The organism is Algoriphagus sediminis (genome assembly GCF_030403435.1).
In the GTDB taxonomy this organism is placed as follows: domain Bacteria; phylum Bacteroidota; class Bacteroidia; order Cytophagales; family Cyclobacteriaceae; genus Algoriphagus; species Algoriphagus sediminis.
The window spans coordinates 1-57,113 of sequence record NZ_JAUEPH010000003.1; the positions used below are offsets into that span (position 1 = coordinate 1).

At 40.7% G+C, this 57,113-nt stretch carries 57 protein-coding genes (1 of these 57 running past the window's edge); 23 read left to right on the top strand and 34 right to left on the bottom strand.

The window, feature by feature from the left end; translation table 11 throughout:
- Both QVH07_RS06475 and QVH07_RS06480 read right to left on the bottom strand, forming a co-directional pair.
- The coding region (locus tag QVH07_RS06475; protein ID WP_289999348.1) for an adaptor complexes medium subunit family protein at positions 1-2,615 on the bottom strand (2,615 nt) is incomplete at its 3' end.
- Positions 2,616-2,637: 22 nt separating this feature from the next.
- Positions 2,638-3,126, bottom strand: coding sequence for a hypothetical protein (locus tag QVH07_RS06480; RefSeq protein ID WP_289999349.1), 489 nt, complete (start codon positions 3,124-3,126; stop codon positions 2,638-2,640).
- A 279-nt stretch (positions 3,127-3,405) separates the two neighbouring features.
- On the opposite strand from QVH07_RS06480, the gene QVH07_RS06485 reads away from it, so the two are divergent.
- Together QVH07_RS06485 and QVH07_RS06490 are read left to right on the top strand one after the other, a co-directional pair.
- On the top strand, positions 3,406-4,902 hold the full coding sequence (locus tag QVH07_RS06485) for an aldehyde dehydrogenase family protein (protein ID WP_289999350.1): 1,497 nt from the start codon (positions 3,406-3,408) through the stop codon (positions 4,900-4,902).
- Position 4,903: 1 nt separating this feature from the next.
- On the top strand, positions 4,904-5,767 hold the full coding sequence (locus QVH07_RS06490) for an alpha/beta hydrolase (RefSeq protein ID WP_289999351.1): 864 nt from the start codon (positions 4,904-4,906) through the stop codon (positions 5,765-5,767).
- A 31-nt stretch (positions 5,768-5,798) separates the two neighbouring features.
- On the opposite strand, the gene QVH07_RS06495 is transcribed toward QVH07_RS06490, so the two are convergent.
- Entirely contained in the window at positions 5,799-6,032 is a 234-nt protein-coding gene (locus tag QVH07_RS06495) for a hypothetical protein (protein WP_289999352.1), read from the bottom strand.
- Positions 6,007-6,609, bottom strand: coding sequence for an RNA polymerase sigma factor (locus tag QVH07_RS06500; protein WP_289999353.1), 603 nt, complete (start codon positions 6,607-6,609; stop codon positions 6,007-6,009). The genes QVH07_RS06495 and QVH07_RS06500 overlap by 26 nt, the downstream gene beginning before the upstream one ends.
- Positions 6,610-6,958: 349 nt before the next feature.
- Here QVH07_RS06500 and QVH07_RS06505 point away from each other — a divergent pair, with 349 nt between their 5' ends.
- Positions 6,959-7,309 (top strand): DUF3127 domain-containing protein, encoded by a 351-nt coding sequence (locus tag QVH07_RS06505; protein ID WP_289999354.1) that lies wholly within the window; start codon positions 6,959-6,961, stop codon positions 7,307-7,309.
- Positions 7,310-7,371: 62 nt separating this feature from the next.
- Here the strand turns inward: QVH07_RS06505 and QVH07_RS06510 are convergent, their stop codons facing one another.
- From QVH07_RS06510 to QVH07_RS06525, 4 genes are read right to left on the bottom strand one after another with little or no spacing between them, the layout of a single operon-like run.
- The gene (locus QVH07_RS06510) at positions 7,372-7,521 is read right to left on the bottom strand and encodes a hypothetical protein (protein ID WP_289999355.1); all 150 of its coding nucleotides are present in this window, start codon (positions 7,519-7,521) and stop codon (positions 7,372-7,374) included.
- A 6-nt stretch (positions 7,522-7,527) separates the two neighbouring features.
- Positions 7,528-8,046, bottom strand: coding sequence for a 5-(carboxyamino)imidazole ribonucleotide mutase (purE, locus tag QVH07_RS06515; protein ID WP_289999356.1), 519 nt, complete (start codon positions 8,044-8,046; stop codon positions 7,528-7,530).
- Positions 8,043-9,188, bottom strand: a complete 1,146-nt coding sequence (locus QVH07_RS06520) for a 5-(carboxyamino)imidazole ribonucleotide synthase (protein ID WP_289999357.1) — start codon at positions 9,186-9,188, stop codon at positions 8,043-8,045. Before QVH07_RS06520 ends, purE begins: the two co-directional genes overlap by 4 nt.
- 47 nt (positions 9,189-9,235) lie before the next feature.
- Entirely contained in the window at positions 9,236-10,996 is a 1,761-nt protein-coding gene (locus QVH07_RS06525) for a MutS-related protein (protein ID WP_289999358.1), read from the bottom strand.
- A gap of 136 nt (positions 10,997-11,132) precedes the next feature.
- Between QVH07_RS06525 and QVH07_RS06530 the strand changes: the two genes are divergently transcribed.
- From QVH07_RS06530 to QVH07_RS06545, 4 genes are read left to right on the top strand one after another with little or no spacing between them, the layout of a single operon-like run.
- The gene (locus QVH07_RS06530) at positions 11,133-11,288 is read left to right on the top strand and encodes a hypothetical protein (protein WP_289999359.1); all 156 of its coding nucleotides are present in this window, start codon (positions 11,133-11,135) and stop codon (positions 11,286-11,288) included.
- A gap of 36 nt (positions 11,289-11,324) precedes the next feature.
- A complete protein-coding gene (locus tag QVH07_RS06535; protein ID WP_289999360.1) occupies positions 11,325-12,176 on the top strand; it encodes a hypothetical protein in 852 nt (283 codons plus the stop codon).
- 58 nt (positions 12,177-12,234) lie between these two features.
- A complete protein-coding gene (locus QVH07_RS06540) occupies positions 12,235-12,915 on the top strand; it encodes a nitroreductase family protein (protein WP_289999361.1) in 681 nt (226 codons plus the stop codon).
- Positions 12,916-12,974: 59 nt separating this feature from the next.
- Complete coding sequence (locus tag QVH07_RS06545) at positions 12,975-13,823, top strand: hypothetical protein (RefSeq protein ID WP_289999362.1); 849 nt, start codon at positions 12,975-12,977, stop codon at positions 13,821-13,823.
- A 73-nt stretch (positions 13,824-13,896) separates the two neighbouring features.
- Here QVH07_RS06545 and QVH07_RS06550 read toward each other — a convergent pair whose 3' ends face one another.
- Genes QVH07_RS06550 through QVH07_RS06560 form a run of 3 tightly spaced genes read right to left on the bottom strand, consistent with a single transcriptional unit; the run spans position 13,897 to position 16,534 of the window.
- Positions 13,897-14,718, bottom strand: a complete 822-nt coding sequence (locus QVH07_RS06550) for a mechanosensitive ion channel family protein (protein ID WP_289999363.1) — start codon at positions 14,716-14,718, stop codon at positions 13,897-13,899.
- A 32-nt stretch (positions 14,719-14,750) separates the two neighbouring features.
- Positions 14,751-15,452: a methyltransferase domain-containing protein gene (locus QVH07_RS06555; RefSeq protein WP_289999364.1), complete on the bottom strand. Its 702-nt coding sequence runs from the start codon at positions 15,450-15,452 to the stop codon at positions 14,751-14,753.
- Positions 15,452-16,534 (bottom strand): type III polyketide synthase, encoded by a 1,083-nt coding sequence (locus QVH07_RS06560; RefSeq protein WP_289999365.1) that lies wholly within the window; start codon positions 16,532-16,534, stop codon positions 15,452-15,454. Before QVH07_RS06560 ends, QVH07_RS06555 begins: the two co-directional genes overlap by 1 nt.
- 90 nt (positions 16,535-16,624) lie before the next feature.
- Here QVH07_RS06560 and QVH07_RS06565 point away from each other — a divergent pair, with 90 nt between their 5' ends.
- Positions 16,625-17,524, top strand: a complete 900-nt coding sequence (locus QVH07_RS06565; RefSeq protein ID WP_289999366.1) for a UbiA family prenyltransferase — start codon at positions 16,625-16,627, stop codon at positions 17,522-17,524.
- 3 nt (positions 17,525-17,527) lie between these two features.
- Here QVH07_RS06565 and QVH07_RS06570 read toward each other — a convergent pair whose 3' ends face one another.
- Positions 17,528-18,643 (bottom strand): NAD(P)/FAD-dependent oxidoreductase, encoded by a 1,116-nt coding sequence (locus QVH07_RS06570; RefSeq protein ID WP_289999367.1) that lies wholly within the window; start codon positions 18,641-18,643, stop codon positions 17,528-17,530.
- 148 nt (positions 18,644-18,791) lie between these two features.
- Between QVH07_RS06570 and QVH07_RS06575 the strand changes: the two genes are divergently transcribed.
- Together QVH07_RS06575 and QVH07_RS06580 are read left to right on the top strand one after the other, a co-directional pair.
- The gene (locus QVH07_RS06575; protein WP_289999897.1) at positions 18,792-21,278 is read left to right on the top strand and encodes a zinc-dependent metalloprotease; all 2,487 of its coding nucleotides are present in this window, start codon (positions 18,792-18,794) and stop codon (positions 21,276-21,278) included.
- 82 nt (positions 21,279-21,360) lie between these two features.
- Positions 21,361-21,777 carry a Fur family transcriptional regulator gene (locus QVH07_RS06580; protein ID WP_289030560.1) on the top strand — a complete coding sequence of 139 codons (417 nt, stop codon included), beginning with the start codon at positions 21,361-21,363 and terminating at the stop codon, positions 21,775-21,777.
- Here QVH07_RS06580 and QVH07_RS06585 read toward each other — a convergent pair.
- Entirely contained in the window at positions 21,774-22,004 is a 231-nt protein-coding gene (locus QVH07_RS06585) for a hypothetical protein (protein WP_289030559.1), read from the bottom strand. The two genes, QVH07_RS06580 and QVH07_RS06585, sit on opposite strands and share 4 nt — an antisense overlap.
- A 146-nt stretch (positions 22,005-22,150) precedes the next feature.
- Here QVH07_RS06585 and QVH07_RS06590 point away from each other — a divergent pair, with 146 nt between their 5' ends.
- A complete protein-coding gene (locus tag QVH07_RS06590; protein WP_289030558.1) occupies positions 22,151-22,624 on the top strand; it encodes a YcxB family protein in 474 nt (157 codons plus the stop codon).
- A 51-nt stretch (positions 22,625-22,675) separates the two neighbouring features.
- On the opposite strand, the gene QVH07_RS06595 is transcribed toward QVH07_RS06590, so the two are convergent.
- Positions 22,676-23,143, bottom strand: a complete 468-nt coding sequence (locus QVH07_RS06595; protein ID WP_289999898.1) for a fasciclin domain-containing protein — start codon at positions 23,141-23,143, stop codon at positions 22,676-22,678.
- Positions 23,144-23,342: 199 nt separating this feature from the next.
- Between QVH07_RS06595 and rlmH the strand changes: the two genes are divergently transcribed.
- Positions 23,343-23,816, top strand: coding sequence for a 23S rRNA (pseudouridine(1915)-N(3))-methyltransferase RlmH (gene rlmH, locus QVH07_RS06600; protein WP_289999368.1), 474 nt, complete (start codon positions 23,343-23,345; stop codon positions 23,814-23,816).
- Between the two features lie 100 nt (positions 23,817-23,916).
- A complete protein-coding gene (locus QVH07_RS06605; RefSeq protein ID WP_289999369.1) occupies positions 23,917-24,741 on the top strand; it encodes a hypothetical protein in 825 nt (274 codons plus the stop codon).
- On the opposite strand, the gene QVH07_RS06610 is transcribed toward QVH07_RS06605, so the two are convergent.
- From QVH07_RS06610 to QVH07_RS06620, 3 genes are read right to left on the bottom strand one after another with little or no spacing between them, the layout of a single operon-like run.
- A complete protein-coding gene (locus tag QVH07_RS06610) occupies positions 24,742-25,254 on the bottom strand; it encodes an FKBP-type peptidyl-prolyl cis-trans isomerase (RefSeq protein ID WP_289999370.1) in 513 nt (170 codons plus the stop codon).
- Between the two features lie 5 nt (positions 25,255-25,259).
- Positions 25,260-26,960, bottom strand: coding sequence for a capsule assembly Wzi family protein (locus tag QVH07_RS06615; protein WP_289999371.1), 1,701 nt, complete (start codon positions 26,958-26,960; stop codon positions 25,260-25,262).
- Positions 26,961-26,962: 2 nt separating this feature from the next.
- Positions 26,963-27,604 carry a hypothetical protein gene (locus QVH07_RS06620; RefSeq protein ID WP_289999372.1) on the bottom strand — a complete coding sequence of 214 codons (642 nt, stop codon included), beginning with the start codon at positions 27,602-27,604 and terminating at the stop codon, positions 26,963-26,965.
- 123 nt (positions 27,605-27,727) lie between these two features.
- Here QVH07_RS06620 and wecB point away from each other — a divergent pair, with 123 nt between their 5' ends.
- Together wecB and QVH07_RS06630 are read left to right on the top strand one after the other, a co-directional pair.
- On the top strand, positions 27,728-28,819 hold the full coding sequence (gene wecB, locus QVH07_RS06625; protein WP_289999373.1) for a non-hydrolyzing UDP-N-acetylglucosamine 2-epimerase: 1,092 nt from the start codon (positions 27,728-27,730) through the stop codon (positions 28,817-28,819).
- Positions 28,820-28,822: 3 nt separating this feature from the next.
- Positions 28,823-29,305, top strand: a complete 483-nt coding sequence (locus QVH07_RS06630; RefSeq protein WP_289999374.1) for a cupin domain-containing protein — start codon at positions 28,823-28,825, stop codon at positions 29,303-29,305.
- A 50-nt stretch (positions 29,306-29,355) separates the two neighbouring features.
- On the opposite strand, the gene QVH07_RS06635 is transcribed toward QVH07_RS06630, so the two are convergent.
- The 3 genes from QVH07_RS06635 to QVH07_RS06645 all read right to left on the bottom strand — a co-directional run bounded on the left by QVH07_RS06635 (position 29,356) and on the right by QVH07_RS06645 (position 35,019).
- Positions 29,356-32,238 carry a TonB-dependent receptor gene (locus QVH07_RS06635; RefSeq protein ID WP_289999375.1) on the bottom strand — a complete coding sequence of 961 codons (2,883 nt, stop codon included), beginning with the start codon at positions 32,236-32,238 and terminating at the stop codon, positions 29,356-29,358.
- Positions 32,239-32,337: 99 nt separating this feature from the next.
- Positions 32,338-33,858: a beta-helix domain-containing protein gene (locus QVH07_RS06640; RefSeq protein ID WP_289999376.1), complete on the bottom strand. Its 1,521-nt coding sequence runs from the start codon at positions 33,856-33,858 to the stop codon at positions 32,338-32,340.
- A 189-nt stretch (positions 33,859-34,047) separates the two neighbouring features.
- Positions 34,048-35,019 carry an AAA family ATPase gene (locus QVH07_RS06645; RefSeq protein ID WP_289999377.1) on the bottom strand — a complete coding sequence of 324 codons (972 nt, stop codon included), beginning with the start codon at positions 35,017-35,019 and terminating at the stop codon, positions 34,048-34,050.
- Positions 35,020-35,252: 233 nt separating this feature from the next.
- Between QVH07_RS06645 and QVH07_RS06650 the strand changes: the two genes are divergently transcribed.
- Entirely contained in the window at positions 35,253-35,627 is a 375-nt protein-coding gene (locus tag QVH07_RS06650) for a GxxExxY protein (RefSeq protein ID WP_289999378.1), read from the top strand.
- 55 nt (positions 35,628-35,682) lie between these two features.
- On the opposite strand, the gene QVH07_RS06655 is transcribed toward QVH07_RS06650, so the two are convergent.
- Positions 35,683-36,285: a pseudouridine synthase gene (locus QVH07_RS06655; protein WP_289999379.1), complete on the bottom strand. Its 603-nt coding sequence runs from the start codon at positions 36,283-36,285 to the stop codon at positions 35,683-35,685.
- A gap of 7 nt (positions 36,286-36,292) precedes the next feature.
- Positions 36,293-36,469, bottom strand: a complete 177-nt coding sequence (locus tag QVH07_RS06660; protein ID WP_289999380.1) for a hypothetical protein — start codon at positions 36,467-36,469, stop codon at positions 36,293-36,295.
- A 160-nt stretch (positions 36,470-36,629) separates the two neighbouring features.
- Between QVH07_RS06660 and QVH07_RS06665 the strand changes: the two genes are divergently transcribed.
- Positions 36,630-37,319, top strand: a complete 690-nt coding sequence (locus tag QVH07_RS06665) for a DUF6624 domain-containing protein (protein ID WP_289999381.1) — start codon at positions 36,630-36,632, stop codon at positions 37,317-37,319.
- Between the two features lie 35 nt (positions 37,320-37,354).
- Here the strand turns inward: QVH07_RS06665 and QVH07_RS06670 are convergent, their stop codons facing one another.
- Together QVH07_RS06670 and QVH07_RS06675 are read right to left on the bottom strand one after the other, a co-directional pair.
- On the bottom strand, positions 37,355-39,682 hold the full coding sequence (locus QVH07_RS06670) for a M1 family metallopeptidase (protein ID WP_289999382.1): 2,328 nt from the start codon (positions 39,680-39,682) through the stop codon (positions 37,355-37,357).
- A gap of 15 nt (positions 39,683-39,697) precedes the next feature.
- A complete protein-coding gene (locus tag QVH07_RS06675; protein WP_289999383.1) occupies positions 39,698-40,279 on the bottom strand; it encodes a HupE/UreJ family protein in 582 nt (193 codons plus the stop codon).
- Between the two features lie 91 nt (positions 40,280-40,370).
- On the opposite strand from QVH07_RS06675, the gene QVH07_RS06680 reads away from it, so the two are divergent.
- On the top strand, positions 40,371-40,871 hold the full coding sequence (locus QVH07_RS06680; protein ID WP_289999384.1) for a DUF6702 family protein: 501 nt from the start codon (positions 40,371-40,373) through the stop codon (positions 40,869-40,871).
- Here the strand turns inward: QVH07_RS06680 and QVH07_RS06685 are convergent.
- Positions 40,858-41,406: a 2'-5' RNA ligase family protein gene (locus QVH07_RS06685; protein WP_289999385.1), complete on the bottom strand. Its 549-nt coding sequence runs from the start codon at positions 41,404-41,406 to the stop codon at positions 40,858-40,860. The genes QVH07_RS06680 and QVH07_RS06685 overlap by 14 nt on opposite strands.
- A 100-nt stretch (positions 41,407-41,506) precedes the next feature.
- Here QVH07_RS06685 and QVH07_RS06690 point away from each other — a divergent pair, with 100 nt between their 5' ends.
- Positions 41,507-42,421, top strand: a complete 915-nt coding sequence (locus QVH07_RS06690) for a universal stress protein (protein ID WP_289999386.1) — start codon at positions 41,507-41,509, stop codon at positions 42,419-42,421.
- On the opposite strand, the gene QVH07_RS06695 is transcribed toward QVH07_RS06690, so the two are convergent.
- Both QVH07_RS06695 and QVH07_RS06700 read right to left on the bottom strand, forming a co-directional pair.
- A complete protein-coding gene (locus tag QVH07_RS06695) occupies positions 42,418-43,344 on the bottom strand; it encodes a class I SAM-dependent methyltransferase (protein ID WP_289999387.1) in 927 nt (308 codons plus the stop codon). The genes QVH07_RS06690 and QVH07_RS06695 overlap by 4 nt on opposite strands.
- The gene (locus tag QVH07_RS06700) at positions 43,334-44,704 is read right to left on the bottom strand and encodes an exopolysaccharide biosynthesis polyprenyl glycosylphosphotransferase (protein ID WP_289999388.1); all 1,371 of its coding nucleotides are present in this window, start codon (positions 44,702-44,704) and stop codon (positions 43,334-43,336) included. Before QVH07_RS06700 ends, QVH07_RS06695 begins: the two co-directional genes overlap by 11 nt.
- 152 nt (positions 44,705-44,856) lie before the next feature.
- Between QVH07_RS06700 and QVH07_RS06705 the strand changes: the two genes are divergently transcribed.
- Positions 44,857-45,534 (top strand): class I SAM-dependent methyltransferase, encoded by a 678-nt coding sequence (locus QVH07_RS06705; protein ID WP_289999389.1) that lies wholly within the window; start codon positions 44,857-44,859, stop codon positions 45,532-45,534.
- A gap of 4 nt (positions 45,535-45,538) precedes the next feature.
- Here the strand turns inward: QVH07_RS06705 and solA are convergent, their stop codons facing one another.
- A complete protein-coding gene (gene solA, locus QVH07_RS06710; protein WP_289999390.1) occupies positions 45,539-46,687 on the bottom strand; it encodes an N-methyl-L-tryptophan oxidase in 1,149 nt (382 codons plus the stop codon).
- A gap of 38 nt (positions 46,688-46,725) precedes the next feature.
- A complete protein-coding gene (locus QVH07_RS06715) occupies positions 46,726-47,313 on the bottom strand; it encodes a hypothetical protein (RefSeq protein WP_289999391.1) in 588 nt (195 codons plus the stop codon).
- 169 nt (positions 47,314-47,482) lie between these two features.
- Between QVH07_RS06715 and QVH07_RS06720 the strand changes: the two genes are divergently transcribed.
- Together QVH07_RS06720 and QVH07_RS06725 are read left to right on the top strand one after the other, a co-directional pair.
- Positions 47,483-51,061 carry a hypothetical protein gene (locus QVH07_RS06720; RefSeq protein ID WP_289999392.1) on the top strand — a complete coding sequence of 1,193 codons (3,579 nt, stop codon included), beginning with the start codon at positions 47,483-47,485 and terminating at the stop codon, positions 51,059-51,061.
- Positions 51,062-51,066: 5 nt separating this feature from the next.
- Positions 51,067-52,251 (top strand): tetratricopeptide repeat protein, encoded by a 1,185-nt coding sequence (locus QVH07_RS06725; RefSeq protein ID WP_289999393.1) that lies wholly within the window; start codon positions 51,067-51,069, stop codon positions 52,249-52,251.
- Here QVH07_RS06725 and QVH07_RS06730 read toward each other — a convergent pair.
- Positions 52,248-53,474, bottom strand: coding sequence for an FtsX-like permease family protein (locus QVH07_RS06730; protein WP_289999394.1), 1,227 nt, complete (start codon positions 53,472-53,474; stop codon positions 52,248-52,250). The genes QVH07_RS06725 and QVH07_RS06730 overlap by 4 nt on opposite strands.
- Positions 53,475-53,492: 18 nt before the next feature.
- A complete protein-coding gene (rbfA, locus tag QVH07_RS06735) occupies positions 53,493-53,870 on the bottom strand; it encodes a 30S ribosome-binding factor RbfA (RefSeq protein WP_289999395.1) in 378 nt (125 codons plus the stop codon).
- An 81-nt stretch (positions 53,871-53,951) separates the two neighbouring features.
- On the opposite strand from rbfA, the gene QVH07_RS06740 reads away from it, so the two are divergent.
- Positions 53,952-55,337, top strand: coding sequence for a hypothetical protein (locus QVH07_RS06740; RefSeq protein WP_289999396.1), 1,386 nt, complete (start codon positions 53,952-53,954; stop codon positions 55,335-55,337).
- Positions 55,338-55,342: 5 nt separating this feature from the next.
- Here QVH07_RS06740 and QVH07_RS06745 read toward each other — a convergent pair whose 3' ends face one another.
- From QVH07_RS06745 to tatC, 3 genes are all read right to left on the bottom strand, one after another.
- Positions 55,343-56,134: a M15 family metallopeptidase gene (locus QVH07_RS06745; RefSeq protein ID WP_289999397.1), complete on the bottom strand. Its 792-nt coding sequence runs from the start codon at positions 56,132-56,134 to the stop codon at positions 55,343-55,345.
- A 101-nt stretch (positions 56,135-56,235) separates the two neighbouring features.
- Positions 56,236-56,667: a ribose 5-phosphate isomerase B gene (gene rpiB / locus QVH07_RS06750; protein WP_289999398.1), complete on the bottom strand. Its 432-nt coding sequence runs from the start codon at positions 56,665-56,667 to the stop codon at positions 56,236-56,238.
- A gap of 10 nt (positions 56,668-56,677) precedes the next feature.
- Positions 56,678-57,113 carry the 3' portion of a twin-arginine translocase subunit TatC gene (gene tatC, locus QVH07_RS06755; protein WP_289999399.1) on the bottom strand. Its footprint extends 416 nt past the window's final position, so only the last 436 of its 852 coding nucleotides appear in the window; its start codon lies beyond the right edge, outside the window; its stop codon occupies positions 56,678-56,680.

The window sequence follows — 57,113 nt, forward strand, 5'->3', positions numbered from 1 at the left end:
GTAAATGTCGCAGATGCCTGATACGCTCCGCCAATGGAGTAAGTCAGTCCCTGACCTACTGGCGCAGTCACTGTTATCGTTCCTGTCGCTACCTCACAGGTTGGCTGTATTACTTCTACTGTTGGTGCGGCTGGAGTCTCTGGCTGATCACCAATACTATAATTCTCGGACACCACACAATCTGTGTCTATAGTTCTTGCGAAAACAGTTCCACTTGATCCGGCCGCCAAGCCAGAAACGGTAATGATTCCATTATTAGGAACAAGTGAGTTCGCAAAAGTATTCTCGAAGGCATATTCAACTCCTTGATCCGCAGCAAAGGTTATCTCACCTGTTGCTACCTCGCAGGTTGGCTCTATGACTTGAATATTAGGAATAGTCGGTAATGGACTTATAACTACCTCCACATTTTCCTCCGTAAAGCATTCCCCAACTGTAGCTCTGATTACATAAGTACCAGATTCAGAAACAGTTGATGATTGTAATTCGGTTTGAGTTTGTCCATCCGTAGAAAAATAAGTGAATGTCGCACCTTGTGATGTACCCTGCAAATCAATAGTAGAAGCAAGATCGATAGTACCCGGCTCACAAATTGGAGCTGGATCTGTTACAACAAGATCAACTTCAGATACTGAAATAGTAAACTCAGTATAGCAACCAGAGAATATTTCCTCTTCAAATGGGAATGCATAATATGTTTCTGTTCCTACTGTAGCAGGAAAAGGATTCTGCTCTGTAAATTCAGTAGCAGTATTTCTATCGGTACCATCAAAGAAGGTATAACCATCTGCAAAGTCTGTGATTGCCTTGATCTCAGCAAGAGTTACTTCATCCCTGGGACCACAGAACTCAAAATCTAAAATTGTCTCACACTCGAAGCCAACTAAGTCGTATGATATTTCAATTGGCCCTGTCAATCCTGAAGGTTGAGAACAGGCATCTTGAGCTGGCTCTCGGTCAATGATGAAATCTTCATTCAAGTCAGACTGGGAGATTGCTCCTGTACCTTTGACAACCCCATCTACATTCATATCTGGGGTACAAGTATTTTCAAATATGATGAGGCAATCTTCTGTAGCTTTTAGCTCATAAGTAAAGGTTGCCAACACATCCTCCACATCAAGCCCTACATCACTGGAGAGGGGTAAGGATCCAAATTCCCAGGATAAAATTCCTGTATTTGGGTCAAAAGATGGGGCAGAATTTCCACTTGGGGTTACAGCACCATTAAAACTGAAACTTGTGTTTTCAACAGTAGCACCAAATGGAATTTGGATTTCAAGTATACCATCATCAATTCCTTCGGTTGTGGATTTATTTGTCAACTCGACGGTAAATTCTGCAATCTCACCTGGTTTAATTGTTCCAGCCGGAGCGGCATTATTAATGCTGGTTACCTGATGGAAAGCTTCAATCTCTGGTTCATAAGCATCAACAGCGAAGGTCAGGTTAAAAATCACATAAGTATCCCCGTTTGTACGATATCTAAACCTTGTTTGATTATCACCATTATCGATCAGGACATTATTGGTATTTGGAAGGTCAAATACATGCAAATCCAATCCATAATTTCTGTTGTCATCGGGGAATCTTGTGTTTCCTTCTGTAAAAATTGAAGAATTAAAAAAGTTACCTAATGAATTTCCACCATCATTCGCTGGACCTCCATTTTGAAGACGGACCCAATTGGTGTTTGCACTATTTCTGATTGATAGATCATCTCCTGAAATACCTTTATCTCCTTCCCCTCCCATTACTCCAAGCTTCACATTCACTGGACCTTGATCGATGGCCTCAAAACCACTTACCGTAAATTCACCAGATGAGGCAACGGTTTCAGCTGCATTTACAAAGGAATAACCATTAAACGTACTGATGTTTCTAAAGCTCATGGTGGGATTTTTATAAATCACTACCATTCCCCAACCACCATAAAGGCCGGTAGAACCACCATTATTTACACCAGTCGTCCTTAAAAAAATATCAGCCACCGTATAGGTGCCTGATCCATTATTTTTTACAAAGTCTGTTACATCTGCATACCCCGCAAAAACACCTCTGAGTTCATCACTAATATTATCTGGAAAAAGAATCTCAGATGTATTCTTCGCTGTGACTGTTTGGTATGCGCCATTCCCATATCGAAGTTTAACCTGATTTTTGGTAAGAGTAGTACCATTTACTGTGATCTGGGCCGCATCCCCATTGTCAGAACTAGTATTGGTTCTACCTGTCCAGTACAATCCGGCATGAACGATCTCATAACAATTAGGGTTAGCCAAACCGCCATCCGTTGCAAATACCAGATCCGCGCTTGAAGAGTTGACAGTACCATTAATACCGTCAATATCAACATAACTCATAGGAGTACTAGCTCCATTGTCCTCATCCGAAGGGTCAGTAGCGGTCAGGTTTTTATTACCTATCATGCTAAAATCGCCACGAATTCGGAAAACCCCATCAGGGGCTTCGCTATTAGTCTGAGGCGTGAAGACTACAGGATTAAACGTAGTCTGTGCAAGTGCACTAAAAGCAGCTATGAAAAGAATCAGAAAGAGTACACCTACTCGCGATGCTCCTCTAAATGTCCGAGTCAATTGAGAAATATTTTCCATTTTTCTGAAGTTTTGGAGCAAATCAATCATTGCTAACATTTCTAAAAATTATATATGCTAAGGTCGCCTGAAGAGTAGGAGATCCAGAAAGTAGGTTTACAGGAACACTAGGCCCTTGGAATAGGATAAATTTTAGCGCTGGAAACTGAGCAATCTGGTCTGAAGAAGGCAATTGATTACCACCTTTAAGATTTACTCTTATTAGCTCTACGGCATTTTTATCGGTGACGGAACTCAATTTTCCGTAGGCATCGCTGTCCACACTGACAATAGCACTAGGAGAATTGGGGTCTTCATAATAAACTTCATCATTCGATACGTACACAGCGGTATTTACCCCTTCGGTTAAAGAAATAAATCGGTCCCGGTCAGTGCTATTGACTGAAGATGAAGTCTTGAAGGCCTCAAATTCAATGGGCTCCACCTGTCCAAATGAAACGACTGGAGACGCCAAAATGGCCCCAATTAGAAAAATCAAATAGACGCTTCGATTAATATTTAATGCTCTCATGGCTTAAAATTTTAACATTTTTGGTCGGGGTTGATGAAAACAACTTAAATACACCCCTACGAATATGCTGTAAAAATACACTTTTATGTTTTTCATATCCAAGCAATTCCAAAGAATTTTTGATATGTAATGCATTTTTTTTGGGATGAAATTCTTTTTTATTGCTTCAAAACGCAGTTTTGTTTAGTGTTTTACACATTTCGTTAAACAAAATGGATTTTTTTGTTTTGTGTCAAGAATTCAGATTTCATTCAATCCTTAAGAGCAAGTTTTTACTCAATGGCCACCTATTTGACTGCACAAGACGTATATTTGATCCACACCCAAATTGCCCTGTACATGCTGACTGCAGAAAAGAAATCTCTCGATCTCACCCAATTCGAAAAAACATTCAAGAATCTGCAAAACACCGCTTTACAATGGCGGCGCTCTAAGTATGAGGAAAGAGCAGAGCGTCTAAGGAGGTTGAGAAAATGGATTCTAAATAATAGACCGGAGATTCAAAAGGCGGTCTTCTCTGATTTTCGTAAATCCCCGGAAGAAGTAGATATCTCTGAAATCTACCCTGTGACTTCAGAACTTAAGCATACCCTTTCTCACCTGAAGTCCTGGATGAAAGGCAAATCTCTGCCCACTCCCATGACCATGATAGGAACCAAGGCAAGTGTAATGATGGAGCCAAAAGGAGTAAGTCTTATCATTTCACCCTGGAATTATCCTTTTAATCTTGCGGTGGGTCCTTTGGTTTCAGCTATAGCGGCGGGCTGTCCGGTGATCCTAAAGCCCTCTGAGATGACACCTCATACATCAGAAATCCTTCAAAGGATGGTTTCTGAGGTCTTTGAACCGCATGAGGTAGCGCTTTTCCAGGGTGATACTGAGGTAGCCAAAGCTCTTCTTGAGCTTCCCTTTGATCATATTTTCTTTACGGGAAGCCCTCAGGTAGGGAAAAGTGTGATGAAAGCCGCTTCAAAAAATCTCACTTCTGTCACGCTGGAACTGGGAGGAAAATCTCCGGCCTTCATCCAGAATGGAGCGGACCTAACAGATGCCGCAGATAAAATAATAGTCGGGAAATTTCTGAATTGTGGACAGACCTGTGTGGCTCCAGACTATATTTTGGTACATGAACAGGACAAAGATGCATTCTTAGATAATCTTAAGGTGGGTATTCAGAAATTCTATGATTCTAAGTTTGAGGGAATCGACAAAAACCCTGACTATGCCCGAATTGTGAATGATAAACATTTCAATCGTCTGGTTGGACTAATCGAGAATTCTATTGATCAGGGAGCTAAAGTAGAATTTGGAGGTCAGATGGATCCACAGCAGCGATACATCGAACCCACCATTCTCAGCCAGGTGAATTTGGATATGGAAGTCATGCAGGAAGAAATTTTTGGACCCATCCTTCCGGTCATCACCTACGATGATTTAGACCAGGCCATTGCTTTGGTAAACTCTTTCCCTAAGCCGCTTGCACTGTATTACTTCGGTGAGGATAAATCCCTCCGGGACAAAGTTCTGGAAGAAACCTCCTCGGGAAACACAGTAGTCAATGACTGCGTGATCCATTTTATTCATACAGAAATGCCCTTTGGTGGGGTAAATAATAGTGGAATAGGAAAAGCTCATGGCTACTTTGGCTTCCAAGCATTCAGCAATGAAAAAGGAGTACTCACACAACGTGTGGGAGTTACTTCAAGTAAGCTCATAAACCCACCCTACAATTCAAAAACTCGTCAAGCTATCAACCTTCTTTTGAAATGGTTTTAATATGAAAAATTTCCGACCCCTATTATGGCTTTTAGCCATCACACTATTTTTTCAGTCCTGTTCTGAAAATGGGGAAGACCCCATTTCAGGAGAATTACCTGCCATTGATATCCTTGATGATCAGTATGGTAGCAATCCCGTTCAGTCACTGAACGTATATTTGCCCGCAAGGCGAAGCTCAGGTGAAACCCCTCTCCTTATATATATACATGGTGGTGCTTGGATAGATGGAGATAAATCTGAATTTGACTCATTTAGGGCGCTGGCGGAAACCTATTTTCCCGAATACGCCTACATTTCCATAGGCTATAGGCTTTATGATATCCCAACAGGAAATAATGCTTTCCCTTCTCAGGAAGAGGATATTTTATCGGCCATTGAATATATAGTCAGCAAAACGGCTGATTGGAACGTTTCGAATGAGATAGTCTTGGCTGGGGCGAGTGCAGGAGGCCATCTGGCACTTTTGCATGGCTATAAGCACAGTACTGTTGGAAATATCAAAAGTCTGATTGCACTTTTCCCACCTACTGAGCTCTCGGAACTTTTTGAGTTTAATCTACTTACACAGCTAGGACTTACCCAACTCCTGGGTGGAACGCCTGAAACCGTTCCAGGTAATTATTCCGATTCAAGCCCAATAAGCTTCATTGGCCCACAAAGCATTCCAACCATTTTTTTCCATGGCACGGAGGACACAGTAGTACCTATTTCCCAAAGTGAAATTCTCGAAGCTGAACTTGAATCAGCAAATGTGGATCATGAATTCGTGATCATTGAAGGTCAGGGGCATGGCTTTGCGCCATTGACTTATGCAGAGGCCTTTGAGCAGGCAGCAGCCTTTTCAGCAAATTATATACAATAAAAAAACCCCTGCCATTGGCAGGGGTACCTTTTCAGACTTTCTGAAGTCTCGTAGATTTAGCCATCTCTTTGATGGAGTTTACTACTTTTTCCGAAGGTTTAAGCTGGATTTCGTCCATTTGCTCTATCGCGCTCAGCATTTCTACATATTCTTGCATGAGTGAATTATCACTTTGCAAGGCTTGCATTAAGAGATCTTGCTCTACCTCCGTCATTTCCTGATAAATATATCTTACCAGGTCATTTGGGGTAAATCGTTTTGTCATAGGCAACGTTTAATTGTTTCATTTTCTTTCTTAAATGTATCAGCGCATAGCGCATTCGGCCTAAAGCCGTATTAATACTCACTCCTGTCTGATCGGCAATATCCTGGAAACTCATATCCATGTAATGACGCATAATCAATACTTCCTTTTGCGCAGCTGGCAACTCCTCAATCAGTCTTTTCACCAGATGAACAGTCTCCTGCCTCACCCTTATATCTTCTGCGGTTTCATCCGCAAAAAGCAGAGAATTGAACACGTTTGTTCCATCCTCCATTCTGATCGTGGGATAGCGCTTAGACTTTCTGAAGTGGTCAATGGCTAGGTTATGCGCAATCCGCATAATCCATGGCTGGAATTTACCTTCTTCATTGTACCGATCGGAGTTTAGGGTCTTGATCACCTTTGTGAAGACATCTTGTAGAATGTCCTCGGCAAGACCCTTATCCTTCACGATAAGGAAGATGGTAGTAAACAATTTGCTTTGGTACCGGTCTACCAGTACTCCAAAAGCTTCATCATGACCGCTGCGATATTGTCTAATTAAGTCGCAGTCCTTCGGACCTATTTGATTACTCATATTAAGTTGGTTTAAAATCAACGTAAAAGTCTAGGCCATATTATTCAGTCAGATGTTTTTTAATTATTAGTGAATCTTAAAAGTATATTTCCCTACTATTTCTACCAAAGGTTTTGCAGCTTTTCTCGCATTAATTTGTCTAAAAGACAAAACCAGAATGAAATGAAAAAGGCCGAAGAATGCTTTTTCCCCTGAAGATAGAAATTCGTGTTGGGAGGCTCTTAGGATCAAGCATTATGCCAAAGAATGTTAAATACCCCACTTTAATTCTAAAATTTTAGCCTGAATAAAAATATTCTTTTCAAGCTCATTACTTATCTTCGCCGACCAAAGAGAAAAAATCTAAATCATGGATATCAGCGGAAAAATAGTACAAAAACTTAAGGAAATCGGAGGAACATCAAAGTCAGGTAATGCATGGAGGAAGCAGGAATATATCCTTGAGACTGGAGGTCAGTATCCTAAGAAAGTTTGTGTGGCTTTTTGGGGGGATCGAATCGATCAATTCGCATTGGAAGTAGGTGAAGAAGTGACTTTGGGAATCGACATAGAAAGCAGGGAATATAATGGCCGCTGGTACACTGAGGTGAAAGCTTATAAAGTGGACCGAACTCAGCAAGGTTCTGGCCCTGCACCAAGCGAGATGCCGGATGTCAGCACATTTAATGATGACTCCGATGAAAATAATCTTCCTTTTTAAATTTAAGAGACCAATAAAAAAGGGGAGTGACTGATCGCTCCCCTTTTTTTTAGCTATAAAAGCTAGAGTCCTCCTGAACCGAATCGAAACCCAAGCCAGGCCCCTCCTACCATAAGTACGAGGGTTATAACCAATAAAAGCACAAAGGTGCCTAAAGGAAAATCCCAATCCTCACCACCAACCCTGAACTTAACTCTCCTGTCACTTTTCATTTCCTTTTAGTCTTTCTCCATAAATCCGCGCCAACCTTTTTCTTCAAGGTCTTTGGCACTCATTTCTACGGTGTTTTTCAATGATTTCTTGAAATCATCAAGCTTCTTGGCCACCTCTTCATCTGTAGCTCCTACAATGGATGCAGCTAAAATTCCTGCATTTTTACCTCCATCGAGGGCTACGGTCGCTACCGGAATTCCACCAGGCATTTGTAGAATAGAAAGTACGCTATCCCAGCCATCTATTGAATTGGAGCTTTTTATAGGAACCCCAATCACAGGAAGACTAGTCAGTGAAGCTACCATTCCAGGCAAATGAGCCGCACCGCCTGCTCCAGCCACTATGACTTGAAGCCCTCGCTCTCGAGCTGACCTTGCATAACTTAGCATACGCTCTGGAGTTCTATGAGCGGAAACCACCGTCAATTCATACTTGATGCCCACACTTTCCAGAAACTTTGCTGCTTCTGCCATGATGTGTAAGTCTGACTGGCTACCCATTATAATTCCTACTACTGGATTCATGTTGTTGATTTAATTTTAATAAGATCTTTTATTCTTTGAGCTCTCTTTTTGAGAGTTTCCACATTCTCATCCAAAACGGTTACATGGCCCATTTTTCTGAAAGGCTTGGTCAACTTCTTGCCATACATATGAATATAAACTCCTTTTTCAGCAAGTGCTTCATCCTTTCCTTCGACTAATACAGGTCCGGTATGACCTTCCTCCCCAAGCAAATTAACCATGGCTGCTGGGGTTCTCAAACCAGGATCACCTAATGGCCAGTTCATCACTGAACGTAAATGCTGCTCAAACTGAGATGTGAAATTCGCTTCTATGGTATGATGACCGCTATTATGTGGCCTTGGTGCTATTTCATTCACTAGCACTTTTCCTTCCTTAGTCACAAAAAGCTCTACCGCCAAAATCCCAATCATATCCAATTTCAGGATCACGGCTTTTGCGATCTGCTGAGCCATTTCTTCGATTTCAGGACTGATTTGCGCTGGCGCAAAAAGGAATTCTACTAGGTTGGCCGTAGGATGAAAGGCGCATTCTACTGATGGGTAGGCCACTAATTCTCCTCTTTCATTTCTAGCCACGGTGACAGCGATTTCCCGATCAAAATCTACCAATTTCTCCAAAAGTCCAGGAGCATCGAATGCATTTTCAAGATCTTCTTCAGACTTGAGAATCTGAACTCCTCTGCCATCATATCCTTCTTTTCCGAGTTTATTCACCGCAGGTAAAAAATCCTTTTTGGCAAGGACCTCTTCCTTGTTTTCAGTCAGCATAAATTCCGCTGTAGGAATTCCATTCTCTTTGTAAAACTGTTTTTGCTCTCGTTTATCCTGAATTAACTTTAGGATGTGGGGCTGGGGAAATACCTTCTTACCCATATCAGCCAAAGCCTGCAAGGCATCGGTATTTACATTCTCGATCTCCACAGTGATCACATCGCACTCCTTACCGAAGGCCATCACAGTATCAAAATCCTTCAATGAGCCTTGAGTGAATTTCTGTGCAATATCTTTACAGGGTGCATTTTCATCCGGATCAAGGATATATACATCCTGATTGTAATTAATGGCTGACTGGATGAGCATTCGACCGAGCTGCCCGCCTCCGAGAACGCCTAAAATTTGAGATTGATTTGATTGAGTCATGGGTGCTATCAAAGATCAAAAATACAAGTTTATCTCCTACCTGAAAACTAGTTCTGAAAACGAATCCCCATAAGCTCCATAAGCTTGTGGGCATTGAAACTTGGACATGGACCTTCCTTAAGGGTGTAATCAAAGTCGATAGTTTCATCTTTAACTTCGGAATGAAAACTGTGGTTTTTCACAGACTTTTCCTTTTTTGAAAGCTCGGCCAGTTCAATGTCATGCGTTGAAATGATACCCATGGCCTTAGTATTTGTTATCTGCTTTATCAAGGCCTCTGAACCCGCTATCCTATCTTCAGTATTTGTACCCTTCAAAATCTCATCTAATAAAAAGTACATGGATTCTCCAGATTCAGACCGGTCAATCAGTTTTTTAATTCGACTGAGCTCAGCATAGAAGGAACTCACACTTTCCCCAAGATTATCCGTGTTTCGCATACTAGTGTACAGTTGGCAGGGGCCAAAGCCAAACTCCTCTGCAAAAGGACGTAAACCTATATTCACCAGAACCATATTTATCCCTAAAGTTCGCATAAAAGTGGTCTTTCCGCTCATATTTGCACCTGTCAGAAGAATTACTTGGCTGGAATAGTTTTGCTCAAAATTATTGGCAATCGATTTTTCAGGAAGCAATAAGGGATGATTGATCCCTTTGGCTTCTACTCCTTCCTTCAAATCTTTAAATTCACCTGGAAACCCGATTTCAGACTGGAAGTAACCCAGGGAATTCCATACTTCCCATTCGCTCAATGCTTTAGGGTAGTTGGAAAGGCTTTTCCCATTTTTCTTTCTCCAGCCTTCAAAGCTGAGATAGAGCCATAAATCGGTCCAGAATAGGAGATTCAAGGGAATGTAAAGGAGGTTGATCCGGTTTTGCATCCAGAGCCCAAATCCGTCCAACTTTCTCAGAATTTCCGAAGCCTTACTCTCCGATGCCAAAAATGGCGATTGAGATTTTTGAAGGAGTTTTGATTGAAAGCTTTGTTCCTCCAGGATATTCACCCAATAACGAAAAGTCTTTAGCTCATGCCTGGATGGAATATTTTCATAGGCCTGTTTTAGGGGCCGAAAAACCACTCCCAAGAATATCATTCCTATCAAAATCCAAAGCCCTAGGAAACTTGCAGGAATGATTGAGGCATAAATCAATGCCAATAAAACCAATCCTCCCAAGGGTCCAATAATTGCTGCAGGCCAAAGCCAACTTTTTATCTTTTCCTCCCTTGACAGCCAATCGGACCACTTGATTTCTTTAGGCTGTTGGTAGAAAGCCTTTCCAACAGAAATCATGGACCTAAGGAAACTTCGGTTTTCCTTGAGCTCATCCACGGACTGTCTCCATTCCTCAGCTTTGACGGAGTCAAAAGATGATTTTAATCTTTCCGCCAAAAGATTCCTCCCCCTGTTGGAGCTGGTTTCATTCAATAATTGGAAAAGGGAGTGATCTCCAAAAAGATCCAGATCATTTGTAAAGGGGTGGGCTTTATCTAAAAACTCTGTCCCCGATGAGAATTCTGAAAGATTCCTTGCTTTGCGCTGCACCAATTCAGAATCCATCTTTTTGATGGAAAGATAAATAGCTTCCTGATCCTTCTGACGATTGTAATAATTTATAAGACGAATAAAAACCCACACCACAAAGGCAAATGGCACCCCCCAGAGAGGGTTTTCGGAAAGGAAAAGGATGAAAAATCCAATCAACCCGAAAAAAGAAAGAATACGAAGAAAGGATACGCTAGCATTTTTGCTCTTCAGCTCCTTTAGCTTCTCATCAATACCCTCTGAAGAAAAGTCGAAATTTGGCATAGCCAAAGATACGGAAGACTAAATGCTGGCATAATTTTTCGTCTAAATGTGTATCTTTTGTAATCCATCTCGTTTAAAAATCAGATGATACAATCCTTTCTGAAAACATCTTATGTCCAAAAAGAAGAAAAATAAAGTGTCTTTCACAAAAGCCGAAACTCCATCAGCATGGGAAGAACTAGACTTGGAAGGTATTCAGGGGGTTCTTCCTTCTGATCGGGATTTGACTCAAAACATTGGATGTGTAGGTAAAAGTCAAATAAAGCCATCGGATAAAGGCGCAAAAGATTGAATTTTTAACTTTGTACCCCATTTAGAAATAGAAACTATGAAGAAAATAAAAAATATTTCCCGCTCACTTTCAGCGATTTCTGCTGTCGTCGCCTTAATTTTTGTTTCCTCTTGCGACTCGGATTCGGATCCAATCGTTCCGGAACCGGATCTGTCTGTTGTGGAAGATGATGTCGAGGTAAATAAGGCCTTTGAAGATCTGGATAATCTTACCTTAACTATTTTAATAGAAGGCGATCAATTCGGTGCCAGACTCGCTGCCAATCAAGATGGTCCAATCTGTGATGATACGGATATCATGCTTGATGAAGAATCCAATGAGGTTGTTATCGACTTTGGAGATGGCTGCACCATCAATGGAATCACCAGAAAAGGAAAAGTGATTTTCACTTCCTCAAGGCCTCTGGTAATTGAATCTCTTTTGTTTCCAGGATTCTCTGTGGTAACCACCTTTGATGGATATGAGGTCAATGGATTGAAAATCGAAGGAACTCGTACCATCCGTCTTCAAAGCTTTAACCCCCCTAGCTCAGCCGATCTCGGCGTAGAAGTTCGAGATGGAAAAGTGACATGGCCTGATGGCAGCTTTGTTACCTATAGAAGTGATCAAACCAGAGCAATTACCTTGGAGCAGGGTGATTACACCCTTGGAATTTCAGGTTCAGCAAGTGGAACCAGCCGTGAAGGATTTGATTACACCGCGGTAATCACCACAGATTTAATTTTGAGGCAAAGTTGCATAGAAACCGGAGTTTTGAATCCAAGCTTTGGAGTGATCCAATTCAATTACAGAGGGATTGAAGTCGGTTTGAATTACGGTTTCGATGAGTGTGATAATGAAGTAGAGCTTACTTACCCTGGTGGTGCAAAATTAGTAACCCTAGACTAAGCAAATCTTTGAATACCTTTTTTGAAAAGCTATCTTTCAAGGATAGCTTTTTTTATTTATGGCAAAGAAAAAAACGATTAATGGACACATGCATGTCCAATATGAGGGGAAAAAATTTCCCGAGGAGGAAGTCCTTAGCAGATCTCAGGAATTCTATAAATTGATGGATTGTAGAAGGACGATCAGGGAGTTTGAAAGGACTCCCATTCCCAGAGAAGTTTTAGAAAACATCATTATGACGGCGGGAACGGCTCCTTCTGGGGCCCACAAACAACCCTGGACTTTTTGCCTGATTTCAGACCCCAAAATCAAAAAGAAAATCCGTAATGCTGCGGAAGAGGAAGAAAAGATATCCTATTCGAGCAGGATGTCAGAAACCTGGAAAAATGACCTAAAGCCTTTAGGAACGGATTGGGAAAAGCCTTTCCTCGAAGACGCTCCATATTTGATTGTGGTGTTTAAACAATCCTATGGACAGGAGGAAGGTGAAAAGATTCAACATTACTATGTAAATGAATCCGTAGGAATTGCTTCAGGATTTTTAATTGCAGCCATTCATAATGCAGGTCTTGCCACTGTAACTCATACTCCCAGCCCTATGAACTTTCTCAGCAAGATTTTAAATCGACCAAGTCACGAAAAACCATTTCTACTTCTTCCAGTGGGATACGCCAAGGAGGGAACTTACGTTCCTGATATTGAAAGGAAAAAAATCGATGAGATTCTGTTGGACTTTTAAACCCTTACTCAAGAGTCATGTCTAAGGGGCAGAATTGAGAAATCTAAACTCCAAAAACCATGAAAAATTTGAAATCCATTTTTTCGATTGCCTTTGCATTTTCCTTAGGCATTCTAATGCTTTCATGCAGCGAAGAGACTGAGACTCCTACTCCCAGCCTCGATGAGGCAGATGAGACTTCCCAAGAAATTGATTTAACCGCTACCCTCGAAGATGTAGATGAGGTCATTTTGGTGGGTTTTCAGCGTAACGGATTCTCTGATAGAACTACCGTGACCCTAGAAGAAGATCTCTGTGCATCTGTAGATATCCAATGGGAACCCACAGCCAAAAAAATGACCATTGATTTTGGTGAAGGCTGTACCAGTCCAAGAGGAGTGACTAGATCGGGGAAGATTATTGTAGAATACACCGGAAGATATTGGGCCCCAGGTACTACTATCACTACAACTTTTGAGAACTTCTTTGTAAATGAAAGACAAATCGAAGGAACCAGAGTAGTCACCAATGAGGGTTTCAATGCAGAAGAGAGCTTTTTCACTTTCTCCACTTCTTTAGAGGGCGGAAGAATAACCTGGCCCGATGGAACTTCCAGAATCACTGATGCCAGACATCAAAAGAGAATCTACCTTCCAAATGGGGACCGAGGGTTAATTCATGCGGTTTTGGGTGGTTCAAGAGGAGAAAACAGAAATAGTAATAAATACGCTACTGAAATTTCAGAACCTTTGATCTTTTTACAAGGATGTATCAGAACGGGAGTAAGAATTCCTAGTGCCGGAATTATGTCTATAGGGATAGAAAACAGAGGTCGAATCGAAGTGGACTTTGGAGATGAAGGATGCGATAGAGAAGTCACCATTCGGAGAGGTGATCAGGAAAGAACCATTACTTTACCAAGACCTTAATATTATGGATTTGACATAAAAAAGGGAAGCAATATTGCTTCCCTTTTTTAATGTATTCAAGTGTATTCAAGCTTTATCCATTATGCACCACTCGTTGAGGGAATGGAATCTCAATGTTGTTCGCTTCATATTCTTTATTAATAGCTTCCATAGAATCAAAGAAAACAGGCCAAAGGTTATCAGCATCTGTCCAGACCCGAATGGATAAATCCAGAGAACTATCTCCAAAATTACTCAGGAACATTACCGGAGCAGGATCTTTATGAACCCGCTCATCCTTAGCGAAAATGGCCATCGTCACTTCACGAACTTTCTCAATATCAGATCCATAAGCTACTCCTACAGAAATATCCACCCTCCTAACTGGCTGGGTACTCATATTTACCACATCAGAATTAGCCAGATTTCCATTAGGAATAATGATTTCTTTTTTATCAAAAGTATGCATGTGAGTATAGAGGACTTTAATTTTCTCCACAGTACCCAAATGACCCTGCGCTTCTATCACGTCTCCTACTCTAAATGGCTTAAATGCCAAAATCAAAAGCCCTCCAGCAAAATTTGATAGAGAACCCTGCAGAGCCAAACCAATGGCCAAACCTGCGGCACCAAAGATTGCTAGGAATGAAGCAACAGGTACTCCAAGAATGGTCAAAACACCAAGAATTAAAAATAAGGTCAGCGCTACCTTAATGAACGCAAACAAAAATTCATTCAAAGAGGGATTATTTTCTCTCTTTTCTAGGCGGGTTTTAACTACCCCCAATAACTTATTGACAATGATTTTACCGACTACATAAAATATTATTGCATAGACAATCTTGGGAATTACTAGCCAAGCTAAATCAACGGCTTGAGCCCAAAAAGAGTCCATCATTTCCGGTGTTACTTCCATATTAAAATAGATTATTTGGTGAAAAGATTTTGCTAAAATAAGACAATTACCCTCCAACGAAAAGCCCAATGCCAGGTAATTTCAAACTCTGTTATTCCAGCCTCTCGAAAAATTCTCTCCCAGTCCGTCCGTATAAATGATCTCAAAACCGAAAGTGGCGCATCATTTTTTACCATTGCAGATTTGCTAAAAACATCCACAATACCCTTGATGCTGTAATAGGCAAAGGGATGCCGATGAAGGTCATTTACCAAAAAACCCAACCTCGATTTCTTCTTTAAACTGGAAAACAGGCGGATCAATTCTTCATCTGTAAAATGGTGGGTAAAAAGCGTACAAGTGGTGATATCCACTTTCTCCTCTGCGAAACTCTCATCGAAAACATTCTGAGTGAGATATTGAATGTTTGGCCCTGGATTTCTTTCCCTTGCCAATTCTACAATATTTGGATTCGCATCAATGCCTAAAAATCCAAACTCGGCATTTTGCGTATCGGCCCAGGAATTCATCACTTGAATCATGTCTCCTCCACCACAACCAATATCAGCGACTAAATAATCTTTCTGGGGTTGTCGCTGAACAAAAAATTTTAGCCCAGATGTAGTCACATGATTTCCTCCTAGCCAGCGATTGACCGTTTTAAGCTCCCGCAAAGTTTCCTTGAGCACTTCTCCGGAGCTCAAAAGGTCATCCATTAGCTCCTTCTCATAACTTCGCTGAGAAAACTTACCCACTATACCTTATTTAAATTCATTGCCTCCAGAGTAAGGCCGGGGCCAAAGCCCAAAGACAATATATTCCCTTTAACATCATCATCTTCCATCATTCTGGCAAGCACAAAAAGGATAGTCACAGAAGACATATTGCCAAAACTTTTCAATACCTCGAAGGAGTGTTTAGCCTTGTCAGCAGTAATCCCAAAGGCATTCTGCACTTTTTCTATGATTTGCTTTCCTCCGGGATGGATCGCGTAATTTTTTATTGAGGACAGACCAAAGGTTCGCTCAAAGTCTGACCTTAATCCGTCTATTCCCTTATCCAATAGGCTAGGGATATATTTGCTCAGCTTCATTTCAAAACCGAAGTCCCCGATACCCCAAGCCATATCCTTTTCTCCCTCCTTAATCACATGGCTGGAATATTTTTCAATTTCCAGACCTCTTTGCTCTCCGCATCCCAAAACTGCCGCAGCAGCACCATCTCCAAAAAGAGAATTTGCCAAAAGGTTGTCCTCATTGTATTCTTTTTGGAAATGAAGTGTACAAAGCTCCACACAAACCAATAAAACATTAGAGTCTGGCTCGGCTTTAACAATTTTATCGGCAAGCTTTATCCCAGTGAATGCAGCATAGCATCCCATAAAATGAATGCAATACCTTTCAATGGAGCTATTCAACCCTAAACTCTGGATCAAATCCAACTCCACACCAGGCGCCACCATACCCGTACAAGAAACTAAAATCAAATGGGTGATCTTCTCCTTGGTCACCTTAGATTTTCTCATGGCCCGATCTGCTGCCTTTGAGGCTAAATCTGGTGCCTCTTGACAAAATACCCCCATCCTTTCCTTCGTTCCTGGAAAAGGATGAAGCTCTTTATTCTTAGGAAAAAATGAAAACTGATTGAAGTCTTCCTTCTCGAAATCTTCTAAAACACTGTATCTGGATTCTATCCCTGATTTTCGATAGAGAAAATTCAACTTCTTCCTTTCCCTATCCTCCAAACCATGAGCTGAAAGCATAAATTTAGCAATGGAGTCTTGAGCAATAGATTTTCCTGGATTGGCCTCTCCAATACCTAAGATTTTTACCTTCATAAAATCAAGTTAAGGGATAATTTCTAAATTGAATCTCTCGATCACAACCTTAATCTAGGGGGAAGGTTATCAATTCCCAATATTTGTCTCATGATTACCCTGTCCAGCATAAAACATTTGAGAATACCCTTCTCGATTTTTCTTTTGCCCATATTCTTTTTTGCATTGGCTCTAACTCCGAATCTCAATGGAGAAAGAATCTTATGGGTTTTTCTTTCTCTTCATTTTTTCCTGTACCCGTCCAGCAATGGATACAATAGCTACTTTGATAAGGATGAAAAAAGCATTGGAGGATTAAAAAACCCTCCCAAAGTGACCAAGGATCTATATTGGTTATCTCATGCCTTCCTTCTTATCGGGCTGATCATTGCTCTGCAGATCAGTATAACTTATGCAGTGATGGTGGTAATCTATGCCTTGGTGAGTATGGCTTATAGTCATCCATCAATCAGATTGAAAAAATATGGCTGGCTAAGCTGGCTAATCACAGGGTTTTTTCAGGGATATTTCACCTTTTCTATGGCATACATTGGACTGAGTGATCTCGATTGGCAAGTGATGTTCCAACCCCATGTCTACACCCCCGGATTTCTGACTAGTGTTATGCTTTGGGGCTCCTATCCTCTTACTCAGGTATATCAGCATGAGGAAGATAGAAAGAGGGGAGATCTCACGGTAAGTATCCGCCTTGGTATTCAGGGAACCTTTTTATTTTCTTCATTGATGTTTCTATTTACGGCAATAGCCTTTGCCTGGTACTTTTTAGGAAGAAATCAGATAGAGGTTCTCTGGGTTTATTTAGCATGTATGGCTCCGGTAGTTCTTTTTTTCTTCCTCTGGTTCACCTTTGTCAGAAAGGACCCCGAAAAACATGTTTCATATGGCTGGGCAATGGGGATGAACTGGATTTCAGCATTGGCCCTTAATGGTTTTTTCCTTTATTACTTCTTCGCCAACACGCAAATTCTTCAGGTAATCAATCAGGTTTAAAACTTAAAATGGCTCCCCGTGAGTATTTTTTATAATTCTGTTGGCTGCAAAAGGCACATTATGAATCAATGTACGGGTAAAAGAGGAAGCCGTGGGCGAACCAAAAAGCCTTTGGACCTGGCGGCCCAATCGAAGTCTACTTTTAAAAAGCATAGACCATTGATTCGAATAGCGGGATTCTATTTGAACTCTTCTGCCTCCGGCAAGAATAGCCTCCGCAGCCAATTTCCCGCTTTGGATGGCAATAGCCATTCCATTCCCACAAAGAGGTGTAATCAAACCAGCCGAATCCCCTGCCATAAGGATATGATTTTCCACAGGTGCCTTAGGGTCAAAATTAATTTCATTGATCACTTCTGGTTTTTCGAATAAAAATTCAGCATTGCAAAAAATTTCCTTTAGAGCTGGGTTTTGAAATAAAAAACGCTGCTCCATCTCAGGAATATTTCCAACCTCCCTGAGTTGATCCCTGGACCCCAAATAGCATAAGTTAAACCGTCCTGATTCCACGGCATTTACTCCACAATAGCCACCATGAAAATTATGCAGGGAAACCATATCATCCGGAAGATCAATATGCACATGGTACTTCACTCCGAGGTAAGGGCTCCTCTTTTTTATAAAGCTTCGGTCCAGAACTTTATCCAATTTTGATCTCTTACCAAAAGCACCAATTACATACTTGGATTCAAGCATTTCATGATTTGAAAGAGTGCACAAAAAGCGATCCTCGGGCACTTTAAATTCCACCGCTTCCACTTGTGTCCCTTCCTGAACTTTTACGCCCACCTCCAGGCATTTCCGATAAATCCATTCATCAAAGAGATATCTGCTGATGCCAAAGCCACCCAAATCAAGATCAATTAATGCCGATTTGCCTTTCGTATCCGTAAACTGGAACCGACTTATTTCAGGTAATTCAGTCCCTTTAGGAAGCAGGTTTTCCTTCTCTAAAAAATCTCTGGTTTCGTTAGAAACGTACTCCCCACACACTCGATGAAAAGGATAGGTCTTTTTCTCGACCAAGGTTACTGACTTACCTCCTTTAGAGAGCAAATAAGCAGAAACCAGCCCGGACAGCCCACCTCCTATAATGACTACATCGATCGTTGAATCCACTTGAATGCCTTTGATTAATTGATTAAACCGCTTATCAAAAATTAGGTTCAAATAGCGGCTCAATTGAGATTTTGAAGGTTATTTTATTTCTGAAACAAAACCAAAAAACATGTATAAAAAACTACCAAGTCTAATCCGTTTAGGGATTATGGCAATGGGAATCTTCAGCTTCACCCTTCTAGCTGGAGAAGCGCAAGCCCAAAAGAAAAAGAAGAAAAAAAAGGCTCAAACCGAGGCGGCTGCAGCAGCGCCAAAAGAAAAACCCGCTCCTAAAAAAGGTCCTAAAGCTTACAGTGAGGTAATCACAAAAGATGCTAAGACCCAAGAGGGCCTTTTTAATGTCCATGAAATCGACGGTAAGTATTTCTACGAAATCCAGGATTCACTGCTTGGCCGAGACATGCTAATGGTCGTGACTATCGCTAAGACTGCAGATGGGATCGGATATGGTGGAGAGCGTACCAATACCTTGATGGTGAATTGGGAACGAAACAAGGACGATATCTTATTGAAGATTAAGTCAGTGAATAATTTTGCTGCTGATTCACTACCCATCGCACAGGCGGTAGAAAACTCAAACCTGGAGCCAATTCTCCAGAAATTTGAGGTTAAGGCTAATAGCACGGATTCTACCGGAGCTGTTATTGAAGTCACTGACCTTTTTTCAGATGATGTAAAGGCAATAGGACTACCTCAGGGAAGAAGAACTCAGTATAAAGTGTCTCGTCTGGATAATGCTCGTTCATATATTGAGCATGTACACACCTATCCTATAAATATTGAGGCTAGGTATGTAAAGACCTATTTGGCAAACGATCCTCCTTCAAATAGCTCAACAGGTTCTATCACCCTTGAAATGAATACCTCAATGGTTTTATTACCAAAAGAGCCAATGAAGCAAAGACTATCTGATCAGCGAGTAGGCTGGTTCAGCAGGTCTATGGTAGACTATGGGGCTGACGCCCAAAAGGCAGCTAGCAGAACTTATCTGGACAGATGGAGACTGGAAGTCAAAGAAGAGGACATCGAGAAGTTTAAAGCTGGTGAGCTGGTAGAGCCCAAAAAGCAGATCGTTTACTATATCGATCCAGCTACACCTAAAAAGTGGGTACCATATCTAAAGCAGGGAGTTGAAGATTGGCAAGTGGCCTTTGAGGCCGCAGGCTTCAAAAATGCGATTATCGCTAAAGAGGCTCCTAGCAAGGAAGAAGATCCAACCTGGAGTCCTGAAGATGCAAGGTATTCAGTGATTAGATACTTTGCCTCAGACATTCAAAATGCCTACGGGCCGCATGTTTCTGACCCAAGAAGTGGTGAGATCATTGAATCCGATATTGGTTGGTATCATAACGTAATGAATCTTCTTAGAAACTGGTTCTTTGTACAGACTGCGGCGATTAACCCAGAGGCCAGAAGTGTAAAATTCAAAGATGAAGTGATGGGTAGATTGATTCGTTTTGTATCTGCTCACGAAGTAGGACATACTCTTGGTTTACCTCACAACTTTGCCTCTTCGCATTCTTATCCGGTAGAAAAGCTTCGTGACCCTGAATTCACTAAAGAAATGGGAACTGCGCCATCTATCATGGACTATGCTAGATTTAATTACGTTGCTCAGCCAGAAGATGAAGGAGTAAGCTTAATGCCTAATGTGGGTCCGTATGACAAATATGCCATTGCTTGGGGATACAGACCTATTCTTGATGCAGAAACTCCGGAAGACGAACTTATGACCTTAAATGAGTGGATTGTCGAAAAAGAGAATGATCCGGTTTATCGCTATGGTCGTCAAGGTAACAGATATGATCCTACGGCTCAAAGTGAAGATCTAGGTGACAATTCTATGTTGGCTTCTGAATACGGAATTAAAAACCTTAAGCGAATCATGCCAAATCTTATGGAGTGGACCTCAGAAGAGGACAAGCCATATAAGGATTATGATGATTTAGAGGAAATGTACGGTCAGGTTCTTGGTCAGTTCAATAGATATATGGGCCATGTAAGAACTAACATAGGTGGTGTAGAAGAATACTATAGAGCTACCGGACAGGATCAGCAGGTATATACTCATACTTCTAAAGAGCTTCAGAAATCTGCGGTAGAGTTCTTGAATGACCATCTTTTTGCCACTCCTGAGTGGATGATGCAGGAAGAGATTATTGCAAGGACTGGTGACTTCGGTGCTCTTGAAAGAATCCGATCACTTCAGGTAGGTACTTTAAATGGTATCCTGGAATGGGGAAGACTAGGCAGAGTAATTGAAAATGAGGCATTGAATGGAGATGAAGCCTATAAAATGACAGAGCTTTTCGATGATCTGCGTGGAGGTATCTGGACAGAATTGCCAGGAGGAAGAACGATCGATGTACACAGAAGAGCACTGCAAAGAGCACATATCGAAAGACTGGAACTTCTCATGACTGGGGAAGTAGACCCTGTACCTGCTCGATTTAGAAGGTTCGTTGGACCACAAATCAATGCATCTCAGTCGGACATCAGACCGATGGTTAGAGCTGAGTTAAAAACTCTTCAAAGACAGATTCGATCTGCTATTCCGAGGACTTCAGATCGGATGTCTAAAATCCACTTGGAAGATGCTCTAGAAAGAGTAAATCTGATATTGGAACCTAAATAATCAAATTCAAATTATAAGAGGGATGCCTTTGGGTATCCCTTTTTTTTTTTCAAAAAACTGGAATTTGGATTAACTTCGTAACATGTCTTCAAACCCGACTTCACTTCTCAAAAGCCATAAGCTCCGAGTAACCGATTGTAGGTTGGCTACCATTGAAGAGTTTTTAGAAAAGCAGGTGGCTTTGTCACATGGTGATTTAGAAGAATCTCTAGGTCAAAAATTTGATCGGGTGACCATTTACCGAACGCTAAAGACCTTTCAGGAAAAGGATGTGGTACATATGGTTTTAGATGACAAAGGAGTGACTAAGTATGCCCTTTGCAATCATGATCACGGTGCAGAAAAGCATAGCCATGAACATGTCCATTTTAAGTGTACAAAGTGCCAGGAAACGGTTTGTATAGAGTCAGCGAAACTCCCCAATATTACTTTACCTGAAGGTTTTGTTAAAAAAGAAATGAGCTTACTCGTGCAGGGAACCTGCGACAAATGCGCTTAATACTCTACGGGTTCATGTTTATGCTTACGGATAGGTCCATCTGAAGGCCAAATCACTCCAGGCGGTAAGTCAATTTTAGGAGGGGAACTCACCTCCAGTCCTCCATCTCCATCATCCCCGCCATCATTTTTTCTCCGAAAAGAATTTTTTGTCATCGTGGCTACGAAGTAAATCAGGATGATGTACGCTATCCCCAAAAGAAATAAATCAATAACCAAGCTACTCATCACTATAAATTTTCTAATAATATAATCAATACGTCTATTAAATCAATGCTAACCGACTTTGTTTGAAGAACTAAAATTCATAAGGATGAAAATACCTTGCTTAATCCCATGGTAACTAGGATATTTGCAGCCTGAAATAGAAACCAATGATTATAAAAACTAAGAAATATCAGCTCGCAACCGGCACATACATCAAAACCGGATTAGTGAATGTCTTAAAAGAACAATGGTGGGTAATTCTAATCGCGTTGGCAATTTGTGCAGGGTACTTTTGGATTCCTTCCATCTGGTGGATCATTGGGGCATTAATCGCTTATGGACTGTATGTTTTATTCTGGGTGATTCAATTTACCGGAGTAACCCAAATGGAGCAAAACAAGACCATTTTTGAAAGGCTCTCCTACGAAATAGATAGCCGACAAATCTTAATGAAACTGAATCCAAGACAGGGAATGCCCATTCAATGGAACATGGTAAAAAGAGCTGAAATCAAAAAGGATGCTTTTATCCTATATATGTCAAAGGCCCAGTTTATTCATCTTCCCTTTAGGATTTTTAATTCAGAAAATGAGCGGAAATTTCTGGAGACGATTTTAAAACGAAAAGAATTAATCAAATAAAAAAAGCCCTGAAATCAAATTCAGGGCTTTTTTTATTGGTTCTTGGTCGAATTACATCGGAGGAAGAATCACTGTATCAATCACGTGAACTACTCCATTGTCAGCCTCAATGTCTGCCGCTGTTACGGTAGCATCATTGATCATGGCTTTACCGTCCTTTAAAGTAACGGTGATTTCACTTCCTTGTACTGTAGTTGCTTTCATGCCGTTAGATAAATCGCCAGACATTACTTTACCAGGTACAACGTGATACGTTAATACCGCAACAAGTTGAGCCTTGTTCTCTGGCTTTAAAAGATTTTCAACAGTTCCTGCAGGTAGCTTTGCAAATGCGTCATTGGTAGGTGCGAACACTGTGAACGGACCATCCCCTTTCAATACATCCACTAAATCTCCTGCTTTCACAGCTGCAACTAGAGTAGACAAGAAATCTTGAGAAACCGCTAGGTCTACAATATCTGCCTCTACTTCGTGTACATTTTCAGTTTTCATGGTAAAAGACGATGCGATAATTAGCATCGCTACCATAAGAATGCTTCCAAATTTTTTCATGATGAGTATAAATAATTAGTTTGTGCTTAAAGAACAGGAGTGTAAGCTGTTTGTTTATTGTTGAATTGTTAACAAATTGGTTTACAGCACAATTCAGGGAAGAACGGGAAATGAAAGATTTAAATGGCTACTTTTTTTAAAGAAAAATCCTCAATTACCTTATAAAATGCAGATCAAACTACTGGCAATTGGCAAGACAGACCAATCATCAATCAGGGATTTGAGTCAGGAATATGAGAATAGGCTGAACCATTATATCAAATTTTCATTCGAAATAATTCCTGATTTAAAGAAAACCAAAGGCCTGGATGAGAACCAGCAAAAAGAAAAAGAGGGAGATCTCATCTTATCCAAACTTGAACCAAGTGACATGCTTATCCTATTGGATGAAAAGGGGAAGGAATATGGATCTGTCGATTTTTCATTCTTCCTCCAGAAAAAGATGAATAGTGGCCTGAAGCAATTGATTTTTGTAATAGGAGGTCCTTACGGTTTTTCTGAATCAGTCTATCAAAGAGCGAATGGGAAGCTATCTCTTTCTAAAATGACCTTTTCACATCAAATGATCCGCCCATTTTTTATTGAACAGCTTTATCGGGCCATGACCATTTTGCGAAACGAACCCTACCATCACAAATAAATTTTTATCCATTCTTACCAGTCTCAGGCACAGAAATTTGATTTAATGTTACCGAATTGTTAACTTTATATTACTAAGTTAACATTCAGATTACATTAAATTGATTTTAAGGTTATACATAGCGCTTATTCTACTCATATCTCCTAGGGTATTACATTCACAAGATGTATCAAAACAGGAGATTCGGGCCGCTTTTCTATCTGATCTTGAACGTGATCTATGGGAAAAAGGGGTAGATGAACCTTTCAATTTATTTCAGGCAGTAGATGCTCAAAAACTCGAACGTGATCTGTGGGAAAAACTCATCACTGAGCTAGACGCTAAAAAAGACCGGACGAGAAAAGATTATAATTTTATCCGAGCCCTTTTTCAAAAAAGCCATAAAAGGCTATTCAAAGATTATCAGCAGCATGCCACTTTTAATGAGACCTTGACTACCGGCAAATTTGATTGCGTGAGTGGCTCAGCAGCGCTGGGAATGCTTTTAAGCAGGTATGGGTATGATTTTGATATCATCGAAACGGATTACCATGTGTTTATAATGGTTGAATTGGAAGACCGAGATATAATTTTGGAAAGTACTTTGCCCGTAGGAGGACTTATTTCAAGGTCTTCTGATGTTAAGGCCTATTTGGATTCCTATAAACCTAAGGAAGACGCAAAGCTAAATTCATTAAATACGAGAATAGGAACCACTGAAATTGAGTTAGGTGATAACTCCATTTTTCGCAAAGTGAACTTAACCCAACTGGCAGGACTCCTTTATTATAACGACGCCATTTTCGACTTTAATTCTCAGAAATATGAGTCTGCAGCAATTCAGCTCACCAAAGCTTATTCACTGTATGAATCCGATAGAATTCTGGGTTTAAAAGAGCTTTCAGAAGAACTGGCAAGTGGCAAGGCTTTACTAGCCGACAATTAATTAGTGTTGATGACCCCCAGGGCCATGCACGTGCCCGTGTTCAATCTCTTCTTTTTCGGCATCACGGATACTGACGATCTTCCCATCAAATTGTAAATCGAAACCTGCCAAAGGTGGATTGAAATCCATGTGAACTCCCATGTAGTCAATTTTGATAATCTCTCCTTTAATCTGGCCTCCCTTTTCATCCTGCATGGGAATTACCTTGCCAACTTTAAGCAAATCACGGTTCTTTTTTCCTTCCTGCTTGAAATTGGCTTTAGGAATGATAGTTTTTCTCTCCTCATAATAATCCCCATAGGCATCCATATAGCTTAGGAACACAGAAAATTCTTCTCCCTCTGATTTACCGATTAAGGCTTCTTCAAACTTTGGAAAAACAGAATCGGAGCCGACTAAAAATAAAAAGGGAGCATTTTCAGGTACCTCTTCCCAGTCCTGCATTCCCGTCTCCCCATTATCCGCTTGGAGCTTATAACAAATACCGATCACCTTATCTTTTTCGACTTTCATATTCTTTATTTGAATAAATAGGCAAAACCGACTTGGCCTACGAAGTTCTTTCGGTCGTATCCAGGCACGAAATACTGATCTGGTTGATTTTCCAAAAACCACTTATAATTAAGTGTACTCACGTATTGGAGTCTCGCATTCAAAAGAAGGTTGCCAAACTTCCAATCCCCTACTAATGACGGAACAATATCCACATACTTGTTTCTAAAATCTTTTGAGGCTTCGTATCGGTAATAATAAAAATCAAGATTGTAAACGATACGCTCTATCTGGAAACCAATACGATTCATACCATGTACCCAAGCAAATTCTGCAAAAATAACATTACTGCCCGGGCCATTTCCTGCACCTAAAACCTGTCCATTGTGGGTATAACCATGCCGAACATGATCATGAATATACCAGGTTTCCAGATCCCGAATCTCTTCTCGAATCACCTGACCCGTCTGGGTCATTTCCGAGCTAATTTGAAAATAATGTCCTGGCTTCTTTAAAGACATTAAATGAGAGAACCCCAAAGTCCAAGCTCTTCCGGACTCCGGTGTGATGAGAAAATCATTTACTCTACGGTAGTTTCCTCGATTTCCATATTCTCCGTAGAATTCAAAATTCCCCTTGCTAGAAAGCCATCTAAAAAACCCTGAACTGAATTGCTGCCTTTTATCACGGATCGGGTTCTCTACAGAATACATCCCCTTCTGCCCATTAAAAATTGGAACGATGTCGCCCAAGGTTCGCACATCATCTCCATACATATTATTAACAGAGCTAAATCCCAAAAATAGACCTGGAACCCATTTCGGTTGGTAGGTCATAATAAGTCCTGACAGAAAACGATTCCCATTCAGCGGCTTGGGAACATAAACCGGATTTTCCTGAATAGAATACTCAGGATGTGGGGGCAAAAAACCAGACTCTTTCAGAAATCCCATTATAAATTGTCCTTCAAAAGAGCCGATCTTGGAAGGAATAGGCTTTCGGGTATTGACGGTAAAATGGGTAAAACCTGGAGCGTTGTTACCAAGAATCAGAGAATTTCTTCTACCTGGACCCCACCACAGGTTCTCTGTAGAAATCCCTAGAGAAACAGTGTTGAAATTATATCGAATACTGGACTGACCTAAGTAGAATTTATTGTATGAGCCAGAACCGAATTGCTCAGGCATATCAATTCTATTCATGTACTCATAATAGAAGAGTACCGTAGCCTGATGTTCAATGGGGAAACCTATGTAATCCTGATTTTGGGCCATCAATAGTTCTGGCTGGAACTGCACACTCCACCTACCCATTTCCCCATAAGCACCCAGACTTATGATATTTTGAAAGCCCCGATTGGGAATGAAAGCACCGTCATTTACTCCAAAAGCATAAGTAGAATTATACTGAAGCTTATACGTGGCTGGTAGTACCCTAAACTTAAATTTCTTTTCTTTTCCAAAATTCCTATGAAATGGACTCAAATCAACATCCACAACTGAGCTATCCAAATCGAATCCATCTTTGGCACCAAAGGCTTCTGTGGGATAAAGTGGTCTGATCATAAATGAGGACATGGAATCCACTTTTCCAAGAAGCTGCGCACGCCTGAGATAATCATCTAAAACTGGCATCCCTACCGGAACTGTTTGAGACCTCAAATTTCCAGAAGACCCAAGCAATACCGCAAATAGGACAAGAGATAAAAACCTAAACTTTCTTCTCATAATCAATCTACAACCAGTGCCTCCACCACTATACTAGAGATGGACCAGGATTCGTCACAGGCCGGATCAGGAATTCCTTCCTGATTCAGTTCATCTCGCATGAAAACATCAATATCATTATTGGTATGATCAATCAACCGCGTAATGCTGTACTGCGTGGTATAGTTGTCAAAGGCTCCAAAAAGACATAAACCCGGAATATTGGTTCGTACAGCTCCTGATTTTGGAACAAATTGCCTTGCATAATTTTCTGGATACGATTGGTACAGACAAAAAGTAGATTCGCAGGGTGAATTCGAAAAGGTAGTTCTTAGAATTTCTTGACTATCTGCACCTAAAATCCAATAATCTCCTCCCGGATTTCCATCCCAGCTATCATGAACCAGAATATCTACGGTAATCCGCATCACATTATGGGAGGGGAGGTTATCTATCCTCAACTTTATTTCCTCATTATTATAAAAGCCTGAGATGGTGTCATTTTGAAATACAAAAAGCCTAGCTCCCTCGAAACCAGCCAGGTTCAACTCCGAAAAGTCATTGCTATAAACCACCACAGAGGACTCCAGAGTGTCCGTGCAGGCAGAAGAAAGAAAGAATAGGGGTAATACGACAAGCTGCCACAGCCAACGATAGAACTTCATGTACTCGGTATTCCAAAAGTGTAGTTACAAATAAACAAAAAAGACCTCATCCTTTGGTATTCTATCCCATTGTTTTTCTTTTTACTGTGTGACAATTCCTATTTTTGAATCTTTCAAAGAGATATGCCAAAATTCACTTTAGTAGCTGGGGCGCGACCAAATTTTATGAAAATCGCTCCCATCATACACGCTTTGCAAAAAGCCAAAAAGACAAATCCTTCACTTCAGTATAGACTCGTTCATACTGGTCAGCATTATGACAAAAAAATGTCGGGTGATTTCTTTGATCAGCTCAATATCCCTAAACCCGATGCCAACTTAGGTGGAGGTGGAGGTACCCAAGCGGAACAAACTGCTTCTATCATGGTAGCCTTCGAAAAGGAACTTATGGAGAATCCATGTGATTTGGTTTTGGTGGTAGGAGACGTCACTTCTACTCTTGCCTGCTCCATCACAGCTAAAAAGCTTAACATCGATGTAGCACATGTGGAAGGGGGGATTCGCTCGGGAGACTTAACCATGCCTGAGGAAATCAATAGAATGGTAACTGATTCTATCACAGATCATTTCTTCACCACATCTGAAATCGCAAATAATAACTTAAGGAAACTGGGCTTTAGAGAAGAGCAGGTTCACTTTGTGGGCAATACCATGATCGATACTCTGAAGGCCCAAATGCCAAGATTTCGCCCACCGGAAGGTGATGTTTTTGATGGGTTGAAGAAAAAAGAGTATTTCGTGATGACCATGCACCGCCCTGCTAACGTGGATCAGGAACAACAGCTGAAAGCGATGCTTGATGCCATACTAGAAGGAACTCAGGGACTCCCTATTGTTTTCCCCGTACATCCTAGGACGGCAAAAATCCTCTCTAATCTGGGATTGGACGCATCTAATCTACACCTCTGCGAGCCTTTGGGTTACCTTGAATTCAATTACCTGGTTCGGAATGCCAAAGCAGTAATTACTGATTCAGGAGGAATTACCGAAGAGGCTTCCGTCATGAATGTCCCTTGTATCACTTTAAGAGACAACACCGAGCGGGCCGAAACGATACATTTGGGAACGAATGAGTTGGTCGGTACGGACCCCTCCAAACTGAAGCCATATTTGGATAAGGTAATGGCCGGGGAATGGAAGGAATACCAGGGCATCCCAATGTGGGATGGAAAAACGGCGGAGAGAATCGTAGAAATCTTGCTATCCAAATACTAGGCTTTGGACACTCAGGAAAGAATAAACTATCTGGTAAAAAAACTAGATCTGCTTCCACACCCTGAAGGCGGCTTTTATAAGGAGACCTACCGGTCAAAGCAGATCTTGGATACTCCTTATGGAGAAAGAAGCCTAATGACCTCCATTTATTTTTTACTCACCTCCGAAAATGTAAGTCATTTCCACAGGATCAAAAGCGATGAGCATTGGTATTTCCATGAGGGAAGCCCTTTAACGATCCACCTGCTAGATCGTCAGGGGCATAGAAAACTCAAACTCGGGCCTAGCTCTGAGGAATGTGCTCCGCATCATCTAGTGGAGAAAAAATTGATCTTCGGGAGCACGGTAGATGAAAAAAATGCTTATAGCCTGGTGTCCTGTGTCGTGGCTCCTGGCTTTGATTTCAAGGATTTCGAGCTTTTCAAGGCTGAAGATCTCCTCTCACAGTACCCTGATCACAGGGAAATCATCGAGCGTTTAACATAAAAAAAGCCCCGGAAATCCGGGGCTTTTTACTCTCAACTATCTACACTCTCTTAGAAGGAGAATGCTACCCTAAAATTAATTTCTGTTCCTGGAGCCAGACTGGTAAAGATTTGATCCTGTGCCTGGAAGGATTTGAATACCAATTCTCTTTTTGAATTCAGAATGTTCTGAACACCGAATCCTGCTTTGATTCTCTCATCTGCACCAAAAGATTTATTCATATTGAAATTCAAGCTATGGAAGGGAACGGTGAAGTTATCAGTCTGATTTCTAAATCCTACGAAGTTCAAAGTCGGACCCTGAACATTGTAGAACAAGCCGCCATCCCAACCTTTTGCAAAGTTCATATAGCTAATTCCTGTATTGATGATATATGGTGCCTGACCTGCCATCTCACGAGTATCCTTGATGTTTTCACCCTCTTTTGCCGCTAGGCTTCTGGAAATAAATTCAGACTCTGACATCTTAATTTGAGATTCTGTAATAGTCACATTGGTATTCCAGCTGAAATTCTCAAGTGATGGAGCGATCAAACCTAATGACTGTCTGAACTCAAACTCCAAACCTAATACGGTACCATTACCCACGTTTCTTGGCTGGAACGATCCTGGGTCAGAAATAAACTGAACAATTTCTATCGGTCTGTCAAAGCTCTTGTAGAAAGCACTTACCGATACCATTTGACCTCTTTCCTGGAAGGCTTCCCATCTAAGGTCAAAGTTATTTATTCGGGTAGGTGTCAAATTACCATCCCAAAGCACATCTTGTCCACCATTGGTAGTTTCAGTAAACAGACCACCGATGAAAGTTCTACCGGTAATCGGATCAAGAATTTCCGCATAAGACAATTCCTTGAATGAAGGCCTTGCGATAGTTCTTGTGGCAGAAAGTCTAAGGTTTTGATTATCCTTCAGCGCGAAAATAAGGTTTAAGGTTGGGAAGAAATCCGTTTCATTCAGCACCTCGTCATTATCTAAAACAATTGTTCCATTTTGGTTGGTACCAGTATACCGCTGAACATAATTTTCCATTCTTAATCCAACTACCGCCTTCAGTTTTTCCAGAGGATTGAATTCAGTAGAAATATAAGCTCCAATATTGTTCACATTAGAAGAAAAGGCATTAGGATTATTTGGAATAAAGCCTGGATTATAACGTACCCCATTAATATTTCCCTGTTGTACTAAGTTTTCATCATTGAAGATGTCATTAGGGTCACCGTCGAACCTAGTGCTTCCGGTAGGAAACTGGAAATTTTGAATATCAAAATCCCGAGTTTTGTAAGTATAAGAACCACCAAATTTAACCTTGGAATCTCTTTGTAAGATTTTCAATTCCCTGGTAAGATCTGCACGGCTGGATACATTGTATTCCTCAAGGAATCTCCAGATTCTTTCTGGAAGGCCTGCTTCAGTTCCGACAGTATTGTTTGGCAATCTAAATCGAGAAAAACGAATATCAGGGTCATTAATCACTGATCGTGTAGGAGACACTTTCCAATTCAGAGCCCATGCTCCATTATCAAACAGGTGATCACCTGCCAAAAGAATATTGGTCATTGAACGCTCGGAGTACTCTAGGTTATACTGAGCCGCTTCGAAGTTCGCTCCTAAGTTGGTATTGACAAAGTTGAAAATACCTGCTTTAGACTCTCCATTCTGCAGGTGCATGAAATTCAAGCGGAGCTTTGAATAGCCCTTTTTCATAGCTATTCCTGCCAAACCTCCGAGGAGAACATTATTTACACCATAGTCACCTCTTTGACGCTCGAGTGGTTCCAGTTCAAATTGATTGGTTTCACTTGGCTTCCCAAAAAGATTAAATTGTGCGTCCTTGTAATACTCGGTTTCATTCTTATAAGTCAACGCTACATTATACCCCCAGGTAGTATTCGGACGAACCAGCTGATTCCCTAAAGAAAAGCTTAGCCCAAGGTCCATAAGGTTTGACCCTCTCATTCCACCCATGGTCTTATTGAAACCACCAAGAATGTTTTGGTATTCTTGACCTTGAGGTCCATTTGGGTTTGAAACAAAGTCAACATATTGAGGAATATCTGTTCTTCCACCTGTAGGGATATCTCTGGTTCCGTCGTCAAAACCTAACCAATCAGTACTTCCCCCTTCATAGGAGATATAATCAGAATTAAAGTGCATGGAGGGGTTTAATCCGCCGCTGATCCCAACATTAAATATTTTTTCTTCTGGAAAGTCTTTGGTTTCTATGTCAACCACCCCTCCGGTGAAATCTGCAGGTAGATCTGCAGTGAATGATTTGGATACGATAATGTTATCTATCACGTTCGTTGGGAAAATATCCATTTGGATTGTGTTCCTATCAGGATCCAAACCTGGGATGTCTACACCATTAAGAACTGTTTTAGTATATCGGTCACCAAGTCCTCTTACATAAATGTATTTACCTCCTTCGATAGATACACCAGTTACTCTTTTAACAGCAGAAGCTGCATCTCCATCGCCGATCTGCTTAAAGGTACTGGAAGAGATTCCGTCTACTAATTGCGGAGCATTTCTCTTCACTGACATCAAAGCTGCCTCAGTGGTTCTAATTACAGTGGATGAAATTACCACGGTTTCAAGTTCTGAAGCTTCTTCAGCCATAAGTAGGTCAGGAAGTACGGTTACTTCTCCATCCTTAACTACCACTTCTGTCAATTCTATCGTAGAATAGGAGATGTAGGAGAATTGGAGGGTGTAAGTTCCTGGAGCTACCTTGATCTCGAATTTTCCATCTAGATCGGTGACTGCTCCGGTAGAAGTTTCTTTTACTAATACGGAGACTCCGATTAGGGTTTCTCCAGTAGCTTCTTCAAAAATGGTTCCTCTGATGGTTCCATTTTGAGCGATTGCGAATGCCACTAAGAATTGGGACAATACAATCAGTGCCAGGGTGAGTGTTCTTTTCTTGAACATTTCAGTGTTATTTATTTGTACAGCAAATTGATTGATTTCTAAATAAGGAAAGGAAGTGGCCTTGCAAACCCCTTCCTTTCCATTTAGAAATAGTTGGTTTTAGAAGTCTGAAAGTTCTCCAGCTTCAGATGTCCAAGACCATCCAGCAAATACTGATACATCAGCACCAGAAAGTGGAGTGGCCACATCAGATGCATGAACGTCAGTTCCATTTTTAAATACTTCAGCTAGGGTAGTCGCAACGCTCGTTGGAAGAGTAGTTTCCAATAAGGCGAACATTAGATCTCCATTAGCGAAGTTTTCATTAGACTCATCTCCACTTAGTGAGAAGTCACCTCTACCAATCTTCTCCATGTCGTCATCCAATTCGTTCGGACTAGGGAAGTTGAAGAAGTAGATTCCATCGAATGAACCTCTTGCCCCATCTCTAAAGTCACCAAGCTCGGTGTTGGCGCCATCTCCTTTTACAGATCCATTTCTCAAGGTGTGACCAGCAAGATATGATCCCTCTGGACCATCAATTTCAAGAGCGTGGTCAGTCTCAGAACCAGCAACTACAACAAAGTTAGTAAGCGTTCCAGCCCATGCCTGGTCAGTATCCAATGCATCATCACCAGCATTCCATACTACTGCATTGGTAACATTTACGGTCCCACCGAACCATTCGATTCCGTCATCCTGATTACCTACAACTTCAACAAACTCGATTTCAGTACCTCTACCTACTCCACCAAGTGTCAATCCGTTGATTTCGTTACCTTCTCCAATGTTTGCTCCACCATGACGGATAGATACATACTTAAACATTCCAGAGTTATCATCATCATCATTTCCTCCGTAAAGACCATTTGTGTCTGATGGTGGAATACCTTCGATTTGAGTTTCAGTTACATCTCCACCTAGAGAACAAGTAGCATTTCCAAGGATCAAAACTCCACCCCAAAGACCATTGATGTCTGGTGTTAAGTTTGGAGAAACAATTTGACCTGGTTGAATTTGGTCAGCGAATGAAGTGAAGATAATAGGATTATTTGCCTCACCGACAGCGTTAATTGTAGCATCTCTCGCCACTACTAGGGCTGAAGCATTAGCTCCAGAACCTGCAGAACCCTTAACGATTACCCCAGGCTGAATAGTAAGTGTTGCACCTGCTTCAACAGAAATTCGTCCTTGAAGGATGTATACCTTACCTGTTTCCCAGGTTACATCTGATGTGATATTTGATGATACACTTATAACAGTTTCCTCAGCACCTACTGTCAATACATGTGTAGCAACCGCCTGGTCGCCATCTACGTCAGTTACAGTGAAAGTGAAAACAACATTTTTTCCAGCGTCTTCTGGAAGAGCAGTATACTCAAAAGGAGTAGAAGCTGTAGTTCCGGTCAAAGGAACGGTAGCTAATGTTGCCCCGTCTTTTGTGATTACTAACTGAGCAAGACCATCAGGAGCGGTAGCGGTAGCAGTTACCGGACCAAGAGTTCCTCCAGCCTCGATGGATGCCGTAGGAGGAATACCTGTGATTGTTACTCCGTTGTCTGGATCTTCATCGTCATTACAACTAGTAAAGCCGATCGCCAGAGCTGCAAAGATAAAGGTGTGATAAAGTAATTTTTTCATGGGATAAAATTGATTTTTGATAGGTTCGTCTGTTTTCGACGTTGCAAAAGTGTATCAATTTCCCACAGCCAAAGAATAATTCTAATTATCCTTTTTTTAATTCGAAATGCCGAACTTAATATTGAATTAATCAGAATGGCATAAAAAAAGGCTTTCCTTTCAGAAAGCCCCTATTTCACATCTTTTATGTTAATTGAATGTTACCGATTTATTTATCGGTACTTTTTCCATCAATATTCTGACAATATCCCGGGTATCAATTCCATCCGCTTCAGCCTCATAATTAAGAATGATTCGGTGGTTTAATACGTCTTCGGCTATTTCTTTTATGTCTTCTGGTAAGACATAATCTCTACCGTCTAAAAAGGCTATTGCTTTAGAAGCGAGATTTAAATTTATACTTGCCCTTGGGGATACCCCAAACTGAATATACTTCTTCTCTTCCTTCAAACCGTATTGATCCGGGAACCTCGTCGCGAAGACTAATTCTATGATATAATGCTCCAGAGGTTCTGCGATTTTCACAGCATTGATCTGGTCTCTTATCTCAAAAATATCCTGCTTGGATAAAATAGCATTCACTTCTGAATTGAATTGCATATTGGCCATCCTACGCATTACCTCCATTTCGGCTGTTTTCGAAGGGTAATCAATATGCACCTTCATCATAAATCTATCAACCTGTGCTTCAGGTAGTGGATAGGTTCCTTCCTGATCTACCGGGTTTTGTGTAGCCAATACCAAAAATGGGCGATCCAGCTGATAAGTAGTCTCACCAATCGTTACCTGCTTTTCCTGCATTGCTTCCAGCAAAGCTGACTGAACTTTTGCAGGAGATCGGTTCACCTCATCAGCAAGAATCAGATTAGAAAAAATGGGGCCCTTTTTTACTTCAAAGTCTGCCTTCTGCTGATTATAAATCATGGTTCCCACCAAGTCTGCCGGTAAAAGGTCCGGAGTAAACTGGATTCGGTTGAAATCTAGATGAAGAACTTTAGCAAGAGTATTTACAGTGAGGGTTTTTGCAAGTCCCGGTACACCTTCCAAAAGAATGTGTCCATTAGTGAAGAGACCAATTAATAGTCTATTCACCATTCTCTCCTGGCCTACTACGACTTTCGCGACCTCCTGAATGACTTCCTGTATCTTTTCCTGATGCATGTTGGTTTCGTTTAAGAGTCTGCTAAAATAGGAGATTAGCAGTCAAACCACAATCTTAAATCATTCCTATGGCATACGCATGGATGGATGGTGTTTTTAAAGTTTTTTAAGAAGACGATCAGTCAGTATTGACCATACATTTGAATTTACTTCTAACCACAGAGGCACTGAGTTCTCAGAGTTATCACCGAGTTAGTTTTTTTTCTGGAAGTTTAGACCTAAATTTTATTTAAATGGAAAACGACCAAATCACTTCAAAAATTATTGGCGCAGCTATAGAGGTTCACAAAGAATTAGGGCCGGGACTTCTGGAAAGTGCATATGAAAAATGCCTCTTATATGAAATTCGGAATCAGGGTTTGAAAGTTGAATCCCAAATACTTCTTCCAGTGAAATTTAAAGATGTGGAGATTGATGCTGGTTACAGAATGGACCTTTTGGTGGAAGATAAAATTGTCGTTGAAATTAATGCCGTTGATTACATGGCTGATATTTATTTAGCCCAAATTTTAACTTACATGAAACTAGGGGGGTATCATTTGGGTCTTCTCATTAATTTTAATGTAACCAAACTTGTCGATGGCGTCAAAAGGGTGATTAATGGTTGAAGAAATTTGTCTCTGTGGGATTCTTCGTGTCCTCTGTGGCCCTGTGGTAAAAAAATTAACCTCTCGTCTTTCTAAAGCCAGTCAGCCCCAGCTGGTGATAAATAGTTTTCTGATCCATTTCCCTTACCTCGCCAGATTCAAAACCTTCAATAGTCAATTTCTCCAAGGACCAGCGAACAAGCCTTAGCGTAGGAAACCCAACCGCTGCAGTCATTTTACGAACTTGCCGATTCTTCCCTTCGATTAGAGTTAGTTCTATCCAGGAATCGGGGACATTTTTGCGATATCTGATGGGAGGGTTTCTATCCGGAAGTTCTGGAATCTCTGCTCTCAGCTTTGCGATAGCAAGTTTGGTTTTATAAAGCTTCCCATCCACTTTAATCTCCACGCCTTGTTCAAGATCCCGAATAGCCTTTTCGTCAGGAATCCCTTCCACCTGGGCCAAATAGGTTCTTTGGTGTCCAAATCGGGGATTTAGTAGCTGATGATTTAAAAATTTATCGTTGGTGATGAGAAGGAGTCCCTCGCTATCCTTATCCAATCGACCCACAGGATACACATCCTTCGGAAATGAAAAAAGAGAGGCTAATGTCTGCCCCTCTCCTCTAAATTGGCTTAAAACCCCAAAGGGTTTGTAAATGATAAAGTATCGTGCCAAAGCCTGATCAGCTTCCGCAGCCTATACAATCAATCTTTGAATCCATTGGCTTCACGCCCTTGAGCTTCATCTCAAGGTTATGAATCTGGTCACGAACTTCCATGTCTGCAAACATATCTCCGGTCAGCTGTCCCTTCAAATCTGCAATCTGTGACTCGAGTTCTTTCATTTGTACTTCGCTCATAAAAAGGTTGTCTTGGTTAAGGATAGGTTAAAATAATCAACGTCCCGGAAAAAGCCCGAAAAATTGATATTAGATTTTTTAACAAAAACAGTTCCAATTGAAATTCAGGGAATTAAATTTTTGAATAAAGTTCAAAAGGGTATCAGTATATTCGGCCTTAATGAGATTTAGATCAATTTTAGTTTTCTTTCTTTTGACATTTAATCTAAGCATTGCACAAAGCAAGGATGAATTTAAATACCTGGGCTACTTAACCGAAGAAGGCTTAAACGTATGGTTAGATTCCATCTGGACTGCGGAACAAATCCCCATTCGCAAAAGAGATTCACTCGGTAGAATCCATGGTTTTGAATCAGAAGAATTTAATTGGCAGGATAAAATTTATCATCAAAACCATGATATCAACGAAAAGAAGATCCGAGAGCTTCTGGATACTCATGGCTGGCCCGAGATTCGAGTCATAGGGGATAGAGGAAATATTACCATTTGCAACGTCATTCAGCATTCAGAGAACGAAGTAAGAATCATGTATCTCCCTATGATGAGGGAAGCTGTGGCTTCAAAAAACCTAGATCCTGCTCTATTGGCAAGAGCGGAAGACAGAATAGCTACTGAAAGAGGAGACCTTCAAATCTATGGAACCCAGATCAAATATTATCCTGAGACCCAAAGCCTGAATCTCTGGCCCATTAAAAATCCTGAAAACCTGGAGAAAAGAAGAGCTGAAATTGGTCTCGAGCCGATAGAAGCCTTTCTTCGAAGAAAACGAGTCCCTATGGAATGGAACGTGGAGGAACAGATCGAAAGAACCAGAGAATTTGAGAAGAATAAAAAACAAAAGCCAGTCTAGTAGACCGGCTTTCTTTTATTTGGTAATCAAACGCACTATTTGTTCTGAGCTCTTTTCATAGGGTTACTTCCAGTTGAAGCTCCTCTTACTGCACCACTGCGCTTATAAAGCTCAAATCGAGAAGGCTGATATTGTCTCGGCCAGTAATTATTTGACTCATCGATATCTGCTGTCTCACGAAGTGGATCCAATACCACTTGCTTTACTTCCTTTTCTTTAGCAAAAACTTTGGTCACCTGTGACTCATTCAGCTTCCAGATATTAACCGGTATTCTCTCTATTTCAGTGCTCCCATCAGCATATTGCCATTCCAAAATAATAGGCATCACCAGTCCACCCACATTGCTGAAGGTCAGCTCGTAGAAGTTCATATTGCTATTCAGCAATTCTCTTTCTTCATCATTGAGACTACTCATAAAATTTTGGTAGGCAGCTTCATCCTGTGGAGTTACCTCAAATGGATTGTATGTGGTGTAGAAATCAGAAGTAGCAGGATCAGCTTCCGTGTAGGTTTCTGCTATATCCTCCATGTTTTTGCTTCGGCTTACATAGGTTTCGTTCCTCTCTGCCTCTTCAGCTGCCTCCTCTTGCCTTTCGGCTGGGGTTCTGTTGTCCAGTTTATACCAGGCCACATTATCCAAAGAAATATCTACTGGTTCTGTACCATAAAACCACCCTCTCCAAAACCAATCTAAATCTACCGCAGAAGCATCTTCAAGAGTTCTGAAAAGATCTTCAGGGGTTGGGTGCTTAAACATCCATCTTCTGGAATACTCTTTAAACGCAAAGTCAAAAAGCTCTCTACCCATGATAGTCTCTCGAAGAATGTTCAGAGCGGTTGCTGGCTTTGCGTAAGCATTCGCACCAAACTGAATGATGTTTTCAGAGTTTGTCATAATGGGCTCAAGCAAATGCTTCTCACTTCTCATGTAAGGAACAATCTTATGTGCAGGGCCTCTTCTGGAAGGATAATTTCTATCCCACTCCTGCTCGGCCATAAATTGCATAAAGGTATTCAAACCTTCATCCATCCAGGTCCACTGACGCTCATCAGAGTTCACGATCATAGGGAAGAAGTTATGCCCCACTTCATGGATGATCACTGAAATCATTCCGTTTTTGATCGCCTCGGAATAGGTACCGTCTTTATCTGGTCGACCATAATTGAAGCAGATCATAGGGTACTCCATACCATTACTGGCCTCCACAGAAATGGCTGTAGGATATGGATAATCAAAGGTATGGGCAGCATATGACTTCAAAGTATGAGCTACAACCCTAGTGGAATATTGTCCCCATAGCGGATTGGCCTCCTTAGCGTAATAAGACATGGCCATCACATTATTCCCGCCTTGCTCAACAGCCATGGCATCCCAGATGAACTTTCTGGAAGACGTCCACGCAAAATCCCTCACATTCTCAGCTTTAAACTTCCAGGTTTTTGTGCCTGAAGCCTTTCCCTTCTCAAGTTCTTCTGCCTCCTCCTGAGTCCTGATTACAACGGGTGTATCGAAAGTTTCTTTTGCTCTGTTCCAACGGTCTAACTCTGTGCTTGAAAGTACTTCTCTATGATTTTGAAGTTCTCCAGTAGCACCTACCATATGATCCGCTGGAACAGTAATGTTCACTTCATAGTCTCCGAATACAAGAGCAAATTCCCCTCTACCTAAGAACTGCTTGTTTTGCCAACCTTCGAAATCTGAATAAACGGCCATTCTTGGAAACCACTCTGCCATGGTATAGAGATAGTTTCCATCTTCAGGAAAATACTCATATCCCGGACGGCCACCGATAAAACTCATTCGATCATGGATATTGAAGGACCAATCGATAGAAAATGTGAAAGAATCTCCTGCCTCCAGCGGTTCTGGAAGATCCACGCGCATCATGGTTTGATTTAATGCAATAGGAAGTGCATTCCCATTTTTATCCTTCACATCCAAAAGCTGATAGGCATAATCATCGGAATGCCACAATATCCCCTGCAATTGTCTCAAGCTCATGCCTCTGGAAATACTGGATTCGGTTACTTTTGGAGTTTCTGAATCCTTCCCTCTTTGGTTTTGCTCTAGCTGAATCCATAGGTAAGTCAGCTGATCAGGTGAATTATTATAATATGTGATGGTTTCAGAGCCTTTGATAGACTGATTATCATCATCCAGTTCAACATCTATTTTATAGTCCGCCTTCTGCTGCCAGTACATATGTCCCGGAGCACCAGAGGCCGTACGATATACATTTGGAGAACGAAGCATTGTACCGAGTTGCTCGAATCGCTCTCCATGATTTTGTTCTGAATGCTGGGCAAAAACCCCTGTGGTCAGGAGTCCAAGCAAAGCCATAAAGCTCAATCTAATTTTCATATTCAATTTATTAGGTTACCAAAATTTCGTTTCAATCATAAGCATAAATGAAACCCCAAGCACAAAGGAGGATAAAATCAATGCCCAATCCTTTCTATTTACACCCGCCATTCCCACAACAATCGAAGTCACTAGGAGATATATTCCAACAATAACCACCTGCCCAAATTCCAACCCAAGATTAAAGGCAAGCAGGGGTTGCCAAATGCTGGCTTCCTTTCCTAAAAGTTCCCGAAGATAATTTGAGAAGCCTAAACCGTGAATCAAACCAAAGAACAGGGCATACACGTAGGCAAATTGGAATCCACGGGTAGTGGTGGGCCTTGGTTTGAAAATAGAGGAAATCGCCGTAATGGCAATGGTCACTGGAATTAAAAACTCTATCAATGACGCATTTACATTCACCACATTAAAGGTGGCCAAGGCCAAAGTGATGGAATGTCCAACTGTAAATGAAGTCACCAGCCAAATTATTTTCTTCCAATCCCTTGGCAAAAACACTGCACAAAGTGCCAGAATGAAAAGAATATGGTCAAAACCTCTCAGGTCCAGAATATGCTGAATGCCGATTTTGAAATAGAGTTCGAATGAATTCATTGGGTGTGAAAAGGAGTAAATACTTCTAGAAGAAGTAAATTGCGGCAAGTATACTGGATTCTCAGAAAATAATTCAAGTAAAAAGTACCAAATGCAACATAATTACATCGCTTTGCTGATATGGGGATGGGTGGGTCTTATTGCACATCCCTTCTATATTTCACTAACCGAAATTCGCCAAAACCCCCAATCCGGTCGATTGGAAATGGCGCAGAAGGTATTCTGGGATGATCTTGAGGTAGAACTAAATGAGTATACCGGGCAAACGGTGGATATCCTTGGAACAGAAGATCAGGAAGCCTTAAATCAAATTTTCTCTCAATATCTGACTGAAAAAACCAGATTAAGTATCAAGGGAAAAGATATTCAGACAAACTACCTTGGGTATGAAATTGAAGAGGATGCCATCTGGTTTTATATTGAATCGGAGCCTGTAGAAGAGATATCTGAACTTAATGTGGAATGCACTATCCTTTTTGAAAATTTTGATGGTCAGCAGAATATTGTCCATGTGTATTTTCCCGGTTTTTCTGCACCAAAGAGTCTTCTTTTGAGTAAAGGGGAAAAAGATGGAACTCTTAAAAAAGAGTAGTTCCTAAATCCAACCTATAAAGTTCAACCCACCGCCCTTCATTCCTCTTCAAAACACTCAACTGACTAGCAATAAATTCTTCAGAGATCTGGTGGTTTTTTACGGTTTCAAGGACTTGATCGAAATTCTTTTCTTTAAGGTCTTTGAAAGCAATAGTCATATGCGGATGATAATTCCTATCCGATAATTCATCCACTAAATTCAATTCCCTTTTACAAAATGTTTTCAAGTGAGACTGAAAATCAAGTAGTTCCTTACCCGCCTCTACATCCCAAAAAATCACTCTCCTACTAAAAGTATCTACTCCATGAATCTTAATCTTGAATGGGGGAAAGCTCTGGGAGAATTTTGATAACGCTTTAATAAGGGTCAATTCTTTTTTTTCATTGTAGGTAAAAGGCATTTTGACTGTAATGTGCACAGGTGATTTCAGGGCATATTTTACCCCATAATTCGTTTTAAGAAGTTCTTTTAGGCCTTGGCCTCTTTCCTGAATGAAACCTTCCGGTACAAAGGCCAAAAAATATTTTCCCATCTGTTTCATGCCACTATAGCCTTGATCTCAGCCTAAAAAACATAAAAGTATTCTATTTCCAGATGCAATACCTTAAATTAAGCTTCAAATAATTACCCATATGAAGAATTTTTCAAAAGCATTAGTCGGCCTGGATTTAACAGAAATGGATGATGTCCTGATAAAAAAAACCATCCTATTTCTTGAGTTTCTGGGGATTGAGAAATGCTATTTTATCCATGTTTCTAAGAACCTTGCCATTCCACAGGAAATCATCGATAACTATCCAGACCTAGTAGCTCCGGGAGATGAATCAGTGGAAGCTATTATGAAGGATAAGCTCCATCAGTTTAATTTTCCTAGCTCTGTCGAAGTAGAGGTTTTTGCAGAAGAAGGAGATCACCCTTTGGATACTTTCCTGCGATGGGCAAGAATAAAAGATGTGGACTTGATCGTCATGGGAAGAAAAGAAACTCTGGAAGGTTCTGGTTCCCTCGCAAAAGGAGTAGCGAAGAAAGCACCTTGTTCTATCCTGATGCTTCAAGAAAAACGCCCCCCTGGTCTACCAGAAAAAATCATGGTCCCCACCGATTTCTCTTCTCATAATCACATGATTTTTGAATTTGGTGAAAGAATAGCCTCTGAAATGAATGCTGAGATGGTTCCGGTAAATATTTATGAAGTGCCTCATGGGTATTCAAAGACAGGAAAGAGCTTTGAAGAATTTTCCGCAATCATGAAAAAGAATGCCCAGACCGACTATAAAAACTTTTTGAAGGAACACCAAAACAAAAAAGTTAAGTGCCAATTTATCCTGAGAAAGAAAAACCATGATGGAGAAATACTTCTTGCCCATGCAGAAGAGATTGAAGCTGATATGATTCTAATTGGTTCACGAGGAAAGTCAAAGTCAGCTGCACTTATGCTGGGAAGTACAGCAGAAGAATTAATTGAAGTGAACAACAAAATCCCAATGCTGATTTTTAAGAAAAAAGGAGAGAACATAGGCTTCTTTGAAGCTCTATTTAAAATTTAATCCTCTCTTTCCAGATAAAAACAAACCTGATCTCCAAGGCCCTTCTCATTATACTGAAGGGCTTTTTTTTGATAATCTTTTTTTTCTCCAGGGGAGAAATAATTCTCAAGATTTTCAGGATTTAAAGAGTAGCCTTTCTTGTATAGTTCTGTGCCGAGAAATTGAAATGCATCAGAATCAAACTCTACTTCATTCAATCGAAACCCTGCCTTTCGGGCAATTACTTCAAAGCCCTTTAGTGAAGGAATTACCAAATGCCTCGGGGCATCCAACTGCACCCAAAGGTCTTTTTCCTTCTCAAAAACTTCGGAATCAGCGACTGGTGTTCTGATTAACAGCTTCCCCCCTCGTTTCAAATGAACATGGCAATCTTTTAAAACCTGTAGAGGCTCCGCCATATGCTCAAATGAATGATGCATCATGATGATATCAAATTTTTCATCCGTCTGAGAAAGCTCTTTTTTCCATAAAAAACAGTTTTCAGCGAGGGCCAAGTCCTTTTCTACATATGGGTCAAATCCATGAAGATTTGTAAACCCTCCCGCATTGAGCTCATAGATAAGTTGACCATTACCACATCCCAGATCTGCTATTTTATGATTGAATTTTGGATTCAGCTTTTTCAGCCAATACCCATAGACAGGAGAAAGAAAATCTATCCCTAGGAGAAATAGCCTCATCCGCGCACTTTTTAGCAGATTCTTTATCGGAGATGATTTGACCAGAAGTGAAAAGGAATAGTAATCCCTTGGGTAATAATTCGACAGGTCCTCAGGGATAGTCTTTAATTGGATAGAGCCGCAATCCTGACAATGTTGATAGGTGAATTCATCACCCAAACCAAGCATTCTTTCTTTGGCCTGAAACTCAACAAAGGAAGAGGAATTACAAAATTTGCAGTGGTCGACTGACTTAATAGGCATCGTCCTTATTGGAAACTACCTCATTGAAGGTTTTTGCCATTATACCCATGTCCAATAAAAATGACCAATTATTGATGTAAAAAGAATCCAATCGTACTCGATTCCGAATTTGATAAGGATTTTCAATCTCCCCACGATATCCACGAACTTGAGCCAATCCAGTTATTCCAGGTCTGATCTTGTGTCTTGAGTCATATCTTGCCACCTGAGTCTTGAAATCCTGATTCATAGGAACAGTATGCGGGCGTGGCCCCACGATAGACATATCCCCCAACAAAACATTGATAAACTGTGGCATTTCATCCAAAGAAGTCCGCCTCAGGAAAGCACCAATTCTTGTCACTCGCGGATCGTTTTTCGTAGCCTGCTTTTCGTCAGAATAATCGTTTGGAGTCATGGACCGAAACTTCAGACAATTGAAAACAGAGTTGTTTATACCGTTTCTTTTTTGAATGAAGAAGATAGGGCCTCTAGACTCCCATTTGATTAATATACCCACCAAGGGAATCATCCAGGATAAAACAGCCACAATCATAAACCCACTGAAAAGAATATCAAAAACTCTTTTCAAAAGGGCATTAAGCGCATTATCAAGCGGAATTTCGTTGACATTGATGACAAAGAAATCACCATATCTAGAAAAAGACAGATTCTTTTCAAGTTGTAGGCTTCCTCCTGGAATCATCTTCACCTTTATATAATGCTCATCAGCAAAGTCGATAATCTTTTTCACCGTTCGTGAATCCATGTGTTCATGAATATAAATAAGATCAAGATCTAAGGCCTCTGCTTGATCAAAGAAAGATTCCACATCTCCCCTCGTTTGATGACATTGAGCCTGATTATCGAAATAGCCAAGGAAATTAATTCCAAAGTCCTTACGAATTCTAAAAACATCAGCCAGCTTTGGACTGGTTCCGCCCTTTCCAATGATTACGGCATTTCTATAATTATGCCCATGGGAACGATAATCCTTCAGGACCATGTGCACCCCTACACGGAACATCCCCATGAATAAGGTCATCCCCAGTCCAAAAAGCATAATTGGAATCAGCTGAAATTGTGGCTTATGAAGCGGAATCCATAAAACGGCCATAGCTCCAATAAACCAGAAAACAGTGATGAGGAGATGCTTTAAGGTAGCTTCGTACTCTTCGGTTCTTCCAATTTTGTAATCCTTCCTCAGCCCTGAAATCAAAGCCCAAAGAAAAGACAGTGGCAACAAGGCACTTGAGTTTACATTTTCGAAAAGTCCGAAAGTATTCAATGCCACGCTACATACCCAAAGGGCTAAACCTGATGCCACAAAGTCTGCGACTAAAAAGAGCCAGGGGAAATATGTATCAAACCTTCTTTTCATAAAAATTTTTCAGAGGGCGTACGAAAGTTAAGTAAAGCCGCATAAACCGCTCCAAAAATGGAAAGTTGTCTTTGGCTGCTAAAATTAAGAAAAGAATTCTCAAGCCTAATTACTTTTCAGTTTATTTGTGTGTTCAAAGTGTTTTAAATTTCATGGGTTCCTTTTCTGACCTTTTTAAATCTTCCGACCAGCCGAATTCACTGGGTGCAAAATTTCGAGCCAAAAGACTGGAAGATTTTGAGGCCCTTTTCTTTAAAATATTCGATAAAGATCAGAAAATCAGAATCCTAGATGTAGGAGGAACAGATTATTTTTGGAAAGGCAGCTCCATTATTGATCTACCCAATGTTAGCATCACCCTTCTCAATTTACACTTGGAAGAATCAAGCCACCCTTCCGTCAAAGCTATAACCGGGGATGCCACCGATATGAGCAATTTCGAAAATGAGCAATTCGATCTGGTTTTTTCTAATTCAGTCATCGAGCATTTATACTCATTTGACTCCCAAAAGAAAATGGCGGATGAAGTGATGAGAGTGGGAAAGAGGTATTTTATTCAATCTCCCAATCGATCTTTCCCTATCGAAGCTCACTATGCGCTGCCTTTTGCTCAGAAAATGCCTAAATCCTGGGTTTATTTTTTATTGACTAAAACCCGGTTCAGTAGGCTACAAAGATGGGAAGAGAAGGATGCAAGGCAGTACCTCGATGAAATCCGGCTATTGAGTCAAGATGAAATGAAAACACTTTTCCCAGGAAGCGAACTGTACTTTGAAAAGGTATTTGGGCTGGTAAAGTCTTTCGCTGCGCATAATCTGCACAAAGCCTAAGCCTTCACCTGATTTCTGCCAGGGTCAAGGGCACTTCCATTAATTTTTCTGCCAATTGCTCTCCGAGGGCTGCTGAATGTTTAAACCCATGGCCAGAACATGCAGAAACCCAAAGCCCATTAAGCGAATCAGGTAAATCCTGTATGACAAAGCGAGAATCATTGGTGACGGTGTAAAAGCAAACTTCAGATTTCGAGAATTTGCCAGTAAGGCCTCTTAACCTTCCCAACACCTTGCCTTCCCAAAATTCTCTTTGCTCCTCCGGACTCACTTCTCTGTTAATTTTATCAGGGTGAACCACATCCACAAAGGACTCTGTTGCCACCTTTATAGATTTCCCATCCAAAGAAGGAAAACCATAGATGAAATCTTCTGCTTTGGGACCAAAACCCCACATAAAAACGGGATATGTCTCCCAACTAAAATCGGGCTCTACCTCAATCCAATGAAGAATTTGTCGACAAATTTTAAAATCACTCTTTCTACTATCAGGTAAAAAATCCTTGATCCAACCACCTGCACTAATTAGAACCTTCTTTGCGAAATACTCCCCTTTGTTTGATTTTATCAGGTTTAAACCTTTTGATTCAGAAATGGAGAGTACGGCCTCATGGGTGTTGATTTCTGCTAAATTGGCTTTGGAAAGATCCAAAAAGGACTTAATACACTTTTCTGGAAAGACATAGCCTGCCTGATTTTCAAAGTATGCTTTTCCTGATTCCTCCAGATTGAAATTCGGGTATGACTCCTGAACATCTGCCTGAGTAAATTTTCGATGAGAAATATTGGCTTTTTTTGCAAAGGACACTGTACGTTCCATAAAACCCTGAGAGCCGTGTTTGTCCCAAGGTACTTTGCCAGAATCCATCAAAATACCTCCACAGGGAAAGAAAAAAGATGAGTCGGATTCCTTTTCAATATTCCGCCAAATACGCTGGGAACGCTTTGCCAAATCCACATAATCCTCTCCCTCCCCGACAGCTAGTCGGGTAATTCTGGTCTCTCCATGTGAAGAACCCATGGTATGGGGAGGATCAAATCGATCTAATCCAAGAACTTTGGCACCAGAAAGACTCAGGTGATATAGGGCAGAGGACCCTACCGCACCTAGACCTACAACAGCAAAATCATAAATGTTACTCTGGGATTGCACGGGTTAAAATTAAGTAATCCCTGTGAGTCTATCCGATATTACTTTTTGCCCATTTGAACGTCAATCAGCTCTCGCTTCATTTTACGCTCTCTTTCAAGGGTATTTTTCCTATGCTGATCAAACTCTTCCTGAACTTCTTCCAGATCTCTTTGCGCTTTTCTGATTTTTTTGAAGCTCCTGGAGTACTGAAGCGAGAAAAACCCTAATGCTAAACCAAGAACCGCAACGATGACCCACATCATGCTTGAGTAAACAGATTTGTGAATTCCGATGCCCAGAAAACTGAAATTATCTTTCTCGGATATGGCTTCCTGCTTTGCTTCTTCGGCACTTTGTAATTGCCCTTCCAAAGAAGTAATCGTGTCCTGTTGAGCAAAAATTTGAGAATTTAATTTGGCAACTTCTTCTCGACCTACTCTTAAAGAATCGAGGATATTTCCTTTCAGTTGTTCAAAACTAGAACGTCTGATCACCTTGTACTCCTGGTAATTATTAGAAATACCATAGAGATAGTCGATTTGGCTTTCGATGGTACCTGAATCTAATGAACCAGAGCTTTCTTGTGCAAATACAGGTGATAAATAACTTAAGGATACTAGGGTAATAAATAGGGTGATAAACTTCATGAATACTTCGAATTTCCTTGCAATTAGACAGGCCGATCTATCAATAAACATGCCTCGTCACAAAAATACGGTCTTTTTTTTGTCTGGAAAGCCAAATCAATTTCTGATTCCAGCTCAAAAGTTGATTTTCAAGTAATTAAGGGTTAGATTCTGCAAGTGATTTTTTGATATGAAACTTCGCACTTTTAAGATTTGGCTCATTTTACTACCCTTGATTCTCCTTCTTGGGGTTATTCTTTTTATACAATCCACAAATAATCAGAAAGAGCTGGAGAGCCAGCTCATGCGAAGTGTAAATGCCAGCAGAAATGATGCGGTCAGAGCTTTAGACGATTATTATTCCCAGGTGGATAGCTACTTTTTACGGAAAGGGTATTCATTTTTTGACACGGATCCGGTCATGAAAACCATGGCCAGCAGACTAGTGGGAATTTTCAAAGCCAGTGACCCTGAATATTCTAACCTGTCTTTCGCAAAGCCAGAAAAACCCTCAGAACTTATATTAACCGATGAAGGATTAAAGAAAATTTCATTCGAATTAAGTCTGAATGCATCTCAAGTAAATGACTTTAGTCAACAGGGTTTAAGAATGAGCTTAGGCGCTAAGAATAACATTTTTCAGGCTGAAGAAAGTCAAGCCTATATGGATTTAAATATTCCATTTGAAGCACTATTCAGAAAACAGGAAAGTAATCGGCAGTTTGATTTATTGGTAATCACGGACGATTCCGGAAAAATCGTTTATCCAACCACCTCCAAAGGAGTAAGCTTGCTTTCGCCAAAACCTATTCTGGATGATTCACTTTCAACCAGAAGTGGTAGTTATATCGAGCAGATAAATTTTTCCAATAGGGAGTACAAGAGTTTTATTGCCCCTCTTAACCTGGAGAATTTAAATCTCTATGTAGTCGGTATGTTTGAAGAGGGCCAATTCCAAAAAGTTGGTCTACGGGTCAACTTTTTAACACTCGCGATTCTAATTTTTATCCTAATAGTTCTACTGTCAAGCATTCCAATTTTAAGCATTCTCAATCTTAGCAAAGGAGATCGATTGTCTCAGGCAAAGGTTATAAACGTCGGTATTTCCTTGGTTGGTCTAGCTCTCGTAATGGGTTTTGCTTCCTCCTTTTTCAGAAACCTCCCCGTCAGTAGGGACTTTTTGGGGTCAATTGTCAACGATGTAGCGATCACTTTTCAAAAAGGAATCACTTCCCAGGCAGCTACCCTTTCGGAAAAAGACGCCAATACGAATTCCATACCAAAATCGGAGATAGTGAATGAATACCTCCTGATTACGCTGTGCCCAAATGACAACCCCGTCCACTTAATTGAAAAGTTTGTTTTCAATGGAGATAAAATTGACCCTGTTGATTTTAGCCAAGCAGAAACCAAGTCCTTCATTGATATCTCTGACAGGGAATATGCGAATTACTATTCTTCTAGTAATGATGAGTCCAAAACTTACTTAGGTGCCCACTATAGTCGAGGATCGGGAGGATTGGAATCCGTGATTTCAAGCAAGATCAATGATGGATATCTGAAAGCCATTACATTTAATTTCAGTGAAGTTATAAATGCCTTTTATCCCCAATCCGCTTCGAGTTTAAGCTCTGATTATCGTTTTCTCTTATTCAAAGAGAATGGTAAAATCCTTTTCAAAAGTGAAAAAATTGATATCCCTATCAGCTATTTGAATGAAGGGCTGAATGAAATAAAATGGACACAGCTCCAATCAATTCTTAGAAGCAACTCTGATTTGAATTTAAATCAGGAGCTTGAAATTGATCTTTATCTAAATGGTTATCAATACACGGGGATTTTAAAACTAATCGATTCGGAAAAATTTGATGAAAAAGTCTGGATGGTTTTTCTGGTCAATGAAAATTTAACTCATGTATTTTCCTCACTCACCAGTTTGGAATCTTTCTCTTTTTTAGGGATTTATTTCATTTTTCTATTCGTAATTCTGGTGGTACAGCGTCTGAGCATACAGTCCATTTCAGACAAAGGGTTCAAGGTTTTTCTTTATAATTGGCTCAAACCAAGTGATCAAAACAGCTTGAAAATGGTCTATTTGTCCATTACCATGCTTTTCCTAGGTTTGGGAATTACCATCATTTTTTATTTGGTGGAAATTAATCACTTAGCATTTGTGACTTTCTGTTGTTTTTGCGCAGTTCTGGTTGCATTGTTAAACTACTTAATCAATTTTCTTATTTCTGGTGAAAGCATTCTCACCAAACTGAAATCTGTGGACACTGCTCAAATACCAATTTTCCTCATGGGCATTTTATTGGTGTCCCTAAGTTTGTTGGGAGTTACGGTATTCAATGCTCCTTCATGGATTTTCATAGGTTTTTTCCTGATTAACATTGCCTTAGCAGCTTTATGGACATTGGTACAGAAAAGATGGCAAAAGGGAATCATTTCCGGAACCAGGGTTTTACCCTTTTATCTCGCGATTTGGTTTATAGTCATAGGTTTTTTACCCGGCTATATGATACAGTCGAAAGTCCAGCTTTTTGAAGCTGAAATCTGGAAAAATGAGGTAATCGCTAACGAGGAAGATTCGCCTATTCAATTTCAGGAATATGAAAAATTCCGGAGAAAAATGCTGGGAGGAGTAAGTGATTTATTTGATAGGCAAATACAATCATTCATAGCACCAAATGCCTTCACTTTTGGGGAAAAGCTTAACCAAGGAATCAAACCCATGCCAAAACTACCTGGAATTGTTGCTGTTCTAGTTGGAATTCTTTTGGCTGCAATCGGTTTTATTTTCTTCATTAGGATCATTCAAGACAGCATCTTTTTCCGCTTTGGAAATCAAATGTCGTCACTCGGCTCTATTCCAAAGCATCAACTCTCCTTTTACACTTGCCTGGATTCGGATGTATTAGATTCCAAGCTTCAGGATGCTATCATGGTAAATATGCTTGCTGATCCAAATTTGGAAGAATTGAAATCCATTCAGTGGAATAGAACCTATTATCTGAAAAACTTTCATACTCAGGAAAACTACGTCAACTCTATTTTCTTAATTCAAGAATTGAAATCTCATATTGTGGCCAAAAACTGTAAGTTGGTTATAAGTTCCGGTATGAATTGGAAAGAAATATTTGCTTTGCTCAAGGAGGAAAGGGATCGGGTGGCCTTTTCAGAAGTGTTTTCCGATTTCTACTTTGACTTCGCTCCATTAAAACCAGAAAATTCAGAGTCAAATGAGTCCCTCGCCAATGAGAGTTTATTCCAGAAACTCCGAAATCGTAAGTCATTCTATGCAAATATCTGGTCAGAATTGAATTTTGAGGAGAAGCTCGCCTGTCATTCATTTGCAGTGGAAGGATTCTTCAACCCTGCACAGCAAGACACACTTTCATCCTTAAAACAGAAAGGTGTGGTAATTCCTAAGAAGGAGGACAAGTCTAGTTTGAAATCTGGTAGCAATAGCTGGAGAGAATGGCAATTATTCAGCCCAATGTTTAGAAAATACATTCTGGTTCATGTTACAGAGGACGAATTGAAAAAATTTAAAAGGTTTGAGAAAAGGCTTGGTAACTCAAACCTTATCCAAATTTCCACCGTTAGTTTCGTGCTAATATGCTTTGCTCTGATTGGCATCTTCGATAGAAACTTCTTTAATGAAGCCTACGCCTATCTGACTGGTAGTATTGGTTTACTAGGAAGTTTATATGCCCTCTTGAATCAGGGTCTAGTAGGCCTTAAATTTGGCAAAAGCGAGTCATAACTTTCATGAGAATTCTATTTCTAATCAGTTTCTTTCTAGTCACTATCTCACTATTTGCGCAGGATAGGAATTCCTATGAACAAGCAGTGGAGGCATTTGATGAAGAGAATTGGGATTTCGCAATTAGTAATCTTAGCGAATGGATAAGAGATCATACGGGAGATGCTGACGCTTACCTCCTCAGGGGACAAGCTTACCAGCAGATGGGAGATCTGGTTAAAGCCAATACTGATTTCTCCATTGCCATTAATCTTCGGCCAGAGCACGCAGAATCTTATTTTATCAGAGGCAGGACCAGATATCAAATGGAACTTTATGAAAGTTCTATCGAGGACTTTGCCTCTTTCTTAAAACTTCCTAAGGGAGAGACGAATCAAATTATATTTAGAAAGTCCCCTGGAGAAAGTGGGGTTTCACAAATAATGACTGCTCAAAATGAGAACCCTGCTGAGGCCTACTATCATATGGGTTTATGCAGCTTTGAGTTGGAGTATTATGAGACCGCAGCCTACTACCACAACCTTGCGATAGAAAACGACCCGAGAAACCCGAACTATTATTCTGAAAAAGGAAGGGCACTAGGCAGAATTGGAGAAAATGATTTAGCCATCGAGTCTTTTGAAAAGGCTCTGGAAATAGACCCAGCCAATCAACTTGCAACACAAGGACTAAGGGAGGTAAATAATGGGGGTTCTGAGGAACTACTTGCTGAACTGGATAAAACCGTTGAGGAGAATTATGCCAACGCCCAAACTTATAAGCAGCGTGGCTTCTACCGGATGAATCATGACAATATTCAAGGTGCCATTGAAGATTTCACAGATGCCTTAAGGCTAGATTCTGGTGATCCTGAAACATGGTATTACCGAGGGAGAGCGTTTTCCTCTCTGGAAAACTATAAATCAGCTGAAGAAGATTATTCCAGGTCTCTGGAGATTGATGGTCAAAATTATGAGACCTATTTGGCGAGAGGCCAGACTCGATACAAGAAGGGCTTTTTAAATGAAGCCATGGCTGATTTTATCATGGTGGTCACCCTTGATCCAAGCTTGGCCACAGGCTACTTTCACATGGGAATCACACATCACCGCCTCAAACAAATGGATCTCGCTTGCCAAAACCTTCAAAAAGCAGAAGAAATGGGTATGACTCAGGCCTCCGATATCATTGAAAAAATCTGCGGTAATTAAAGCAGTTTGGTAGTTTCTACCTGTGAGGCAATCCATGCCGGACGAAACGAAGCAAGATAAGTGATTCCCAAGACAGCTAGAGATATCCATAAAAAGTCGAGCCAAACGACTTTCACCGGATAGGATTCCACCACGGCAGAAGCGATTCCCAAGGAAACCAACCCAAAAGTTTCCTGAAGTAAACACACCAGATAACCAAGCACCAGGCCGATCAGGGCTCCACTCAAGGCAATTAATGCTCCTTGCTTGATAAAAATATTTCTTACCAGTTTTTCTGATGCACCCATGGCTTTCAAAACAGCAATATCCTTTTTCTTCTCTATGGCCAGCATACTTAGGGAAAAGAAAATGTTGAAAGAGGCTATTCCCAGAATAAAAGTTAAGGTGAGGAAAACGAAGAGCTTTTCAAGCTTCACTGTACGAATTAAAGCGGCATGTTGCTCATCAGCATTCTTGACAGAAAATTCAGGTCCTAGAAAGCCTTTGAGCCTTTTTTGAACTTCATCTATGCTTTGCCCCTCCTCGACTTTGACCTCTAAGGCTGTTCTCTTATTTCCATAACTCAATAGTTCTTCAGTGAACTTTAATGGTGCTATCACATATTCATCATCGAATTGCCTTTCAATACTGAAATATGCTCTAGGCTCAAGATACCCTGTCCCATACATTTGATTCGGATCCAGCGTAGCCGCACTTCTTGGAGCCTTAGGATAATACACTTTAAGAGGAGTATTTACATTCTCGAGGTTTACCGATAGAAAAAACCCTACACCCCTCCCTAGAATTGCCCCTGGTCGAATATCGGTTCCCAAAGTGGTATCTCCCCAGAAATATCCATTGGCGAATCTGCCTTGGTCGAGAAAGTTTTCGGATACTCCTTTGATTCTAGCCACTAACTGATTCCCCTGATACTCAAAAAGTGCATTGTCCTCAATGACTTCCGTAAGAACCAAAACCCCTTCTAGTTTTTTGATTTCCTCAAGCCATTCGTCGTTCACCTCAAAACTTTTACCTTCTGCTGCTTCTATTTTTAGCTCTGCATCAAAACTTGCAAAAAGACTTCTGATCAGATCTTCCAGTCCATTAAAAACCGACATCACTATGACCAGGGCCATAGTCCCTACAGCCACGCCAATCATTGAAATGACCGAAAGTACAGTGATGAAATTTTTACTCTTTTTACTTCGAAAGTAACGGGTCGCTATGAATGAGCTGAAGTTCAAATTTTGGGCAGCACAAATTTACTCTTCTTCCTCATCTTCTTCAGAAGAATCAGGAATGTCCAGTTTATTAATAATCTTATCCATGTGCTGTGCATAAGCTGCAGAGTCATCTGGGAAAAATGCGATCTCTGGAATAATCCTCACTGACTTACCAATTCTTTTGGCGAGCTGATGTCGGATCTGCTTCTTGTGAGAATCAATTTTATCGAAGGTTTCTTCAGGATCTGTGATTAAAATACTCAGATAAGCTTTGGCCAAGCCTAAGTCTGGACTCACCATTACTCTTGTAACGGTGATCATTCCTCTTCCCACAAGGAGCTTCGACTCTTTTTGGAAGATTTCGCCAAGTTCTTTCTGAATTAGCCTGGCATATTTTTGTTGTCTTTTGCTTTCCATGATAAGTATTTAATGCAAATTTAGCGAAATAGTTGGGCAAGGCTTAATTTCGTTTTTGCTCAATCTTTTAGCCCCTGTATTTTGCTGAATTTCTTTAGAGTTAACGATCCATTCAGACTATTGGCTGTAGCACTATACATCCTTGGGCTAGGGTTTCTATATTATTTTTTGGATCCATTTGGACTTACTCAAACCCAGCTCACTTGGATTGTGGTAGGAGAAAGAGCCGCTGGAGGATTTCTTCCATTCAAGGATATCATTGACGACACAGGACCATTATCAGTTGGAGTATTTTCCTTATTTGAAATGGTTTTTGGAAGGAATATTCTGGCTTATGAAATCGCCGGAAGAATTCTAATCCTCTGGCAGGCTATTTATTGGAACCTGATACTATTGAAATATCGGGTTCTAAGCGAGACTTCCTATTTGCCGGCAGTTTTGGTGGTTTGCCTATTCCACTTTTCCTTCGACATGCTGAGCCTTTCTCCAGCATTACTTGGAAGTTGTTTTCTTTTACTTTCCATCGGTCAGTTATTCTCAAAAACTGTATTGCAAAGTAAACAAAGCGAATCGACTCTATTGATCGGTCTTCATTCAGGGCTGGCCTTCGGGTTTCATCCCATCTTTCTAGTTTTCCTTCCCTACATGATCTTCGCAGGGGTTGCGATCAGTGGATTTTCTTTTCGCGAATTGATCCTCTCAATCATTGGGTTTTTACTTCCTGCCTTGGGGATAGCAACTTTTTATTTTTGGAATGATGGTTTATTCGAACTGTTCCGTGTTTGGCCTATGAGCTTTTTCACACCACGTATGCTTTATCAAACTCTCACTTCTTGGGGACTATTGGCAATATTTCCATTGCTATTGGCGGGGATAGGGTATTTTCTTTGTGCAGTGGTTCGTGGTTCCACAATTAATCAACAAAAACAACGTCAGCTCTTAATGCTTTGGCTGGTAGTGGCATGTTTTGAGCTGCTTCTAATTAAGGATCAGGCAGGGTTCCAACTGATAGTTCTGATACCCACGCTTAGCTATTTATTAACTCAGTTTTTTCATTTAACAAACAGGACTCTAATTGCAAATTCATTGTTTTTCCTACTAATCTTCGGTCTGCCTATCGGCTCCATATTTTACTGGAGTAGTTACGTGAATAGCAATCCTAAATATCTCATCTCAGAGAAATTAGAGGCAAAGCCAAGAGAGGGGATAATGAGTCTTCAAAAGGATATGAGTCCTTATGCTCAGAAAAAACTTGATGGCCCTTTTCTAAACTATGAGATGAGTAAGGTTTACAGTTCCAAAACACATACCTTAAGCCAAAAGGCAAAGCTCTTTCAGTTGTTAGAAAATCAAAAATCGGAGGTGGTTCTCGACCCGAATGGTACGTTTCAAGAAATTCTCAAAAGTCTGCCTGCTCTGGAAAATCAATACCGTCAAGAGGGAAAGTCTATCTTCGTTTTAAAATAGCCCTCTTAGATATCTGCGGCCTGAACGTGCATCCAGTCGAAATTTCTCTGACGGCCTAGGCTTGTCCAACCTTCCGCTTCCCACATTTTCCACCATGCTTCATATTCGGGCTTTGCAAAAGTAGCTTTATCTCTACCCCAACGAAGCTGATTATTTGAAGGATCAAAATCAATGGCTACAGCCCAACTGTGCATACTCCATTTGGTTCCACCTCGAATTCTTCTCTCATTAAAGCATCCACCAAAATAATCCAATCTGAGTTCCTTGATTTTTTCCAGGCCGTAATGTTTTAAGGCTTCTTTGAGCACTTTCTCTGCGCTATCCTTCACTTTTGAATGGATGCTGAAACTTTGGATTATTTGATTTGGGTTCCAAGCAATTCGGAGAGGATAGGGAGAGGTCAATCGCTCCAAACTACTACCACGTGGGCCATAAAAAGCATCAAACTCAGTCGTGTAAGCTTTAGGCCATTTGAGCGTTTGAACAATATCCTCAGGCCTCCACAAAGGAGGTTCTTCTCCAGTCTGATTTTTGAGTCTAGCTCTTTGGTAGGCAACATCTGTAGTGGGACCATAGTAGCCATCGATCTTGCCAGCATCTTCTCCCAATTCATGAGAAATTACCTGTACTGCACCGACTAATTTTCGGCGATCGGACCAATCATCGGGAATCTGATCAAGATTTGAAACAGCTTCTCGGGTCTTCGGACCAAAATCCCCATCTATTTTGCCCCTGTACCAACCTTTGGCTTTTAGCCAAGTTTGAATAAAAATCGTGAGTTCGCGAATATTCATCATCAATGAAAAATTAAAGGTTTATAAAAAAAGATACCTATTAAAGGTATCACTTTTATTCCTCACTATCAATGAGATAAATACTAAGACTTAGCTTTTTAGAATTAACTACAGGCTATTTTATTTACTCGATTAAGATGCCTTCCCCCTTCAAAATCAGTACTTATAAAGATCTCCACCAATTTCTCCGCCAGTTCATAACTTATGAATCGAGCAGGTAAGGCAATCACATTCGCATTGTTATGCTGTCTCGCAAGGGCTGCCAAATCTTCATTCCAGCAAAGTGCCGCTCTAATTCCTTGATGCTTATTGGCAGTAATAGCAACACCGTTGCCACTTCCACAAATAACCACCCCTAGTTTAAAATCACCTTTCTCAATAGCTGTGCTCAAAGGGTGCACATAGTCAGGATAATCTACCGATTCCGTGGAAAAGGGCCCGAAGTCTTTAACGTCATGACCGAGTTCCTCAAGTTTTTTAACCAGCTTCTGTTTGTATTCAAACCCTGCGTGATCTCCCCCTATGGCAATTTTCATATTTCAGGTATTAAAGTGCATCTTCTGCCTCTTCTTCAGCAAGGCGTTTGTCTCTTTTTTTCTCGAGATTCAGTGCGATTTGAATTCCCGCCTCATATAGAACCAGGATAGGCAAAGCAATCAAAATCTGGCTAATTACATCAGGAGGTGTAATGATTGCCGCCAAAACCAAAATCACAACGATGGCGTGTCTCCTGTATGTTTTGAGCAAAGCAGAACTCACCAATCCAGACATCGCCAAGAAATAAACCACCACTGGCAGCTGGAACATAATTGCACTAGCCAAAACCAGCATGGTAAGTGTACTCACATATGAGGTGATATCAAATTCATTCAGAATGGTAGGATCAAGCTGGTAGTTTGCCAAAAAGTTTATGGAAAGTGGAGCCAAAACAAAATATCCAAAAGCCGCCCCCATGAAGAAAAGAAGGCTTACAAAGAATACC

What these genes read in the sequence shown, in the direction of transcription:
- QVH07_RS06480 (WP_289999349.1), bottom strand. Translation starts at nt 3,126, where the DNA reads ATGAGAGCATTAAATATTAATCGAAGCGTCTATTTGATTTTTCTAATT.
- QVH07_RS06485 (WP_289999350.1), top strand. Translation starts at nt 3,406, where the DNA reads ATGGCCACCTATTTGACTGCACAAGACGTATATTTGATCCACACCCAA.
- QVH07_RS06490 (WP_289999351.1), top strand. Translation starts at nt 4,904, where the DNA reads ATGAAAAATTTCCGACCCCTATTATGGCTTTTAGCCATCACACTATTT.
- QVH07_RS06495 (WP_289999352.1), bottom strand. Translation starts at nt 6,032, where the DNA reads ATGACAAAACGATTTACCCCAAATGACCTGGTAAGATATATTTATCAG.
- QVH07_RS06500 (WP_289999353.1), bottom strand. Translation starts at nt 6,609, where the DNA reads ATGAGTAATCAAATAGGTCCGAAGGACTGCGACTTAATTAGACAATAT.
- QVH07_RS06505 (WP_289999354.1), top strand. Translation starts at nt 6,959, where the DNA reads ATGGATATCAGCGGAAAAATAGTACAAAAACTTAAGGAAATCGGAGGA.
- QVH07_RS06510 (WP_289999355.1), bottom strand. Translation starts at nt 7,521, where the DNA reads ATGAAAAGTGACAGGAGAGTTAAGTTCAGGGTTGGTGGTGAGGATTGG.
- purE (WP_289999356.1), bottom strand. Translation starts at nt 8,046, where the DNA reads ATGAATCCAGTAGTAGGAATTATAATGGGTAGCCAGTCAGACTTACAC.
- QVH07_RS06520 (WP_289999357.1), bottom strand. Translation starts at nt 9,188, where the DNA reads ATGACTCAATCAAATCAATCTCAAATTTTAGGCGTTCTCGGAGGCGGG.
- QVH07_RS06525 (WP_289999358.1), bottom strand. Translation starts at nt 10,996, where the DNA reads ATGCCAAATTTCGACTTTTCTTCAGAGGGTATTGATGAGAAGCTAAAG.
- QVH07_RS06535 (WP_289999360.1), top strand. Translation starts at nt 11,325, where the DNA reads ATGAAGAAAATAAAAAATATTTCCCGCTCACTTTCAGCGATTTCTGCT.
- QVH07_RS06540 (WP_289999361.1), top strand. Translation starts at nt 12,235, where the DNA reads ATGGCAAAGAAAAAAACGATTAATGGACACATGCATGTCCAATATGAG.
- QVH07_RS06545 (WP_289999362.1), top strand. Translation starts at nt 12,975, where the DNA reads ATGAAAAATTTGAAATCCATTTTTTCGATTGCCTTTGCATTTTCCTTA.
- QVH07_RS06550 (WP_289999363.1), bottom strand. Translation starts at nt 14,718, where the DNA reads ATGGAAGTAACACCGGAAATGATGGACTCTTTTTGGGCTCAAGCCGTT.
- QVH07_RS06560 (WP_289999365.1), bottom strand. Translation starts at nt 16,534, where the DNA reads ATGAAGGTAAAAATCTTAGGTATTGGAGAGGCCAATCCAGGAAAATCT.
- QVH07_RS06565 (WP_289999366.1), top strand. Translation starts at nt 16,625, where the DNA reads ATGATTACCCTGTCCAGCATAAAACATTTGAGAATACCCTTCTCGATT.
- QVH07_RS06575 (WP_289999897.1), top strand. Translation starts at nt 18,792, where the DNA reads ATGGCAATGGGAATCTTCAGCTTCACCCTTCTAGCTGGAGAAGCGCAA.
- QVH07_RS06580 (WP_289030560.1), top strand. Translation starts at nt 21,361, where the DNA reads ATGTCTTCAAACCCGACTTCACTTCTCAAAAGCCATAAGCTCCGAGTA.
- QVH07_RS06585 (WP_289030559.1), bottom strand. Translation starts at nt 22,004, where the DNA reads ATGAGTAGCTTGGTTATTGATTTATTTCTTTTGGGGATAGCGTACATC.
- QVH07_RS06590 (WP_289030558.1), top strand. Translation starts at nt 22,151, where the DNA reads ATGATTATAAAAACTAAGAAATATCAGCTCGCAACCGGCACATACATC.
- QVH07_RS06595 (WP_289999898.1), bottom strand. Translation starts at nt 23,143, where the DNA reads ATGCTAATTATCGCATCGTCTTTTACCATGAAAACTGAAAATGTACAC.
- rlmH (WP_289999368.1), top strand. Translation starts at nt 23,343, where the DNA reads ATGCAGATCAAACTACTGGCAATTGGCAAGACAGACCAATCATCAATC.
- QVH07_RS06610 (WP_289999370.1), bottom strand. Translation starts at nt 25,254, where the DNA reads ATGAAAGTCGAAAAAGATAAGGTGATCGGTATTTGTTATAAGCTCCAA.
- QVH07_RS06615 (WP_289999371.1), bottom strand. Translation starts at nt 26,960, where the DNA reads ATGAGAAGAAAGTTTAGGTTTTTATCTCTTGTCCTATTTGCGGTATTG.
- QVH07_RS06620 (WP_289999372.1), bottom strand. Translation starts at nt 27,604, where the DNA reads ATGAAGTTCTATCGTTGGCTGTGGCAGCTTGTCGTATTACCCCTATTC.
- wecB (WP_289999373.1), top strand. Translation starts at nt 27,728, where the DNA reads ATGCCAAAATTCACTTTAGTAGCTGGGGCGCGACCAAATTTTATGAAA.
- QVH07_RS06635 (WP_289999375.1), bottom strand. Translation starts at nt 32,238, where the DNA reads ATGTTCAAGAAAAGAACACTCACCCTGGCACTGATTGTATTGTCCCAA.
- QVH07_RS06640 (WP_289999376.1), bottom strand. Translation starts at nt 33,858, where the DNA reads ATGAAAAAATTACTTTATCACACCTTTATCTTTGCAGCTCTGGCGATC.
- QVH07_RS06645 (WP_289999377.1), bottom strand. Translation starts at nt 35,019, where the DNA reads ATGCATCAGGAAAAGATACAGGAAGTCATTCAGGAGGTCGCGAAAGTC.
- QVH07_RS06650 (WP_289999378.1), top strand. Translation starts at nt 35,253, where the DNA reads ATGGAAAACGACCAAATCACTTCAAAAATTATTGGCGCAGCTATAGAG.
- QVH07_RS06660 (WP_289999380.1), bottom strand. Translation starts at nt 36,469, where the DNA reads ATGAGCGAAGTACAAATGAAAGAACTCGAGTCACAGATTGCAGATTTG.
- QVH07_RS06665 (WP_289999381.1), top strand. Translation starts at nt 36,630, where the DNA reads ATGAGATTTAGATCAATTTTAGTTTTCTTTCTTTTGACATTTAATCTA.
- QVH07_RS06670 (WP_289999382.1), bottom strand. Translation starts at nt 39,682, where the DNA reads ATGAAAATTAGATTGAGCTTTATGGCTTTGCTTGGACTCCTGACCACA.
- QVH07_RS06675 (WP_289999383.1), bottom strand. Translation starts at nt 40,279, where the DNA reads ATGAATTCATTCGAACTCTATTTCAAAATCGGCATTCAGCATATTCTG.
- QVH07_RS06680 (WP_289999384.1), top strand. Translation starts at nt 40,371, where the DNA reads ATGCAACATAATTACATCGCTTTGCTGATATGGGGATGGGTGGGTCTT.
- QVH07_RS06685 (WP_289999385.1), bottom strand. Translation starts at nt 41,406, where the DNA reads ATGGGAAAATATTTTTTGGCCTTTGTACCGGAAGGTTTCATTCAGGAA.
- QVH07_RS06690 (WP_289999386.1), top strand. Translation starts at nt 41,507, where the DNA reads ATGAAGAATTTTTCAAAAGCATTAGTCGGCCTGGATTTAACAGAAATG.
- QVH07_RS06695 (WP_289999387.1), bottom strand. Translation starts at nt 43,344, where the DNA reads ATGCCTATTAAGTCAGTCGACCACTGCAAATTTTGTAATTCCTCTTCC.
- QVH07_RS06700 (WP_289999388.1), bottom strand. Translation starts at nt 44,704, where the DNA reads ATGAAAAGAAGGTTTGATACATATTTCCCCTGGCTCTTTTTAGTCGCA.
- QVH07_RS06705 (WP_289999389.1), top strand. Translation starts at nt 44,857, where the DNA reads ATGGGTTCCTTTTCTGACCTTTTTAAATCTTCCGACCAGCCGAATTCA.
- QVH07_RS06715 (WP_289999391.1), bottom strand. Translation starts at nt 47,313, where the DNA reads ATGAAGTTTATCACCCTATTTATTACCCTAGTATCCTTAAGTTATTTA.
- QVH07_RS06720 (WP_289999392.1), top strand. Translation starts at nt 47,483, where the DNA reads ATGAAACTTCGCACTTTTAAGATTTGGCTCATTTTACTACCCTTGATT.
- QVH07_RS06725 (WP_289999393.1), top strand. Translation starts at nt 51,067, where the DNA reads ATGAGAATTCTATTTCTAATCAGTTTCTTTCTAGTCACTATCTCACTA.
- rbfA (WP_289999395.1), bottom strand. Translation starts at nt 53,870, where the DNA reads ATGGAAAGCAAAAGACAACAAAAATATGCCAGGCTAATTCAGAAAGAA.
- QVH07_RS06745 (WP_289999397.1), bottom strand. Translation starts at nt 56,134, where the DNA reads ATGATGAATATTCGCGAACTCACGATTTTTATTCAAACTTGGCTAAAA.
- rpiB (WP_289999398.1), bottom strand. Translation starts at nt 56,667, where the DNA reads ATGAAAATTGCCATAGGGGGAGATCACGCAGGGTTTGAATACAAACAG.